This is a genomic window from Chryseobacterium sp. SIMBA_028 (assembly GCF_046535285.1).
Taxonomy (GTDB): Bacteria; Bacteroidota; Bacteroidia; order Flavobacteriales; family Weeksellaceae; genus Chryseobacterium.
This window is the reverse complement of the sequence record NZ_JAWRWZ010000004.1, coordinates 57,672-115,342: the sequence shown is the minus strand read 5'-3', so window position 1 is coordinate 115,342 and position 57,671 is coordinate 57,672. Positions and strand designations below refer to the sequence as shown.

Below are 57,671 nucleotides of genomic sequence, written 5' to 3'. Positions count from 1 at the left end.
CTTGGTTTTGGATTCCGTTGCGGATTCCTGGGAATGCTTCATATGGAGATTGTTCAGGAACGTCTTGACAGAGAGTTCAACATGAACGTAATCACAACGGTACCGAACGTTTCTTATTTTGGATATACTAAAAAAGAACCTGAGGTGCCCATCTTGATCAATAACCCATCAGAAATGATGGATCCATCAACAATGGATAGAGTAGAAGAACCATTCATTAAGGCATCTATCATTACAAAATCTGACTTTGTAGGAGCTGTAATGACTCTGTGTATTGAAAAAAGAGGTGAGATCGTTAACCAAAGTTATTTAACATCTGAAAGAGTAGAATTAATCTTTAATATGCCTTTGGCTGAAGTTGTTTTCGACTTCTACGACAGGTTAAAATCAATCTCTAAAGGATATGCATCATTCGATTATCATCCAATAGGATTCAGAGCTTCCAAGCTTGTGAAAATGGATATCCTGATCAACGGTGATATGGTAGATGCCCTTTCCTCTTTGATTCACGACAGTAATGCTTACTATATTGGTAAAAGGATGTGTGAAAAGCTTCGTGAGCTAATCCCGAGACAACAGTTTGATATTGCTGTTCAGGCGGCTTTAGGAACTAAGGTTATTGCAAGAGAAACCATTAAGGCCTTAAGAAAAGACGTTACTGCAAAATGTTACGGAGGTGATATTTCCAGAAAGCGTAAGCTATTGGAAAAACAGAAAGAAGGGAAGAAGAAAATGAAGCAGATCGGAAGGGTAGAAGTACCGCAGTCTGCATTTATGGCCGTATTAAAGCTTAATGACTAAATATATAAAAACCGCTTCAACTGAAGCGGTTTTTTATTTTACTTTTTACGAGTGAATTTTATTTCCATTGTTTTCATTTCTTTTCCTGTTTTAGGATTAGGCCCATACATTTCCAAGGTATGGTTATTGTCATCAGTAAAAGTATAGACCTCTCTCACTTCACATTCTTTTCCCGGTTGGCTAGGGTCTGTCATTTTACCTTTAAAATCAATTGATTTTTTAGCTGGATCCCAATCTCCTTCAGCACGCATTAAACCTGTTCCCATATTGTCTATCCATGTACTTACAAACTTTTTCTTGGCATTATCATATCCCATAATGCTCATTCCTTCAAATGGCATCCCCATGAAATTTCCTTTGTAATTACTTACCTGATAGCGGCCTTCAAAAATCATTTTATTAGTGCATTCCGAAGTGCTTGTAGCTGCCTTTCCACTATCGTCCATCCACATGCTGGTAGCACCGGTCCAGTTTCCATCAAATTTGGCCAGCATTTTATGCATGTCACCCGGGGTTGCAAACTCCATCCATGCTTTTGTAGCAGTTGCCGAATCTACAGGCTTCCATTCAGAACCTGAAGCCAAAGAATCTTTTTTATCCGGGCTTTCTGAGGTAGAGGTTTTTCCTTTTTCGCATGATGCAAGTAAAAAACCGATCATGATGATTGCTAATAAGTTTTTCATAAATATTTAATTTTAAGTTGGTTATAATGATAAGTTAAAGGTAAGAACTTTTATTATAGATGAAAATATTTTTTATTCTTGTGATAAATCGTAGCTTTGTGTATTCGTAACGCAAATTAATTTATGGAGTCTCCTAAAAAACTACAAGATATAAAAGTGGCTGTAGATGCTGTTATTTTCGGCTATTTTGATAAAAAAGACCTGCAAATACTTCTCATCAAAAGAAATATTGAGCCTTTTAAAGGGGGATGGGCGCTTCCTGGTGGTTTGGTTCTGGATGATGAAAATCTAGATGATGCGGTGAAAAGAGAGCTTCATGAAGAGGCAGGCATTAAACCTGACTTTTTAGAACAACTCTATACATTTGGTAACGTAGGTCGCGATCCTCGAAATAGAGTGGTTTCTGTGGCTTATTTGGGACTTGTAAATCCATCTTACCACGAACTTTTTGCAGATTCTGATGCAGATGATGCACAATGGTTCAGTATCAATAAGCTTCCGTCGGTTGCCTTTGATCATCAAACGATTATTGACATTGCATTAAAAAGACTTCGTACTAAAATTCAATACCAGCCAATTGGCTTCAATCTTCTCAATGAAGAATTTCCTTTCTCGGATCTTGAAAACCTTTATAAAACAATTGTAGGTCAGGAAATAGACCGAAGAAACTTTCGTAAAAAAATCATGAGCTATGGACTGCTTAATGAAACCAATAACGTTAAAAAAGAGGGCAGCGGAAGACCAGGAAAGCTTTTCACATTTAATCAGGAGAAATATAAGGAACTGGAAGAACAAGGATTTTACTTTGAAATCAAATAGTTTTATCTAAAGATTCATGATACCATACAAATGGCATTTAATAGGAACGGGCTTTAGCCTGTTTTTTTATAAATAGACATTCCATTGGCTTGAGCCAAAACCTACTGATTTTTACTCATTTGCATAAATATTTTATCATTTATTATTTTCAAAGATAAAATTTATCCACTGTAAATCAGTTATTTAAATTCATTAGTGTAAAATTAACACAAATAAATTTGGCTGATGAAATGATATTGCTTTAAATTTGTGTAAAAATAACACATAATGAATTATACCCTACAAAATATTAAAGACAGATTTCAGAGGAAAGAAAGAATTAAGTTCCTGTTTTTCTGGGGACACACTGTTAAAGATGAAATTACCAAGTCATGCTTTAGTCAATGGTTTTTAGGAAAGTTTGAAGAAAACGGAATCATTTATAAAACTGCAGAACATTATATGATGGCAGGAAAAGCAAGATTATTTAATGATGCTGAAACTCTGGAAGAAATATTGCAGGCCGCTACCCCCAATCAGGTAAAAAGCCTGGGCAGAAAAGTAAAGAACTTTGATCCAAAAATTTGGGACGAACAGAAATATGAGATTGTAAAAAATGGTAACCTTTTAAAATTCTCCCAAAACAGAAAATTTAAAGACTTTCTTTTATCTACCAACGATAAAATCCTTGTAGAAGCAAGTCCTTATGATAAAATCTGGGGAATAGGAATGTTGGAAACAGATTCAAGAGCAGAAAACCCCTTGCTATGGAACGGAGAGAATCTTTTAGGATTTGCACTGATGGAAGTAAGGGATGAACTGAGAGGGTAAAAACACAATAACCAGCCACAAAATAGTAATCATGGAAAAAATAGAACTACACCCACAGATATTTCTGATTGAAGATTTTCTCACGGAAAGTGAATGCAATGATTATATAGCTTTGTCACAAGAAAAGGTTTTTGAAGAAGCAAAAATTGATGTTGGTGGCCGACAGCTTATGAGCAAAGGGATCAGGAATAATGATCGGTTGATGATTTTTGATAATAATCTGGCAGAAGAACTTTTTAAAAAAGCAGCTGAATTTCTTCCACAAGATCATGAAGATTTCACTCTTCTGAATTTTAACGAGATGTTCAGAGTATACAAGTACTCTACAGGACAGCAATTTAAGATGCATCGTGACGGAAGTTATATAAGAAATGATCAAGAGAAAAGCTTTTACACATTTTTGATCTATCTGAATGATGACTTTGAGGGTGGAGAAACAGAATTTGAAAACTTGTTTACAATTGCCCCTAGAAAAGGAACAGCATTAATCTTTTATCACCCTTTGAGACACGAAGGAAAAACACTAATTAGTGGTTTGAAGTATGTTTTGAGAACAGATGTAATGTATTCCCGTAAAAAGTAAAGAAATAAATGCGGGAATAATGCATAGCTATGTCTTTTTTAATTAGCGTAATAATAACACAAAAAAACAATCAGATATGGAAGATGAATTAAAACCAAGATTTATCGAATCATTACAAAGAAATAATGACCAGATCAGAGAAGACCGTGCAAGAACAATCGGAGAAGATTCAGAACTGATTTACAGGCGCAGGGTTGAAGATCTCGAGTTGAAAATAAAAAGACTTGAGCGCGAGCAGGAAAGGCTTATTGATATCAGCCCTTTGGACAGAAATAGTTTGACTTTTGCGGATTTTAATCCCGAAGCATTCATTCAGAAAGACATGGAATTATCATTAACAATCAGAAATCTAAATATCCAGCTCGAAGTTACCCAAAAGAGATTTGAATATTTATTTGGAAAAACATTTTAGTTATGGGAAGTACAAGATACGATATAGACGCTCGTTATCACAGAGCAAGCAAAGCCGGTTACGGAACAAAATCTGCCGGGGAAATCTTCACACAGAATGCCAAAAGAACAGCGCATAAAACAATGATTCCTCATGGTATTTCTTTCAGGGAATCCAGAGACTCTGAGGTACATCCGAATACAGTTCCTATTATTCTGGGATTGGATGTAACCGGAAGTATGGGACATATTCCGCATGAACTGATCAGGGAGGGCTTGCCTAAACTGATGGGTGGAATTATTCAGGGTGGAGTTCCGGATCCGGCATTGCTTTTCCTGGGAATCGGCGATCATGAATGTGACAGCTATCCATTACAGGTAGGGCAGTTTGAATCAGGTGATGAAGAATTGGATATGTGGCTTACCCGAACCTACATTGAATCCGGCGGGGGTGGAAATGCTGGTGAAAGCTATCTTTTGGCCTGGTATTTTGCAGCATTCCATACCAGAACAGATGCTTTTGAGAAAAGAAACCAAAAAGGATTGCTATTCACGGTAGGAGATGAGCCTTGTCTTAAAGTACTTTCAGCATCTGCCATTCGGGAGATTATGGGATCCGGACAAAAAACCTACACGCATTATGAATTGCTGGAGGAAGTAAAAAAGCGATACGAAGTTTATCACATTAATGTTCTCCATTCTGATCAGGCACTAAGAGCAAACAGGGATTGGAAAGAATTGTTGGGACAAAACTGTATATCAATAGAAGACCATAGAGAAATTCCGAATGTTATTAAAAAAATTATCTGTGAAAAATATAAAGATAAAACCTTTAGAACAGCAGATATAGATGGATTAGACAACGTTGAAATGCTTTAGATCATGAAAAAAGCGCAAATAGTTATAGGCTTGGGTTTCGGTGATGAGGGAAAAGGAATTACGACAGATTTTTTAGCTTCTCAGAATCAAAATTCCGTAGTAATAAGATTTTCAGGAGGGCAGCAGGCCGCTCATACGGTAATGATTGACAATCAAAAACACGTTCATTCCAGCTTTGCAAGCGGAGCACTTCGTGGATTACCCTCTTATTTTACCGAACATTGCACTATTCACCCTACATTTTTACTGAATGAAAGAGAGGAATTAAAGGCAAAAAAAGGGAATACAGAGCTTCATATTCATCCACTAGCCAAGGTAACCACCCCTTTTGATGTCTGGCAAAACAGAACAAATTCAAAAAACCTGGAGCATGGAACCTGTGGTAAAGGAGTAGGAGCTACCATGAAAAGACACGAAAGCTCTTATAAACTATTTGCCATTGATCTTATAGCACCAAGAGAAATGTTGATAGAAAAGCTAAAAGGAATCGCTTATTACTATGGCTTTATGGAAGAAGATCAGATAGAAAAAGAACTGAAGTCTTTTTTAGAAGCCATTGATCAGATAGATTGGAAAATAGATGATTATACCTATCTGAAACCATTTGAAAATCTCATTTTTGAGGGAAGCCAGGGAGTTTTATTGGATATGGATCATGGTGTTTTTCCGAATGTAACCTACGCTTATACCACCTCAAAAAATGCATATGAGATTTGTAAGTTGCTTAAAATTGAAGAAATTGAAACGTATTACGTGACCAGAAGATATGCAACACGTCACGGAAATGGCTGGATGAGCAATGAAAAAGATATCCGATTAAAAAACAATGAAGAAGAAACCTGTACCTTTAATGAATACCAGAAAGAGCTTAGGTTAGGGGATATAGATTATAATTTATTGAATTATGCCCTGAAATTGGATGGAGCTTATATCTGTTCAACGAAAAAGAATCTTGTTGTAACCTGCTTAGACCAGATTGATGAAGAATTTAAAGTTGATAAGCTGGAGATAAAGTTTGATGCCATTTATGGATCATATTCTCCTTATGCAAAGGATTTTAAAAAGCTCTCTGAAATCCTGTAAGATAGAGGGATTAATTCTATATTTAGTGTGAAAATAGAATGAGGATGGGAATAATGAATTAAAAATAAAAGATGAAAGAATTTGAAATAAGAGCAGATTATAACAGAGATACTATTGTCGTATATCAGGCTTATAATCATGAAATTGCAAAATCTGCAGTAGAAAATCAGAAATTTTGTGCTCCTTTTTCGTTTAACAGAATGACTTGGATTAAACCGTCTTTTCTTTGGATGATGGAACGAAGTAACTATGGACAAAAATCCAATCAGGAATGTACTCTTGCTATACATATTAAGCGGGAAGCTTGGGAAAAAGCGTTGAAACTGGCTATTTTAACTTCCCCTGAAAAAAGAGTTTATCCCAATCCTGAAAATTGGGAAGTACAGTTTGAAAATGCAAAGGTTCATGTACAGTGGGATCCGGAAAGGAATATCAGAGGAAATAAATTAGATTATCGTTCAATTCAGATCGGAATTAGCCGTTACTTGATAGAAGAGTTCAATGAAGAATGGATTGTAAAAATAGAAGATTATACGCCTCTGGTAAAAAAGATCTTAAGTTTTACCAAGCAAGGAGATTACAATAAAGCAAAGAAGCTGTTGCCAATAGAAAAAATATATCCATTATCAAAGGAACTCGCCCATAAAATAGGAGCAGAAATTTAAAAATAGAGATGATGAAGACAAAAAGACTTTACAGGCCGGTAGGAGAAAAAGAAATGATATTGATTATAAAGAATGAATACAAAAAATTTCCACCCAGACTGGAATGGCAACCCATTTTTTATCCGGTATTGGATGAAGACTATGCCTCAGAAATTGCTGAAAAATGGAATACCAGAGATGAGTTTGGAAACTATCTTGGGTTTGTAACTCAATTTGATGTGCTGGAAGAAGTAACCGATCAATATCCGGCGCAAAATGTAGGAGCCAGAAACCATAATGAATTGTGGGTGCCTTCAGAAGAGCTGGAAACATTTAATCAGGCTATTGTTGGAAATATTGAAGTAATAAAGGTCTTTATCGGAAAAGATTTTAATGGGTCTGCCAATAACGAAATAATGAAACTGATCAACATTTTAAAATGATATCCACAAATGTACCAATGAAAAGATTAGTGCATTCGTTTCAAAAGAAACACAATGAAAATTAAATTAAAAAATTATAAAGAACAGTTGCCTGATTGGCCTCAAATCGGGCCTCATATTATGGCACAATATGACGATGAGAAGATCATAGTATACCAGTCATATAAAAAAGAGATAGGCAAATTTGCAACTAAAAATCAATATTTTGGTGGTGGATTCAGTATGGAAAGGATGACTTGGATAAAGCCAAATTTCCTTTGGATGATGTATCGTAATGGCTGGGGGACAAAAGATGGGCAGGAATGTGTATTGGCAATCCACCTAAAGCTGGATGCTTTTAAAAAATATCTTGAAAGTGCGGTATACTCATCCTACAATACTAATCTTGGAATATCAAGAGAAGAATGGCAAGATCAAGTGAAAGAATCTTCTGCAAGGTTACAATGGGACCCAGATCATGATCCCCATGGAAATAAATTAGAAAGAAGAGCTATACAGATTGGTTTGAGAAATGAACTTATCCATTCTTTTGCTAAGGAAGATATTCTTTTAATTGAAGATATTTCAGATTTTGTAAAAGAACAATATAAGTTTGTTTTGAATGATGACTTGGATAACCTGATTATGCCGGAGGAAAATTCATTATTATTTGAGGATGAAGAATTAAATAGAAAACTCAATTTGGAATGAAATGATTTACAAAAAAACTATTAGATTAAAACAATGAAAAAACTAACCATATTAAGCGGTGCAGGAATCAGTGCCGAAAGTGGAATACAAACATTCAGAGACGGAGATGGTCTCTGGGAAAATCATAAAGTAACGGATGTGGCAAGTCCAGAAGGGTGGAGAAGAAATAGAGAGATGGTTTTGGAATTTTACAACCAAAGAAGACGTCAGCTTCATGAAGTAGAACCTAATGAGGCACATCAATTGCTGGCAGAACTGGAAAAATATTTTGATGTTCAGATCATTACCCAGAATATAGATGATCTGCACGAAAGAGCAGGTTCTACCAATATTCTTCATATTCACGGAGAATTGTTCAAGTCTTGCTCATGTAATAATAAAAGCCTGATTTATGAACAAAAAGGAGATATCTACCTTGGTGACAAAGCCGAAGACGGAGCGCAGTTAAGGCCTTTTATTGTCTGGTTTGGGGAAGATGTTCCCCTGTATCAGACAGCAAGAGAGTTGGTAAAAGATTCTGATATTTTAGTAGTTGTCGGAACCTCATTGCAGGTATATCCAGCTGCTGGGCTGATTCATGATATCAAGGATGATTGCCTTTTAATTGTAATCAATCCTAACGAAACAGGCTTTGGCTACGGGCAGAGAGCCGTAGTGATGAAAGAACCCGCAACAAAAGGAATGAAACTTTTATTTGATAAACTGGTAAATCTTGCCTGATAAACATAAATATTCCATATAACAATGAAAACCTTAATACAAACAATATCAAACCTTTTTTTCAAAAAAGAGAAAGTAGATTTGAAAAAATTTCCTGAAGAAAGCTTACCCGAGTACAGCGGGAAAGTTGAGGTTGATAAATACATGGAAATTGACCATATCGGTGTAAAAAATTCTGACAATTATTTATTCAGAACGCCGAGTGAAATCCTGAAAATATTAACCAATAAAATGTTGTTTTGGGTGGATCAAAAGAATAATTTGTTAGGATTTTCAGATAGTAAAAGAAGTAAATTATTTATTTTGACTGATATTAAAGGGTTTGAGATTCAGAATATGCTTCCAGCAAAAGGACAGGGAGGTTCATTTCTTTCCGTTGGTTTATCAAATGGAAGATTCTATGAGATTTCTGAAGCCGGAGTGTATACCTTTGATAAATATGCAGATGACATATCAAAAATAACAGGAATAGCAGTGACGTTCGCCCCCGAATATTATAATTGCTAATTATAAAAAAACAACCATGAACGAAATAGAAACAAAGAGAATAAGTAAATTTTTAAGCCTTATTTTGAGGCACCAACCCGAAAGTATTGGACTAAAGCTGGATGAAAATGGCTGGGCAGATGTAGAAGAGCTGAGAACGAAATCAGCCAGAAAAAGAATTCATTTTACCTTGGAAGAGCTGGATGAGGTTGTAGAAACCAATAATAAAAAAAGGTTTGCTTTCAATGATGATAAAAGCAAAATCAGAGCAAGTCAGGGACATTCTATTGATATAGATCTGGCTTTGGAAGCATTGCAACCCCCTGAATTTCTTTATCATGGAACTGCAGAAGCCAATATTTTTTCCATTTTTGAAAAAGGAATTGAAAAGAGAAACCGTCAACATGTACACTTAAGTGCTGATAAAGAGACCGCTACAAAGGTAGGGATGAGACATGGGAAACCTGTTATTCTAACTATCAGAACCGGAAAAATGCATGAAGACGGGTTGTTCTTTTATCAGTCAGCAAACGGAGTATGGCTCACTGAGTTTGTAGATGCAAAATATATTTAAAAATAGAAAGAATAAAAAGCTTGATTGAAGCCATAAAAAATGTAGATTCCCGTCAAATGATAAGTGAAAAATAACAAAATGAACAGAACTTTAGTAATAGGTGATATCCACGGAGGATTTAAAGCATTACAGCAGGTTTTTGAACGTGCTGAGGTTACTCCAAATGATACATTGATCTTCCTTGGAGACTATGTTGATGGCTGGAGTGAATCTTCCCGAATTATTCAGTTTCTAATAGATCTTTCTCAAAAGCAGGAATGTATTTTCATCAAGGGAAACCACGACGCCTGGTGTGAAGATTGGCTGGCATTGGGACAAAGTCCTGATATGTGGCTTTTTAATGGCGGGACAAGCACAGTAGAAAGCTATTCAGATTATGAGCTGGAAGACCTGGAGGGTCACCTTGAATTCTTTCAAAGGATGAAAAGCTATCATGTGGATGATCAGAACCGACTGTTTATTCATGCGGGATATGCTTCCATGCACGGTCCTGAAAAAGAAGTGTATTCCAGTAACTACCGTTGGGACAGAACCCTTTGGGAAACAGCAGTAGCAATGGATAAAAAATTAGAAAGGAATTCTGAATTATACCCTAAAAGGCTGCTTTTATTCAAGGAAATATTTATCGGGCATACCCCAACACTGGATATTGGAAGTAAAATACCAACTAACAAAGCTAATGTCTGGAATATGGATACCGGAGCGGCTTTCACAGGAGCCCTATCCATTATGGATATAGACACTAGAGAATTCTGGCAAAGTGATCCGCTTTCATCCCTATATCCTGATGAAAAAGGAAGAAATTAATGATTTTTTAAATAAGCCTCATACGTTTTCAAAACCTATGGGGTTTTTTATTTTTACAGTACAATTTAGCCTTTTTGTCATTTTATTTTTTTTGACAACTTCATATTGACTAATTTTAAATCCTGAAAATAATACGTCAATGAAACTGAAATACCTCCTGCTCACACTGAGTTCGTCTCTACTTTTTGCTCAGAAAACATTTCAGACTCCTTTTGAGAAAGGGAATGGTAACCAAACCGTTACCTATGATGAGATGAATTCTTATTATGAAAATTTAGCTGAAAATTTTAGTACCATTCAATATCTTGAAAAAGGAGAAGACGATAATGGAAAACCTATTTATGTTGTCATTTACAATCCCTTTCCTGAAAAGGATATCGATAAACTAAGAAAAAATAAAGCCGTTCTCTTTGTCAATAACGGAATTCACCCCGGAGAACCCGACGGAATTGATGCGACCATGATGCTGATGCGAGATCTGGCAACCAAGAAGATCAAAACACCGCAAAACTTCGTTATAGCTGCTATTTCTGCCTACAATATCAGCGGAATGTTGAATAGAGGATCCCATTCTAGAGCTAATCAGAACGGGCCGGAACAATATGGTTTTAGAGGAAATGCAAGAAACTATGATCTGAACAGGGACTTCATTAAGGCAGACTCTAAAAATGCCAGAAGCTTTCAGGAAATTTATCAATGGTTACAACCGGATGTTTTTATTGACAATCACGTCAGTAATGGGGCAGACTATCAGTATACATTTACTTATATATCAACATTTAAAGAACGGTTGGGAGATGTTCTTGGAACCTATTTTTATAATGACTATCAAGCTAAAAACCTTGATGATATGAAGAAATTAGGATATGAAAGTACACCCTACGTAAACATTCACGGCGATGTTCCTGAAGTTGGTTTTGCTTCCTTTGAAGATTCTCCGAGGTATTCCACAGGGTATACAACCTTGTTCAATTCATTAGGTACCGTTCCTGAAACCCATATGCTGAAAGCCTATGACAAAAGAGTAGATGCTACTTACAAGTATATGCTGGTGAATCTGCAGAATTTAGATAAGGATTATCAAAAAATAAAACAGCTTCGTCTGGATAATCTAAAACAATATCAGGCGGGAAAACAATACGGAATCCGATGGAAAATAGACTCTACCAAGTTTACAACGATGGATTTTAAAGGCTACGAAGGAAAATATAAACCCAGTAAAGTTTCAGGAAAGCCAAGACTGTATTATGACAGAAGCAAACCCTTTACAAAAAATATAAAACTTTTTACCACAGCTGTTCCTACAGGATATATTACCATTCCTAAATACTATGTAATTCCGCAGTCACAGTACAAGGTGATAGATGAATTCAAAAGAAATGGAATTCAGATGAAACCCATTCAGAAAGACAGTACGGTTTTAGTAGAATGCTACAAGATCAGAGATTTTAAAACCGTAAAAAATCCTTATGAGGGACATTATCTGCATTATGAAACCTCTGTAGACAAAGCTTCTAAAAATAGAACATTTACTGCGGGTGATTATATGGTTTCTACAGATCAACCTGGTGTAAAGTATATTATTGAAACTCTTGAACCTGAGGCATTAGACTCTTTTTTCAATTGGAACTTTTTTGATGGAATCCTGGCTCAAAAAGAATATTATTCAGCCTATATTTTTGAAGATACCGCTGCAGAACTTTTGAAAAATGATAAAAAGCTAAAAGAAGACTTTGAAGAAGCTAAAAGATCAGATAAAAAGCTATCTGAAGATGGAGAATCACCGCTGGATTGGGTCTACAGACATTCTCCTTATTTTGAAGAAAAAACTTTCAGACAGTATCCTGTGTATAGGGTGTTGTAACCTATTGTAAATTAAATAATAAACTAAAAAAAGACGTTTCATTTGAAACGTCTTTTTTACTTATTTTGGTAAGCCTCTTTTTAAGGCTATCTCTGCCCTTTTGATCGCCATCTTTTCTTTCCAGTCCATATATTTCTTTCTAAAACTGGACTTCATAATATCATCAAATTTACGCTGTACAGTAAGGTTCCATAAAGAATGGGCCTTTACTGCCCACGATTTATCCCATGCTCTCAGGGAAATAGAGAATGAACCATCCAGATACTTCATCCAGTGCCACCATCCTGTAGGCATAAACAAAGTATCTCCATGCTCAAGGAAGCATTCAATCCCTTCTACACCATCCAAAGCGGGAAATTTTGTGAGGTCCGGATTTTCAATGTCATAATCTTCCAGGGCATAGGTTGCATATGGAATTTGATACAATCTTTCTCTCCATTTATAGTCAAAAAGAAGAACATGCTTTCTTCCATTAAAATGAGTGTGGAAAATATGCGCCATATCTATGTCAAAATGTAAGAATGTCACAGATCCTTTTCCTCCAAAGAACATATTAGGATACTTATCAAGAAAACCTCCCATTAATTCTTTGGGAGAAATATAGTCTTCGAGAAGTTTTGGAGCATATTTTATAGGGTCGAACAGGAAAATTCTCAGATCAGTAGGCTCACGTTGAATAAGATCTATATAATCACCGAACTTCATTTTGGCCGCAGAAGCATTGATGGGAGCAGAAGGATCTGCCTTTGAACTGTCGTATAACGGGACTTCCACATCTCCTACAACCTCTTTCATGTATTCCATCGTCCATTTTTGGTAAGCCGGCCACTTTTTTGCCATATTCTTGATGACAACGGGCTTTCTTGGCTTTAGATATTTTTCGAAGAATTCCTCTTTAGAAATATCATCTACAACATCTATAGGCTTTAAAATAATTCCCATTTTGTAAATTTTATGTTACAAAATTATTAAATAATTATTTACGAACCCAGATTTAAGCTTTTTTTAATGTATACCTTGAATTGAATTTATTATTTAGAATTAATAAAAATAATTATATTCTTATTTTATGATGAAAAATTCACTTTTATTATATAAATATTAATAAAAACACATTGCAACAATACAACGAATTAAAAATAGAATTTTAATGAAAAAAATCCATTCAGTGCATTAGATATGGTTTTTATTGAACAATAAATTTGTAGATAGAGTTCATAAAATAAAAGATAAATAGCTAAAATGTTATATCAATTGAATAAATGTTGAAGTATTTATATTCTAATTTTTAAATATTCTAAACCCACAGGATATTTTTAATTTGAAAATAAAAACCTCTATTTTTTATAATTAATTTAAATGCTGATAATGTGTTGTTTATGATTTTTATTATTCAATAAATGGTGATTTTAAGCAAAAAAACAGCACCCTTTACTCCCTCAATCTATCTTTCAAATCTAAGGTTAAAAATTCTTTCCTCATCCTTCGTCAAACAAAATTATAACGATGTTTTTAGTGATATGATTTAACTTTTGAAGATAAAATACATCTTTAAAAAAGTGTAACGAAAAACCACAATGATTAACTAATTAATCAAATAGTAAATATGAAAAAAAATATTTCCCTATTTCTGATGCTTTTTTTTACTGTGCTTACATTTGCGCAGAAAACGGTCTCAGGAAAAATTACTGATGATGATGGGGTAGCTATACCAAGTGCCAGTGTGACCATTGAAGAACCCGGTAAAGATGCCATTCTTGCTTATGGGATTACCAATGCTAAAGGAGAATACAAGGTGATTTTTACCTCTGTAGAATCTAATGTGGACCTTAAGGTAAAGGCATTTAATCAAAAACCTCTTACAAAACAGATCGGAAATAATGATCAGGTTCTGAATTTTAAAATGCAGTCTGAGGCTACAGAAATAAAGGAAGTACAGTTGAAAACCAAAATGATTACAGCAAGAGGAGACACCATCTCTTATGATCTAAAGGCATTCAACAGTAAAAACGACAGAACCCTGGCAGATGTAATGAAAAAAATTCCGGGAATTGAAGTCAATACCGATGGAACTATTCTTTACCAAGGAAATGCCATCAACAAATTCTATGTGAACGGAAAAGATCTTATGGAGGGCGGATATGGTACCATCAACAATTCTCTTCCAAAAGATGCCGTACAAAAAGTAGAAGTACTGGAAAACCACCAACCGGTAAAAATTCTTCAGGATAAAGTGCCTTCAGATCAGGCGGCAATCAACATAAAGCTTAAAAACTCCGTGACCATGACCGGTAGAGGAGAGGTAGGAACCGGTTTTGGAGATCCATGGCTTTGGAATGTAAAATTGACACCCATGTTTTTCGGGCAAAAAAGCCAATGGGTTGTCAACTATAAAACCAATAACATGGGTGAGCAGGTGGAAAATGAAGGCAATATCCTTGCTTTTGGAAGCGCATGGGAAGGGAAAAGATCAAATGTTTCTCAAAATAACTGGCTAAGTGTAGAAAATGCTGAAGCCCCCAATCTTCCGGTAAAAAGATATTTGCTGAATAATGTACATTACCTTTCAGCCAATTACCTTACCAATATTGACAAGAAAAAAGAATGGGAACTAAAAGCCAATGCCAACTATACAAATAACGCAGTAGAAAGAGAATCGAACAGTACAACGACAGATATTCAACAAGGAACACAATATAATACCAGATTCCTGAATAACTTTTATACGGATAAATTAAAGGGAGAATTGATTTTTACTAAAAATGCTAAAAAAGGATTCTTTAAAAACACGACTACATTTTCTCAGTTCTGGAATGCAGACCGGGCAGTTGCGGAAAGAAATGATAAAATGGGTTATAGATTTGGAAATGAAGCGTTGGAATCACCTACTACATCATTTCAGAACTCTTTGAGTACAATTATTCCCTGGAAAGAAAAAATGGTGAATTTCAAATCCTACATAAGTTACCAAAACGATAAGCAGGTATTGGAAATTTCTCCTGCCAATTATTTACAGTTTCCTTATAGAGAGAAAGTTACAGATGAATTTACAACCATAAAGTTTACTCCGGGAACTACTGCTTTACAAAGCTTTAGAATTAAAAGTTTAGATACGTCACATTCAGCAAACATCAGTTTTTCTACAAAAGGATGGACCTTTACCCCACAAGTTGGAATTGATTTTTCTACAGATAAGCTAACCACCAATTTTGATGGAATCACAGAGGATAGCAAACCTGATTTCAGTACTCCGGCCTATGAAAATGATTTAAAATTTACAAGAGTTAATCCATCGGCTTCTGTTGGAATTAATTATAAATCAGAAGCGTGGAGCTTATTTTCCAGCTTTCCTGTAAATTTTAATAATATAAAAGCAGAGGATGAGTTCAGAAACGTTTCAAAATCTTTAAGTAAAATAACCTTTACCCCCAATATTTTTGCTCAATATTCTTTTGCTTCTTTCTTTAAAGCAAGTGTGAGCGGAGGTATCAATAATAATTTTGGAGATATACAGACGGCTTATGCTGGATATATTCTGACAAGTCCGGGAGGATTTAATGTTATGAATCCTAAAAACCCAATCCCACAAACGACTACAAAAAATGCAGGAGTAAGGCTGGAATACAGAAATCCACTTAATAATCTTTTCTTTAATGTGGGGTATAGATTAAGTGATGCTAAGAATAATTTACTGGCATCCAGTGCAGTAAACGAATTAGGTTTTAGTGTTATTGAATATATTGAACGCGAGAATAAAAGAACAAGCAATAGTTATTATGCAGAAATTGGAAAATATTTTCCAAACTTTAAAACGAACGCTTCTTTATCATTTAGTAATACCAATTCAAAATCTGAATCCAGAAGAAATGAACAGGATCTGAATACTAAAAATGATGCAAACTCTTTAGGATTTAAATTCAACAATACCTATTTCTCATGGATGAGTGTAGATTTCAACATGACAAAATCATGGAACAAGCAATCTAACGGAATTATTCAGAATAATCTAGGAAAAACAGAAGGCTACACACATAATTTAAATGTATTCTTCTATCCATTGGAGAGTCATACAATAGGGTTTTACTGGGATCAGATCAATTCAAAATTAGGAGACACAAAATTAAATAATGGCTTTTTTGATGTATCCTATCAGTTCAGTTGGACTAAGAAAAAAGTTGATTTTGAATTAAAATGGATGAATATTGCCAACAGAAAAGTATTTGAAAGAATCAATGTAGGAGACGCCACGGTTACCCAAACAACAATGCAGCTTCGTCCTAGTCAGGTTATGTTTAGCGTAAAATTCAATTTTAAATAAAAATAAAAAACCAATCCCTGAGGATTGGTTTTTTCATTGAGATATAGTAATGTATTAAAAGCCTTGATAGTCGGCAGACGGTCCATAACTTCCCGGCAAAGGAATGTCATTTAGCCTGTAATAAACGCCTAGCTGCGCTCTGTGATGAGTAATTTGATTCAACGCATGGCGAATCGATTCGTATTTTGTCCATTTTGCCAGTTCCTGTCCATTGTTTTTCAGTGCCCAGGTTCCATTAAGGTCATTTTCATTGGCATTTTCAAGAGCTTCCTTACCTGATTTGAAATTTTGGTCAAGAGCCTGTAAAAGATCTTCTTTGTTAGAAAGCCTCTTGGGCTGATAGTCACCACTTCCAAAATCCAGATCAGAAGTTTTGAGCATCGTATTGGGCCATTCGAAGATTTCAGCAATATGGGTGGCAAGGGGCATTAGTTTCATGCTTTTTTCATGAGGAGCATACTCATTTTTTTCGTCAGGATAAGTTTCAAAAAATTTTCTGGTGGTGTGATATTCCGCCTCCAACTCATTTTTAAATTGCGATAAAGTGTCCATAATATTTTGTTTTTGAGAAGTTTAAAGTTAAAACTTTTAATTCTGAAAATGTTTTAACGGAATCATAATTTTTAATATTCTGTTGTAACTCGTAAAAGAAAATTGGAAAAAACTGTAACAAAACTTCATAATCCATTACTAATTAATAAAACTTGAAAAATGGAAAAGTTATTTTCAGTATTTCTTATCACTCTTTTTGCTTTTGCTGGTGCTCAGGATACTAAAGAAACGGCTAACCGATTCTTTTATGAACTGACTTTTAAACCTAAAAAAGATTCTGCAAAACTGGATAAGGTAATTACGATCCTGGACATTACAGATAAAAACAGATCAGTTTATCAGGATTATACTGTAATAGCGCAGGATTCTATCATGAAAATTGAAATAGAGGCCATGCAAAAAGCTGGCATGATGAAAGACCTTAGCAAGTCACTTAAAACGCCAAAAATTTCTGCAAGGATATATAAGGTTTATCCAAGTATGAAAGTTCAGTATGTAGATAAAATTGCAAATGGTTTTACGCCAAGTAATATTGGATACAGCGAAGATCTAAAGTTCAACTGGAATATTCTTAGCGACAAACAAAAGATTGGAGACTACAATGCTCAAAAGGCAACTACTGATTTTGGGGGAAGAAAGTGGACCGCATGGTTTACTACAGATATTCCTTTTCAGGACGGACCGTATAAATTTTATGGACTTCCGGGATTAATTGTAAAGATTGAAGACGCGGATAAAAATTATTCTTGGGTATTACAGGGAAATAAGAAAGTAAAAGATTATACAGAGTTTTCTTACATTGAGAACTTGATGCATGCATCCGGAGGAAAAGTAAATGAATTATCAAAAGAAAAATTTGAAAAGACATTCAATGATTTCAAAAAAGACCCATTTGCTTCTGTACGTCCAATGATGACACAGGACATGATGTCTAAAACAATTCCCGGAATGGACGGAACACTGGGAGACATGATGAAGAAACAGGAAAAACAATACAAGGAGTTTTATAATGCCAACGATAATCCTATCGAAAAAGAGCAGCCTGCTTCAGACAAAAAGAAAAAATAAGCATTCATATCAACTAAATTATATTTTAAGTCAACCCAGATACAGTAATGTATTTGGGTTGATTTCTTTTATGGACAATCGTTATTTAGATTAAATTTAAATAGCGTATATTTGCAAGACAAAAATTTAGGCTTTGAAAGAGAACGAATTACATAAATTAAGTGGATTTCCTAAAAACAAAATGGGAAAGATATTGGGATATGATAATGACCATCTGAAAATGCCCAATAAAATCATTGAAATGGGTCTCCTTCCGGAGACTGTATTCAGGATTTTGTACCAGGCTCCATTCAATGGGCCAATGTATGTAGAATTTGGAGCAGAGAAAAGCCGGATTGCTCTTCGTGAGGAAGAAGGAGATTATATCATTGTTGAAGAATTGAATTAATGCAGGCAAACAAGAAAAAACAAATACTTTTAGTTGGGAATCCTAATGTAGGGAAGTCGACGGTTTTTAATGCACTTTGTAACAAAAAGCAGAAAACCGGGAACTATGCAGGTGTTACCGTTGCAAGCCATTCGGGAAATTACACCTATAAAAATGAGGACGTTGAGGTTATTGACCTTCCGGGTTCTTATAGTGTGTATCCAAGTTCAGAAGATGAGGCTATTTTTTCAAAATACCTTATTGACGAACAGAAAAACTATGCAGGGGTTGTTTATATTCTTGAAGCATTAAGCCTAAAAAGAGGTCTTCTTTTATTTCAGCAGATTCAGGATCTTGGAATTCCAATGATTTTGATTGTGAACCAGATAGATCAGGCAGAACGAAGAGGAATTACCATAGATATTCAAAAGTTTTCCGAAGCATTAGGGATTACGATCATTCAAACCAATGCCAAAGAACAAATCGGGATCAATGAAGTAAGAGATGCTGTTTATAACAATGAATTTGTGCAGACAGATCAACTTTCTTTTGAAACACCGGCAGAACACAGAGATTTCATCCAGAAACTGGCTTCTCATAAAGGGTTGGATAATGAATATAAAGCATGGATGAGCCTTTCATTAGGAACGGACCTTGGAAAGATAGGATCTGTAATGGAACAGATTAATGAATCTGATGCTAAAAGTCTGGTTCCTAAAAGACTGCAGGTTCAGGAAACGGTTAGGAGATACCAAAATGTTGATAAGATATTAGAGAACGTAATTTCCAAAAAACCTCAGTTCAAAGAGTTATTAACGGAAAAACTGGATAGGGTTTTGGTTCATAAGTTCTGGGGTTACGTTGTTTTCTTAGCCATCCTATTGGTAATTTTCCAAAGTGTTTTCTTCCTTGCCGAATATCCAATGAACTGGATTGAAGAAACTTTCTCATGGTTGGCCGCTTTTACCAATGAACACCTTCCGGAAGGACCTGTCAATTCATTGATTTCCAACGGAATTGTTCCGGGGATCGGAGGGATTGTTGTATTCGCACCACAAATCGGAATTTTATTATATTTCCTATACTTATTGGAGGATTCAGGATACATGGCAAGGGTGGTTTTCCTTATGGATAGACTTCTTCGCCCATTCGGACTTAATGGGAAAAGTATAGTGCCTCTTGTTTCAGGAACAGCTTGTGCAATTCCAGCAGTTATTTCAACAAGGAATATTGAAAATGTTAAAGAAAGATTACTAACGATATTGGTAACACCATTTATGACCTGCTCAGCGAGACTTCCGGTGTACAGTATCATTATTGGATTAATCATCTCAGAAGGATCTTTCCTGGGGATCAAATATAAGGCGCTCGTATTGATGGGAATGTATTTGCTAGGCTTTTTAGTGGCATTACTTTCCGCGGCGATTCTTAAAGGATTTATTAAGGACAAAGGAAAAACCTATTTGGTAATGGATCTTCCGGCCTATAAAAAACCGCTTTTTGGCTATGACTTTAAAATGGTACTGGGTAAAGTATGGGATTTCATTACCGGTGCGGGTAAAATTATCTTCATTGTAAGTATTATTATCTGGTTTTTAAGCTATTTCGGACCAAAACAAAATCCAAATGAAATGGTAGCCGCGAATGTTGAATTGGATCATTCTTACCTTGCTAAAATGGGTAAAGGAATAGAGCCGTTAATTGCTCCATTGGGATACGACTGGAAAATGGGAGTGGGGATTCTTACAAGTTTTGTAGCAAGAGAGGTATTTGTAGGAACAATGTCAACGCTTTATAGCCTTGAAGATGATGCTCCTGAAGTAAAAGTGATTGATAAAATGAGACGAGATGTGAAACCAAACGGAGAGAAAGTCTTCAGTTTTGCAACAGGTATCTCAGTTCTTCTATTCTACGCATTTGCAATGCAGTGTATTTCTACACTGGCAGTAGTCTATAGAGAAACCAAAAGCTGGAAATGGACAGGCTTTCAGGTGGCTATGATGACAGGTTTGGCATATTTTGTGTCGATGATAGCATATCAAATTTTAAAGTAATGGATTCTTCATTAATTTTTCAGTATGTACTTATTGCATTAATTGTAGCTTTTGCTTGTTTCTCCCTATTCAAGGTGCTTAAAAAGAACTTTGCTCCAAAGAAATTTAGCTCCAAAAGAACAAATTGTGATAAAGACTGCGGTTGTTCTTAACATTCAATTGAGCGGATAATTGAAAAAAATGTAGTAATTTCATTTTTTTAATTTAAAATATCCAGTTTGAACGTTCCGGGAATAGCACTTGTTTTATTATTTTTTTTATTTGCCATTCAGGTAAATGCACAAAAGGATACTACTAATATCAAGTCCTACGCAGATCAGGTAATGGTCCGCGCCAATCTGGATACCAATATTGAAAGCTTTATTTTCTCAGAAGGAGAGGACGGAAAAGAAAATCAGCAGATATTTACGATTAACAATAAAACAAAAGTTTCCTTATCTGTTGACTATAAAATTATAAGTGCAACCGTATCGTTTGCGCCTAAGTTTTTTTCAGATAACAAGGAAAATGAATTGAAGGGAAACAGCTCCTATACAGACTTCAGTTTCAGATTATTTCCCAAAAGATTTATTCAGACTCTTTACTACAAAAATGTTAAAGGATTTTATATTGAAAACATGCAGGATCTCTTTCCCGGTTGGAAAGAGGGTGATCCTTATATGCAGTTTCCAGACTTAAGAGTACAGAGCTTTGGAGGCTCTACCTCCTATATTCTTAATAAAAATTTTTCAGCAAAAAGTATCTATACCCAGGGTGAATGGCAGAGTAAAAGCAGTGGCAGCTGGGTTCCGTTTCTAGATTATGATCTTACTGTTCTCAGAAATAAGGTAGATGACAAAAAAGTTAAAGAGACACAATATAAAATTGGAGGGAATATTGGATATTTCTACAATTGGGTAATCGGTAAAAATGTAAATATCTCACCCTATCTTGCCCTTGGACTTGGTGGGAAATTTTCAACCTATCGAAATGTTCTGGAGGATGGCTCAAGAGAGAATGCACACTATTTAACCTTAAGAATGGAGGGCGGTCTTCATGTGGGATACAATACAGACCGGTTTTTATTTGGGGGAAAAATGAACTTCAATACCTACGCCTATAATCAGACGAAAAATCAGGCCGTACAAAATAATAATGTGTATGGTTTGCTGTATATTGGCTATCGTTTTGCCCCTCCAAGAGTGGTGAAGAATACCTATGATAAAATTCAAAAAAAGATTCCTGTTTTATAAGTTGAAAATCTTTTTAAGTATCTTTGTTTTGGATAAGTTATAATACTAACAATAAGAAATAAAAACCTAATGTCGTTAATAAAATCTATTTCAGGAATTCGCGGAACCATTGGCGGAAGAGTTAATGATAACCTTACACCACTCGATGTGGTAAAATTTGCATCCGCATTTGGAACCTGGCTTCAGAATAATAAAAATAAAAAAGATCTTACCCTTATCATCGGAAGAGATGCCAGAATTTCTGGCCAGATGGTTTCTTCCTTAGTTACTGCAACATTACAGGGATTAGGGATCAATGTGGTAGATTTAGGTCTCTCTACAACGCCTACCGTTGAAGTAATGGTACCTGAGTTGAATGCTGATGGAGGAATTATCCTTACGGCGTCTCACAACCCAAAGCAATGGAACGCCCTTAAGCTTTTAAACGAAAAAGGAGAGTTTATCAGTGGTGAAAATGGTGCTGATGTTCTTGCTCTTGCAGAAAGCGAAGATTTCAATTATGCTGAGGTAGATGATCTTGGAAAGTATGAAACAAGAGAAGATGCCTTTGATATCCACATTCAGCAGATTCTTGATTTGCCGATGGTAGATGTGGAAGCCATTAAAGCAAAAAACTTCAAAGTGGTACTGGATGCTGTCAACTCTACGGGAGGAATTGCAATTCCAATGCTATTAGACAAACTAGGCTGTGAGACCATTAAATTGTACTGTGAACCAACAGGTCACTTTCCACACAATCCAGAGCCTTTAAAAGAACATTTGGGAGACATTTGTGAATTGGTTAAAAAAGAAAATGCAGACCTTGGAGTAGTTGTAGATCCGGATGTAGACAGATTAGCCCTAATTGATGAAAAGGGAGAAATGTTCGGCGAAGAATATACATTGGTTGCTGTTGCAGATTACTTGCTAAAACATAAAAATGGAGTGGCAATCTCTAACCTTTCTTCAAGCCGCGCCTTGAGAGATGTAGCACAGGCACATAACTCAGAATACTTTGCAAGTGCTGTAGGCGAAGTAAATGTAGTTACCTTAATGAAAGAGAAAAATGCAGTAATTGGAGGTGAAGGCAATGGAGGTATTATTTATCCTGAATTACATTATGGAAGAGACTCTTTAGTAGGAGTAGCCTTATTCTTAACCCATCTGGCAAAGGAAAATAAAACGGTTTCCGAGCTAAGAGCAGGATATCCAAGCTATTTCATGGGTAAAAAGAAAATAGAATTGACACCGGAAATTGATGTAGATGCTATTTTAAGCAAAATGGAAAAGGAGTACCAGAATGAAGAAGTTTCTACTGTAGATGGTGTTAAAATAGACTTTGAAAACAATTGGGTTCATCTTAGAAAATCCAATACGGAGCCAATCATCAGAATTTATACAGAAGCTAAATCCCAAGAAGAAGCTGATAAATTAGGAGATGATATCATTGCCAAGATTAAAAGTTTAATTTAAATAAATCATAAGAACGGAACCCACAAAGCTCCGTTCTTTTTTTATACCAAAATGTTTGAGCACATCAAGAATAAATTCCCTTTCCCAAAGGAAAAATGGAGAAAGTTTTTAAGCAGTTTTGAAAGAATGGAGGTTCCTGCCAAAACCTTGCTATTACAGGAGGGAGAAGTCTCATATAATGCCTTTTATATCGAGAAAGGAATCATAAGAGCCTGGTATAATAATGATGGTAAGGATGTGACATTTCAATTCTTTCTGGAAAACACCATGTTCTCTTCTTTGGAAAGCTTTAAAAAAGGTCTTCCCAGTATGGTTTCCTTTGAAACAATAGAACCCTGCATTCTGTATAAAATCAAAAAGCCAGAGGTTGAAGCCTTTCTGGAGGAAGGTTATGATAATCCAGAGCTCAGAACTCTATTTATGGATGCTCTTTTCGAAAGAATATTCGACTATATGAAGCATTTCTTTTCATTCATCAAGGATACTCCCCAGCAACCATACCTCAATCTCGGTAAAGCAAAACCAGAGATCATTAAAAGAGTTCCTCAGCATTATATTGCTTCCTATCTGGGCGTTACAACGGTTCATCTCAGCAGGATAAAAAGTAAAATTTTGAAAGAAAAACTTTTGTAACATAAAACACACAAAGAATTTACTATTTCTATTGAATGAGGATAATAACCTCCAGCATTCCTATATGTTCGTTCTGCTTTTAAAACTGATAACAAATGTTATTGCACTACAGGTCTTTCCGGAGATAATTTTGCATAAAATTTAAGATAATGAAAGCAGCAGTCGTATTTGAAAAAGGACAAGCCCCTCAATATGCAGACTTTCCGGAACCCAAAGTAATACAGGAGAATGAAGCTTTGGTATCTGTAAAGGTAGCATCCATCAAAAACCTTGATAAAGCCAGAGCCAGTGGAAAGCATTATTCTACTGAAAATAATGTACATCAACCAACAATTGTAGGGTCTGATGGAGCTGGGTATTTGGAAAATGGCTCAAAGGTTTATTTTTTTAGTAAAAAAGGAACCGTTGCAGAGAAAGTGGTTGCAGATAGGAAAATGATGGTTGAAATCCCTGAAGATTTAGACTTTTCCATAGCTGCAGCATTGCCAAATGCTGTCATGGGATCCGCAATGGCTCTAAGGTTCAAGGTAAGAATGCAACCCGGGGATGTTGTATTGGTTAATGGCGCAACAGGAATCACCGGTAGAATAGCTGTGCAGATTGCAAAACTGTATGGCGCTAAAAAAATTATTGTCACCGGGAGAAATCAAGAATCCCTGCAGGTACTTCGTGAGTTGGGTGCTGATGAGGTTGTATCCCTGCAGTTGAATGATGAGGATTTTAAAGAAAAGATAAGGGAGATTCACCGTAAAACACCCATAGACGTTGTGCTGGACTATATCTGGGGACATTCTGTGGAGATGATTTTATCAGCATTTAAAGGGGACGGAACATTCTCTCATAAGATGAAGCTGGTTACGATAGGAGAAATGAGTGGAGATACCATTCAATTATCTTCACAAATCCTTAGAGGAACAGATATTCAGATTTCAGGATCTGGGCTGGGAAGCTGGACCCAAGAAGAATATGCTCTTTTATTTTCAGAAATCATACCGGAAATGTTTCAGGCGGCCGTAGATGGAAAGATTAAAATAGAAACAGAAGAGGCTGATATTAAAAATATCGAAACGGTGTGGAATGGCGAGATACAAACCGGAAAAAGGCTTGTAATAAGAATTTAACCCCAATTTCCATTTTTTTATCCACAATCCTTTTATTGGTTTTCTTTTTTTACTATTTTTATAATAGAAATTTATGAAATGGTTAATTCAAAAAAAAATCGCAACTTTGCATAAATATTTGAATATCAGTTTCAGATGTATTATTAATTAAACGTTTGCCGGGGTCTGTAAGCAACTTCAGGCATCGGGCCGACAAAGAGGACACTATTGGAAGAGTATTTTGGAAATGAACTTGTAAAAAAGTTCGAGGAAATGATGGAAAACAATGACGAATTCTACTTCGATACAGAAGAGTTAGAAGATATCATTGTTTATTATTTGGAGCTTGGTGATTTTAATTACGCTGATATGGCTGTTAATTATGGACTGAAGCTTCACCCTAATTCATTGGATATCAAGATTAAAAAACTTGAGATTCTTTTGGAGTGGGAAGAGTATAATACCGCTAAAGATCTTATCAATGAGCTGAAAGGTTCCTCCATGGAAAATACAGACTTTTTGGTATGCTACGCCAAGTATTATTCGAACCTGGGAAATCCCAGAAAATCCATTGAAATCTGCAAGAAAGCCTTGACCCTAGAAGAAGAAGAAAATTTTCTTCACAACTTTATTGCGGATGAATATGTGAATCTTGGAGATCCCTTTAACGCTCTTAAGCACTATAGAAAAGCATTGAAGGAAGATCCTTCCGATGAATATGCCCTTGAAAATTGTATGGTGTGCTTCAGTGACCTGAACAAGAGTGAGGAGGCTATTGCCTTTCTTAATGAATATTTAGATGATTTCCCTTATTCCGAGATTGCATGGTTTGAGTATGGGCAATTTTATTTCAATAGAAAGAACTACGAAGAATCAATAAAAGGATATGACTATTTAATAGCCATTAATTCAAGTTCTGTTGGAGTTTATGCCAATAAAGCAGCTTGTTATGAAGCTCTGGGACAATACCAAAAAGCAATTGAAACGTATGAGGAAATGCTTGAGCTTGAATATACCAAGGCATTTACCTTTTATAAGATCGGATTATGTAATAAAGCATTAAAGCAGCCTATTTTGGCTTTGAATGCTTTCCAGAAATCGTTAAGAGAAGACCCTCAGTTTTATCTTGCGATGATGGAACAGTCATACCTGTATGAAGAAATGGGCGGAATGACAGAGGCATTGCATTTTGCCAAGGAAGCAACCCAATTGAATGAAAACAACCTTGATTATCAAAAAAGACTGGCATTTTTATTCATTGATTCAGGAAAATTTGAAGAAAGTCTTTCCTGTCTTAAGAAGTTGGTAGATGCGGAGCCATCAAGGTTTTACAACTGGTATGCCTATTCTGAAGTTTTGATGCTTGTAGGCGAATATGAAGAAGCCGTAACGGTTTTGAATGCAGCTGTAAAAAGTCATCACAGAGCAGAGTTGTTTTATCAGCTAAGCAACTGTTTCTTTAATCTAAAGCTACAGGATAAAGGAGTAGAATCTCTTCAGAAAGCCTTGGATCTTGACCCATCTCTGGTTAAAGATATGCAGAAAAAATATCCTTTCATCAAGGATGAAGTGAAAAAGGTTAAGACAACCAAAGTGAAGAAAAAGAACTAGATCTAATCTAAAATAATAAAAAACCTGCTGAAATGCAGGTTTTTTTATTGAAGAATTAGGTCAAATATAATTTTACTTTTTTTGATTTGTCCTTAAAAATATTAGTCCGGCAATGATAACACCAGCGCCTATAAATTGTATATAGGTGAGCTTTTCACCATCAATAATTCCCCAGATAATAGCTACGATCGGCATAACCAAAGTGACGGTTGATGCAAAAAGCGGTGTGGAAACTTTTAATAAGCGATAGTTCATCATCATGGCCAGTCCTGTTCCAAATATGGATAATAAGCTGACAAACATTAATCCAATCAGATTATCCCTTGAAAAGCTGAATTCAGAAAAGAACCCCGTACTGGTCAGGGCGATGATGGATGGAAAAAACAAAACAAAGGAAAATACAAATGCAGATAAAACGGTGGAAGACACTTCCATAAGCTTTGACTTTACCGTTGTGGTACTCATGGCATAGCATAAAGTGGCCAATAAAAGAAGTAGGATGGGTATTATCTTAAGTTCTCCACTGTCACCGCCCCCAAAGGCAAGTATACATACCCCTGTGAAACTTATTAATGTTCCTACAATTTGTTTCTTTGTAGTTTCAAACTTCCAAACCAATGCACCAACGATAATCACAAAAATAGGCATCATAGAATTAACGATCCCCGCAATACTGCTGCTTATCTCCGTTTCCGCAATAGGAAACAAGAACATTGGGATAAAATTCCCTGTAAAGGCAGCTAAAATAAGCCATTTTAGATGTTTTTTCGGAAAAAGTTTATAATTGGCAATGGCGATAGGAAGTAAGATGATACCAGCAATAAGAACCCTTAATGATCCTACCTGAAACGGATTAAAATGTTCCAGTGATTTTTTGATTAAGATAAAAGAAGATCCCCAAATAATACTAAGGATAACCAGAAGAAGCCATTTTTCTTTATCTGCGTTCATTGTTTTCGTGTAGGATTTTTAAAAACTCTTTTTTAGGAATCATTTTAGCTCCCAAGCTTTCTAAATGTTCGGTATGAGACTGACAGTCAATTAATTCAATCTGATCTTTATTGTTTTCTACAAAATGAATAAATCCTGCCTTTGATGCATTGCTTACCTTTGCAAACATACTTTCTCCGCAGAATACATTTCCGATTTGCAGACCATAAAATCCACCAACCAATTCTCCATCCTGCCACACTTCAACACTTTTTGCCAGGCCATATTCATGAAGTTTAATGAAAGAATTCATCAATTCATCAGAAAGCCATGTTCCCGACTGTCCTTTTCGATGAGATTGCTGACAATTTTTAATCACTTCCCTGAAATTTTGGTTCTCAGAAAAAGTGAAGATATTCCTCTTCATAATCTTTCTCATCGATTTTGAAACCCTAATTTCTTCAGGAATCAAAATAAATCTAGGGTCTGGACTCCACCATAGAATTTCCTCTCCTGGATTATACCAGGGAAAAATTCCCAATTGATAAGCAAACCATATACGTTCTACAGACAAATCACCTCCAAAAGCAATAAGCCCATCATGCCCGTCATACAGTTCAGGATCAGGAAATGAAATCTCGTTTTCGTCTAGTCGGACCATTTTTTAGCAAAAAAATCCCACTTAATAAAGTAGGATTTATATTTGATCTTTATTCTTTAATTAAAAAGGTAAGTCGTCGTCATCATCTCCGGCAAACGGATTCTCATTAGAAACAGGAGAAGCTGACTGCTGAGGCATTGCCTGAGTAGGTTCAGATCCATTATCAAAAACTTTCTCTACTTTCCATCCTGTGATAGAATTGAAGTACTTCGTTTCACCTTGTGGAGAAACCCATTCTCTTCCTCTGATATTGATTCCTATCTTTACATTCTCACCTTCCTTAATGTTGTCTAACAAACTGATCTTATCAGACAAAAATTCTATGTTTATCGGCTGTGGATACTGTTCCTGAGTTAAAATAACCAATTCTCTTTTTTGAAACCCGCTTGCAAATGTTTGAGTTTCAGAAAGTTTCTTTACCGTTCCTTGTAATTCCATATTGTAATTATTAACGCTGTAAAAGTAAGAAAATGAAATGTAATAATAGGTGCCATGGGAGAAAAATGTAGAAATTTTAATTTTTTTTCTGAAAAAGTTTGGAGGTAAAGGAAATTGTCCTATATTTGCACTCACAAAAACGAAGCAAGCTCTTTAAAACTTACAATATAAAAAAACCAGCGGATGTGGTGTAATTGGTAGCCATGCCAGACTTAGGATCTGGTGCCGTGAGGCGTGGGGGTTCGAGTCCCTTCATCCGCACTATGCGAAAATAGCTCAGCTGGTAGAGCACAACCTTGCCAAGGTTGGGGTCGCGGGTTCGAATCCCGTTTTTCGCTCCACACCTGCCCTGGTGGTGGAACTGGTAGACACGCAGGACTTAAAATCCTGTGTTCGTAAGAACGTGCGGGTTCAAGTCCCGCCCGGGGTACAAAGCCCTCTGTATTTTCGTTACGGAGGGTTTTTTGTTTTTATAGAGAGTATAGAGTTCTTTAAATTAAAAAATATTCTTATATTTGTAGGAATTATAGATTGTATCTGTGAAAGCAGATCAATATAACCAGCGGATGTGGTGTAATTGGTAGCCACGCCAGACTTAGGATCTGGTGCCGTGAGGCGTGGGGGTTCGAGTCCCTTCATCCGCACCATGCGAAAAAGTAGGATTTGCTTCAGATCCTATTTTTTTTGCCCCACACCATGCCCTGGTGGTGGAACTGGTAGACACGCAGGACTTAAAATCCTGTGTTCGTAAGAACGTGCGGGTTCAAGTCCCGCCCGGGGTACTAAAACCCTCTGTATTTATTACGGAGGGTTTTTTGTTTTTAAACCATTTACTTTTTTTATCTTTTAAGTAGAGTAGAAATATTGTTTCTTTCCTATTTTTCAGAAAATAATTCCCAGTATATATTGATTTATAGAATTGTAGTAATTTTATTGTAACACAATACTAAAATAATTTAGGTCATGGCAAATCCAAACGAACGTAACTCAAGAAGCTATATCATGAGTATGATTAAGGGGAGGGATACAAAGCCTGAGCTTTTAGTGCGAAGATTTCTACATTCAAAAGGGTTACGATATAGTTTACATCCAAATAAATTAGCAGGGAAGCCTGATATTTACTTGGCAAAGTATGATATTGTGGTAGAAATAAGAGGTTGCTTTTGGCATGGTCATGAGAACTGCAGCTTATTTATCTTGCCGAAGACAAATAGGACCTGGTGGAGTAAAAAGATTCAGAAAACAAAAGATAGAGATTACAGAAATGAAATGATTCTCTTATCTCAGAAAATCAAAACCATCGTGGTTTGGGAATGTTCGCTCAGAAGTAATTGTAGAATGCAAAGTCTCGAAAATCTATACTGTGAGATTGTGAATTCCTCAGATATTTTTCACTAGTAAGTTTAGCTTGTTTTCTACTATAATTTTGATACAAAACAGAACAATAAAAGAGGTGATTTTAAGTGTAAAAGCATTACATTTGTCAATAATTGACAAGTTAAAATTGACAAGTCCATGAAAGTAATGTTCGGCGAATATATCAGAGAGTTAAGGACCAATCATCATTTGACCTTAACGCAGCTTGCGGCAAGACTTGAGCTTGATTCTGCAAACCTTAGTAAAATTGAAAACGGAAAAAGAGATTTTGACGAAAGACGATTGGAAAAGTTGGCTGATGTTTTTAATCTTGATATTGAAAAATTGAAAGTGGAATATTTTGGCGATCAATTTGCAAAAAAGATGTTTAAATACAATTGCTTGCCTGAGGCTTTGAATGTAGCTAAGGAAAAGATTAATTACATGAGGAATATGAACGTAAAACAAACCGAAATAGAATTCTAAACGATGAAAAAACCACTAACTTATATTAGTTTATTCAGCAGTGCAGGAGTAGGTTGTTTTGGGTTTAAAGAAAACGGATTTGAATGTATCGCGACCAATGAGCTGCTTTCAAAACGTTTAAAGATTCAGGAGCACAATCAAAAATGTAAATATGAAACAGGATATCTGGATGGAGATATAACCTCTGAGGAGGTTCAAAATCAATTATTTACAGAAATAGAAATGTGGAAAAAGAAGCATCATATTTCTGAACCCGATATTATTATTGCAACACCTCCCTGCCAGGGAATGTCTGTTGCCAACCATAAAAAGAATGATGAATTAGGCCGAAATTCATTAGTGGTTGAATCCATCAAGATTACAAAAAAGGTAAATCCGAGGTTTTTTGTCTTTGAAAATGTAAGAGCATTTTTAACAACAACCTGTACAGATACGGACGGATTAGAGAAAACCATTGGTGAAGCCATCGTACAAAACCTTGGCGGACATTATAATATTTTATCTAAGGTGATCAATTTCAAAGATTACGGCGCCAATTCAAGCAGAACGAGAACTTTGGTAATTGGGGTCAGAAAAGATTTACAAAATGTAAGTCCGTTTGATATTTTTCCCCAAAAACAGAAGCCTAAAACATTAAGAGAGCTCTTTACAGGTCTTGAAAAACTTAATAAGATGGGGACGATTTCTGGAAATGATATTTTTCATTCATTCAGAGAATATGACGTAAAAATGCTTCCATGGATTGAAAAATTAAAAGAAGGAGAGTCTGCTTTTCAAAATGAAGAAAAGGAAAGAATTCCTCATCAGATAAAGGATGGTGAAATTGTTTTCAATAAAAGCAAAAACGGAGATAAATATGCCCGCTGGTATTGGGACAGAGAGGGGCCGTGTGTCCATACAAGAAATGATATTTTAGCCAGCCAAAATACCGTTCATCCCTCTGAGAATAGAGTTTTCAGTATCCGAGAATTAATGCTGATGATGAGTATTCCGGAGAATTTTGCATGGACTAATGTATCTGAGGAAACCTTGAATGAATTAGATACTGAAGAGCAGAAAAAGTTTTTGAAGAAAGAGGAACTTAATATCAGACATTGTATAGGTGAAGCTGTCCCTACAGGTGTTTTTGCCAATATTGGCAAGAGAATTAAAGAGGTTATCAGTCAAAAATTTCTTTCGGCAGCAGAACTTAATGCGATTATTAAAAAAGACGAGCTGCATATAACGAAGAATCTGATTTCTTTAATACAATCTGATTTCAAAAAGCTTGGTCTTGAAAATATCTATCAGATTGCTGAGTATGCCAACTCAAGCCGTCAGGAAAATGCTGCATTTTTTACAAGAAAAGATATTGCTTTCACAGTAGTAAAAGATCTTCCTGAATTTAAAGGCAAGAAAAAAATCAGAATTTTGGAACCGTCTGTCGGAATTGGAAACTTTATTCCGCTTCTTGTTGAAAAATACGAAGATAAAGAAGAGGTTATTTTTGACCTTGTAGATATTGATGGGAATTCTTTTGTGGTTTTAAAGGAAATCCTGAGTCACTTAAAGTTACCAAAGAAGTTTAAGTTTAACTTTATCAATGCCGACTTTCTGACCCATCAGTTTGATGTAAAGTATGATCTTGTAGTGGGAAATCCACCCTATAAAAAGCTTACCAATAGTCAGGTATTACTGACTACCTATAAAGGACAATCTCAAAATAAGGAAACGAACAATCTGTTTTCTTTCTTTATTGAAAAAGCGATTGCCATTGGAAAGTTTGTATCCCTAATTGTTCCTAAAAGTCTTATTAATGCTCCTGAATTTAATATGACCCGTGAAATTTTAAAGGCACAAAACCTCTTGAAGATTTGTGATTACGGAGAAAAAGGATTTAAAGGAGTCAAAATAGAAACCATCAGCTTTTTGCTTGAAACATCGGCAAAAAAGATTTCTGAGACCATTTTAATTGAAAGTTATATTACAGAAACGGTAAAGGAGAGCAAGAAAGACTACTTATTTTCTGCTCAGTTTCCCTACTGGCTGTTGTATAGGAATGAAGAATTTGACCAGATTTTTGATAAAATGAAGTTTGATATTTTCCAGAGTTTCAGAGACAGGCAGATTACCAAGCTATTGACAAAAGATAGTGGCAAATACAGGGTTTTAAAGTCCCGAAATGTTGGAACCAATCAGATCATAGAGATTGATAACTATGACAGCTATATTGATGATGCTGAGAAGTTGGCTGTTTCCAAGTATTTAAATAAAGATGGAGTAGTGATGGTTCCTAATCTAACCTATTATCCAAGGGCTAGTTTTTTGCCTAAAAATACCATTGCAGACGGATCGGTTGCATTGTTAACATTAAAAAATGGAAGCAGAATGCCAACGGAAACCGATCTGGAATATTACGGAACAAAAGAATTCGAGAAATTTTATAGAGTGGCCCGAAATTATGGTACCCGTTCATTGAATATTGACAACAATTCCGTATTTTTCTTTGGTCTTTTAAAAACCATGGAATGATCAAAGTTCGGATATCAGATGAAATGAAAGCTCAGGCTAAAATTGAAGCTCAAAAAAGGGATGCCTTTATAAAGCATCATTTTGAGGTTGACCATCTGAGTCCGGAGGAAAGAGATGAATTGGGTTTTTGGGGAGAATTTGCTTGTTCTACTGCCTTACAGCAAGATTGGAAACAGAATATTCGAGAAAACTATCTCACCATAGACAGCTATGATATTATAGTGAATGGTAAGCGGACTGATGTAAAAACAGAAACGGTTCCGGAAGGATTTGCCCGCAAGATTTTATCAAAAGAAATAGACGATGATAAAGCGTATGGAAGACGTTTAATTAATAAAGGACAATTTGATCTGTTGTCAAAATATGATTTGGTTATTTTTGGGCTGTTTATTCGGGAATTTCCAGAAGTTTGGTATCCATTGGGATATTTGGAGACTAAGATCATCACAGATCAGTATCTTCCCACCTATGATCGTCCGTTTGGAGGAAGATATCCATTTCCTGCATCACCTGTTCCCACATCATTGCTAAAACCATTCAATGACTTATTGATATGATTGAATTATTTACTGATTTTTTTACTTCCTTTGATTTTGATGTCAGAAAGTCAAAAGATGCCAGATTCATGGATCAAAAGGTAACTCCTGATGTACTTTGCATTATCGCAGACTGTGTACTTAATTTTGTTGCAGACAGAGATATTGAATTTACTAAGGATGACATCTGGAATGACGATTACTTTAACCATAATGTAAAGGCAATCTTTAATAAACCGGACGCAGGAAATGAAACAACCAAGCAGGAATATGATAAATTTACCTCGCAGCCATTAAGAACACTGGCCTACGCAAATGTACTGATGATGCGTAAAGATGGTAAAAGAAACCTTTATAGGATCAATAACCAGACAATTCTGGAGTTTGTGGCGATGAAAGAAAGGAATGCCTATGTCTTTCTGTATCATTATCTTGTAAAAGTATTATCAGATAGCGGACAGATTAAATATTTTGAGGCTTTTAAAGATAAATGCCAGAATAAATCCATTACAAATCATGATTTTTCAGAACTTAAAGAAAGGTTCCAAAGATTTATGATTGGTAATACTGCCATCAATGGAAAGATAGAGGTCAATAGGATTTTTCCAAAGATTCTGAATGTATATGCCTGTGAGAATAACATTCAAGGGACTGCTAAAGGAAGAATATCCTCTAATCAATTTTACTATACCGATCTGATGTATAATCGTCCCAACTGGAGGGATATAGGCAAAAATAAAAATGTTTCAAGAAATGAAGCGATAGAAGAGTACGAATCGCTGTTAATGGATCAAAACGGAGCCTATTCTGATTATTTGATTCAAAAGGCGATGAAAGTAGTTCGTAGGATGTACAGAGAAAGTGAAATTAATGACCAATGGGCCAATGGAGACGCAACTCAGGTGCATCATATTTTTCCAAAGTCAGAATTTCCATACTTAGCTCATTACCTTGAAAATTTAATTAAGCTCACCCCCACACAGCATTATGCAAAGGCTCATCCCGGGAATAAAACTGATGCTATTAACAGAGATTATCAGCTCGTTTGTCTGCTTGCCAAGGCCAATAATATCGAAACATCTCTTAATCAAGGAGAGTTCCTGTATAGAAAAGAATCTTTGATCTATGTTATCAATACAGGTTTATCTCAAAGCCTGGATTATAGTTTAGATTTTAGAGGAATTAAGGAAGAATTGACAAGAATTTATAATGAAATGTAAAGACGGTCTTTTTTAATTTTTTCTATAATAACTTGGTCCCATTCCAATTTCATTTTTAAAAGCAACATTAAAAGACGAGGGTGATGAATAGCCAAGGTGATAAGCAATTTCCTTTATAGAAAAATCAGAATTCTTAAGCAGATAAAGGGCTTCTTTCATCCTAAGTTTTGAAGCATAATGAAAAACCCCGTCTCCAAATAATTCCTTGAAGCCATTTTTTAATTTAAACTCATTAATCCCAAATTTCAAAGAGAGCTGTTCAATGGTGTAGAATGATTTCAGATTTCCTTCAATGAAATCCTTTATATCCATTAATTTATGGATCTCAACAGTATTAATGGAGCTTTTATTTTTAGTTTCAGGCTCTTTATTATCTTTTGTAAATTCGAAAATAAGAAGGAGCAGGTTTAGAATTCTGCTTTTGATGTAATAGTCCCTGTAAAATCCTTTTAGCTTGCATTTTTTAATTTCCAACAGGATTCCCATCATTTGTGGAGTTATGGGGAGACCGTCGGGAAATAGGCTTGCTTGCTTTTCTTGATCCACCTTTTTAATGAAGTTCTGTAAAGCATTACTGCCCTCAGCCAGTTCATGAAAATAATCTCTTGAGACATAGATATCCAGGTTCCTGTAAGAGATTCCTTTCTGGAAATAAATTTCAATATTGGCATTTTCCGGAGTAAAATAAATATAATGATGATACAGCTTGTAAGTCCCTGGCTGATCATTCACTGAGTCATTTATTACTTCTGCACCATCAAGAAAGAAAGCCAGTTCAATATACTTTACCTCCTCCGTTGTAAACTTCATGGTATAATCCTCATCATAGGAAGACCTGTATTCCTTTACCAGAAACTCATCTCCGTTATACAACGTCGAGGTTTCGAATTTTCCTAATTCATTCACAAAGGTTTCGTGCATACCACTGCTATTTTCTTCCGCAAAGAAATCCATAATCTGTTTTGCAATGCAATGTTCCGGTACATGTTCTCCCAAAATCTAAAGTATTTATCCTAAACTCAAAAGTTTTTCCTGTTGGCAACCGCTAATTTTGCCAGCGTAAATTTAATTAAACTAATTCTAAATAACAATTTATGAATAAGAACAAGTTTCTTTTCTCCGCATTGCTTTTTCCGGCCGTTATGTGGGCACAAAGTACTACTCAGATTACAGGAAAAGTTTTGAACTCTCAAAAAAAGCCAATTTCGGCTGTAAAGGTTGTTCTGAATAACGGAGAAGCAGAAACCTATACTGATGAAAATGGAAATTACCGATTCAATAACATGCCTGTAGGAAATTATATACTTAAGGTTGATGATCCGGATGTTTCCAAGACTTATTCTTTTACATTAAAGGAAAATGATAGCATTACCCATGATTTTACACAAATAACGGATAGCTATCAAATTCTTGCCGTAAATGTTGTTGCAAACCGTAAGACCATCCCTTCTTCTACTTTAAGATTAGGCGAAAACCTGTTGGTAACCCCTCAGAATATTCAGGTTATTGATCAGCGTTTACTGAGTGACCAGCAGATTCTTACTACCGCTGAAGGACTTAGTAGAAATGTAAGTGGTGTGCGTACCATTACCCATCAGGAAGAGGGAAGTGTAGGGATTGCTGTACGTGGGTTCTCGGCTTCCAATCTTCGAAACGGGATGGATGTAAGTGGAAGCTTCGGTCCGCTTCGTGAAGATATGGCTTTTGTAGACCGTGTAGAGTTTGTAAAAGGACCTGCGGGATTTATGATGGGAAATACCCAACCTGGTGGATTTTATAATATTGTGACCAAGAAACCTGTAGGGAGAGAAAAAGGAAATATCCAGCTTACCCTTGGAAGCTATAATTTGTACCGTGCTACAGCAGATATAGAAAAAAAATTGAGCAAGGATGGTAAATTCTGGGGAAGACTTAATCTGATGGGAACAAAGAAAGGATCATACCAGCAATATGTTGAGCATGAGCAGTTTGTTATTAATCCATCTTTCAAATATATTGCATCAGAGAATACCAATATCACCTTTGAGTATATTTTGTCTCAAAATAACTTTCAGGGAGGGTTTGCCAAATATGTGTATGGCCTTGATGGCTTTAAAGAGTTAAAAAGATCCTTTACGTTTTCTGATCCCATCATGGATCCAACCCGTTCATGGGAACACAATGTGTATGGAACGATCAATCATAACTTTAACGATAACTGGCTTATTACCGGACAGTTTGGATATATCCGTTCTCAAATGCAGGGGGAATCCCTTTATGCAAAATACAATACCATTGCGCTGGCAGATAATTCTGTTACAGGAAGAAAAAGAGGAGATGTAGACCGTGGGATCAGTATCAATGATGCATTGAATACATCCACGATCGGGCAGGTGTTTACACGAGGGAAGTTTGAAACCGGAAAGATCAATCATAACATTCTGGCAGGAATAGATATGGGAAAAAAATTCTATGTGGCAGATTGGTCGGTGCTTTCACCTAATGTAGGTCCGGTATTTAATATCTATAATCCTGTTTATGGAAACCTGAAAAAATCTGATATTCCGGAATATGACCGTTCAAAATCTCTTCGTGAGCGTGGAGCGAATTATTTAAATGAGTATTCCTATACTTCTATTCATCTTCAGGATGAAGTCCGTTTTATTGAAGATAAATTACGTGTTGCAGCTGGCTTCCGCTACACGTCTACAGTAAAAACAAGTGGTGCCAGCAAGGGTGAACAAGTGAAAAATAATGCAGTAACCCCACGTTTCAGTGTTACAGGATTGTTGACGCCAACATTTACCATTTATGGTTTATACGATGAAAGCTTTGAAGAGCAGACAGGAAAACTGCTCAATGGAAACACAGCCGATCCTTCATATGGAAAAAATAAGGAGATTGGGTTAAAGAAAACCTGGTTTAAAGGGCAGCTGATGACTAACCTTACTTTCTACCATCTTACCAAAACAAATATGCTTACCTCTGCAGGAATAGATTATCCCGGGCTATTTGAACAGTCAGGAGAAAGCACTTCCAAGGGAATTGAGTTTGATTTGAATGGTAATATCAGCAAGAACTGGAGTATTCTCTTCAACTATGCTTATACAGATGCAAAAGTGACTAAAGATAATGATCCTAAAAAAGTGGGCGGAATGTTATACGGAACAGCCCGACATATTACCAATGCATGGTTGAAATACACCATTGCTGAGGGTGATCTTGAGGGACTTGGATTTTCCCTTGGATATGAATATCAGGCTAAAAGAGCTGCGTGGCCCGTGGTAACCGGAAAACCCTATCTTCCCAATGATTATTTCACACTTGATCTTGGAGTTTCCTATAAAAGAGACAATTATCAGCTATCATTCCTTGTGAACAACCTTACAGACCGTTACAACTATGTAGGGTTCTATCCGGGAGCATGGGGATATACCCACTATGGATGGAGAGCTTTGAACCCAATCAACTTCAGACTGAATCTTTCTTATAATTTCTAAATGAACACCGGAAAACCTAAAATTAAAAAGAAAAACAACAGAAGCTTGTTCTACAGAATATCAGCCTGGCTACATTTGTGGCTGGGCCTTGCTTCAGGAATTATTATTGTCATTATCTGTATAACAGGGATTACGTGGTCCTTTCGTGATGAGATTAAAGATTGGCTCAATCCTGATCTGAAGATTGACTATGTTTCCGGAAAGAAGATGATCAATCCTGCAGATCTTTACTTAAAAGCAAAGAAATTATATCCCAAGCAGGAAATTTCCTTTGTATGGCGACCTACGGGTAAAGCGGCAATGGTTGGTTTTGGAAAGAGAAACCCCGGCTTTGTTTTGTTTCTTCATCCCTATACCGGAGAAATCATCAGGAAGCCAACCTTTAAGAAAGAGTTTGATTTCTTTGAATGGACGCTAAAGGGACATCGTTTTCTTTGGCTGCCCTCTGAAATTGGCAGACCCATCATTAATTATTCTACTTTTATATTCTTTATCACCCTAATTTCAGGATTGGTGCTTTGGTGGCCTAAAAAATGGACCAAAGCAATGAGAAAGCAGAGTTTTTCAGTGAAGTGGGATGCCAAAATCAAAAGACTGAACTATGATCTGCATAATGTTTTTGGTTTTTATTCACTAATCATCCTTTTGGTAATATCAATGACTGGAATGTACTATGGGCTTCCGTGGTTTAATAAGTTTCTGTATTTCACTACCTCTCTTGGGAAGACGCTTCCAACAGAGCGTGAAGAACTGAAAAATAGAAGTCCCTATCAACCTGAAAATTTAGCCAAGTCGCTGCATATTGCTTGGGAAGACGCAGTAAAGAATATAGATGCAAAAGGATATTACGTATCTGTTCCTGAGGACTCTACTGGAACGGTCGGGTTGTATTTGTACCCGTCACACCGTCAATTTTATAATATTCGAAATTTTAATTATGATAGAAATACAGGAGTTAGGTTAGTAAATAATTCAGCATATGCGGCTCCGTTTGAACATGCAGAGTTTGCAAGCAAGGTTCAGAAACTGAATTATGATTTACATGTAGGTTCGGCTTTGGGAGGAATCTGGGGAAGAATTTTATATTTTTTTATTACCATTATTGGATGTTCTCTTCCCATTACCGGCTTCTTGGTGTGGTGGTTCAAGAAAAAGAAGAAAGGCGTATAGGCTAGCTTTTAGTTGATTCTTCCAATGTTTTCCAATCTTTCCAGCCTTTCGAAGATGGTTGTAAAAATATTTTTTTCAGAAATTGAAATCTGTCCTATAATTTTATAAAGGTTCTGCTTATCTGCACGGGAAGCATATTGTAAATTACCATCAGTATAAACCAATAGATTATAGGTTGGATCATTTTTAAGATCAGCCTTATTCAGAAATATAATATCTCCGTAATGATATTGAGGAAGCAGTTGCTTTTCTGTTGTAAATTCATAGATCAGATCTACAGATGCTAATATTTTTTGCAGAACAGAATGGTTTTTGGAATTATTCTCCTGTAATGATAATGTTTCATTAACAGTCGTTTCTGGGAAAAGGATTAGCTGGTCTGCACCTGAAACATTGAGTAATTGAGCCGTCTGCAGCGTTTCTGTCAATAATTTGTCGAGATCAAGATTAAAGTGACTGGCTACCTTTAATATCGTTTCAATCTTTGGTTCTGCACGCCCCTCTTCATAAGAGCTTATCACTCCTCTGTTCAAGTCAAGTAAATCAGCAAAGGCCTTTTGACTCAGTCCTTTAACTTGTCTTATTTTCTTAATGTTAGTTCCAAAGAAACTCATTTGCTGTCTAATGTTTTTTGCAAATATAAAAATTCCAAAAGTCTGCTTAAAATATTTGCATTCTTACGATTGGTAATGAGAAATGTTTTTATATTCATCTGTACCCATAATATTCTATTCTTCTGTATCTGTGTCCAAGCTTTAATACTCCATAATTTTGTTTGAGTAAAGCAGAATACTATGGAAACCAATATTCAACATCAGGAATCACTTCAATATGCTGAGGTCTATATTTCAGACATGTTGGCGCTTAAAGATATATTTCTAAAAAGCCTAAATAGCCAAAAAGTAAACCATGATTTTGGGATTCCTTTTCTTTTGGCAAAAAAAGAAAATAAGATTACTTCATTTGCCAGTCTTATCATTAACGAAGAGGGTAAAATAGGTTTTAAGATCTATAATAAAAAGGAGACAAAAGAATCAGAAAAGAAAAACTTCATGATTCGGGTAGAGAACTTTTTTAGGAAAAGTAATACTCCTAATTTTCGGGACCCCAAACAGCTAAAAAGCAGTATTAATGGAATGATAAGCTGGCTTAATCCTTAGAGAAATAGGGATAAAATTGTACATTTACTTAAAACCGTGATTCATGCCCAAAGATGTTCTTTACCTTAAAATAGCCAATTCTGTCACTGAACAGATCAAAAGTGAGACGTTGCAATTTGGAGACAGGCTGCCCTCATTGAGAAGTGCCCAAAAGTTGTATAACGTTAGCTTAAATACTGTAAAACAGGCGTATATGGAGCTTGAAAGTCGTTCTTTGGTAGAATCACGTCCAAAATATGGATATTTTGTAAGCCAGACCTCGCAACGAAAGCTGGCGCTGCCCTCTGTAGCTAAAATGAAAATTTCTGAGGGAAAGAATACTCCTGAAGATCTTATTGGGAAAGTATTCGGAACCATTGGAGGAACTGATGTAACACAATTTGCATTGGGTATTCCGGGGAAAAGTCTTCTTCCTGTTGCCAAGATGAAGAAATGCATGATTGATGTAATAAAAAGGAAAAGTGACAGTGGAACCAATTATGAACCGGTACAAGGGAATGAACAGCTTCGTAGGGAAATAGCTAAATGGTCTATTGTAATGGAGGGGAAAATTACAGAAAAGGATCTGGTTATCACTTCGGGAGCTATGAACGGGGTGTACAACTGTCTGATGGCTGTTACTCAACCCGGAGACTTTGTAGCGGTGGAAAGCCCTGTTTATTTTGGGATACTTCAAGCCATTCAGTTGTTGGGATTAAGAGCAGTGGAGATTCCAACCCATCCTATTACAGGAGTAGATCTGGATGAATTGAAAAAAATTCTTCCAAAGCTCTCTGCCTGTTGTTTTGTGGTTAATTACAATAACCCATTGGGTTTTCAAATGCCTGATGGAAACAAGAAAGAATTAGTAAGAATGCTTACCGAACATAATGTTCCCTTGGTAGAAGATGATGTGTATGGAAATATCTATTTCGGAGCCGGAAGACCGAAACCCTGTAAGTTTTATGATGAAGCAGGTATTGTGATGTGGGTAGGTTCAGTTTCTAAGACTTTAGCACCAGGGTATAGGGTAGGCTGGGTTGCTCCCGGAAAATTTAAGGAAAAGATTATCCGTCAGAAGCTGGTTCAAACGGTTTCCAGCCCGTCTTTGTTTTCGGATGTAATAGCTGATTTTCTTGAACATGGGCGCTATGATCATCATTTGAGGATGTTCAGGAAAAAGCTTTATGCCAATTATCTTCAGATTCAAAAATCTGTTACTCAGTATTTTCCTGACAATACCAAGATTTCAGAACCAAAGGGAGGATTTATGTTGTGGCTGGAACTGGATAAAAGGATTTGTACAGAAGATCTTTACGATGAAGCAGTTAGCCAAAAAGTAAATTTTGCCCCAGGAAGAATGTTTTCGCAGTATAATCAGTATCAAAACTGTATGCGTCTGAATTATGCTCTGGAGTGGACTGACCGTGTAGAAAGTGATCTTGAGAAATTGGGTAAAATGATAAAAAACAGAATTTAATAAACCAATAGAGATGAATGATACTCATAATGAAGTAAAAATTATAGCTTATGAACCTCAATATAAAGAAGCTTTTAAGACTTTAAATGAAGAATGGATCAAAACATTTTTTGTCATGGAAGCAAGCGATTATAAGCTTTTGGACAACCCTGAAGAACAGATCTTGAATAAAGGTGGACATATTGCTTTCGCATTACTTAATGGTGAAGCGGTAGGAACATGTGCACTGGTAAAAGCCAAAGATGAACCCCTTACTTTTGAACTGTCAAAAATGGCTGTAAGCCCTAAGGCACAAGGAAAGAAAATTGGATACCTGCTGGGGAATGCTTTAGTAGAGAAAGGCAGAGAGTTAAAAGCAGAGAAATTATTTCTGGAGACCAATTCTATCTTAGTTCCTGCCATAAAACTATATGAAAAACTTGGCTTCATACATGTGCCGATCACTAATCCCGGATATGACAGGGTAGATGTACAAATGGAACTTGATCTTAAAGACTAGCTGAAATAAAAAAATATTAGAACTCGGATAGTAATATCCTTGTTCTAATATCAAAAATTAATCTAATTGCTTTATTGTTTTATTTCTTTACAAAAGTCTTTGTCTGGGAACTCTTACTTCCGCTGAGCTTAATAAAATATACTCCTGCCGGAATATTTTCAATATTTATTTTCTCATCAAAAAGACCATTGGAAGATTTTAAATTTCTTGTAGAAACAAGAGATCCTTTGGTGTCAATAATTTCTGCTTTCACTTCTTTATCTACAGATTGATACAGGATGCCAATACTTGTTGAAGCAGGGTTGGGGTAAACCTTAAAATCACCAACTGATTTTTGAGTTTCTTTCGTTGCTAAACTTCCGTTGGAACATTCAGGAATCCTGTTTACTCCATCTATTCCCCATGAAGAAGAAACCGGAATGCAAAGCCAGTTCAAAACCGTTGGGAAATGATCTGTTTCTCTGGTTGTTGAGGTATAGTCGTAGATTTTAAAATTGCCTGTAGTATTATCATTATAAGCAGGAGATCCTGTTATGGTCATATTATTTGCATTGGAGCTGGAATCTGCCAGAGTATTTCCGGATGTTTCATTACATTTCCAATTGGCAAGAAGTTGAGCGTAGTAAGGGTGAGAGGATGTAATTTCCTGATTCGCCCAATTAACAATCACATTCCCTGGAAGAGCCGATTTCCAAACTCTGATGTCTTTGTAGGAAGCGGCTAGGTTTATTCCATAGGTGTTGGTTCCGTCTTGGTTTAACGATAAGGGAAGCCCGGAATCAATATTTCCGATGGTATTCATTTTGGCAAAAGTTACAGGAACACCATCTTCATACAACGTAACAATTCCATCTCTGTCAAAGCTGGCCGCAATATGTTTCCATTTGTTCGTTTCCACTTTTCCGCCTATTAGATCAATTCTGTTAGTTCCATCTCCTATATTCATTTTAAAGTTTTGCCCGGTATATCCTGAGAAGATGATTCCTTTGTTTTTTCCATTGGCCCAATTTTTATTGCCTATCATTACCGGATCACTTGTGTAGGCTGCGTTAGGCTTTACCCAAAATTCAATTGTAAAGTCCTGATTGGCTCCGAAATTAAAAGGCGTTTGATTGTTTGGCTTCGCATAAGTTCCTGCCGGAAAATTAAGCTGGTTAAAGGTTTTATTGGATTCAATAATCGTTTTGCTGATCTGTTGGGGAGTAAATCCGGGATTGGAATAAACGGTAAAAATATTTCGCTCAGAAAGGTTTCCACCACCGTGAGAACTTTCTACTGCACCGTGATCCGTCGTTAAAACAACCAGCCAGTCCTCATTATGGTAGGTAGCTCTGCTTTTCATAGCATTCACGATCTCGCCAATATAAGAATCGGTGGTTTGAATGGAAGAAACATACTCAGGAACAGAAGAAGAAAAACCATAAGAATGCCCTGCATGATCTACATCATCAAAGTCTACAAAAAGAATATCAGGGTTATCACTCTGTAATGCGCTCACCGCAGCATTTTTTACGGCAAGATCTGTTGCCAGATTAGTCTTTACGTCAGCGGTTTTTACAATTTTATCATTAATGGGTGCCCAGTGTGCCAAAGAAATTGTTCTAAGGTTAGGGTTGTAGGTTTCTGCTCTTGTCAGAAAATCCGGATAATTGATGTAGTTTGGATTAGTGAAGCTATTATCCTGAACATTGTGCTTGGTATGCCATACACCTGTAAGCATTGTACTCCAACCGTTTCCGCTCCAGGTGGTAGCAGCACAAAGGCCGTCAAGAGAATAAATAGATTGGTTGATGAGGTTTTGAATGTTTGGAGTAGGGGTAGACATCATGACATCTGCGCGGCATCCATCAATGCCAATAAAAAGGACTTTCTTGGTTTGTGCTCCAAGGAAACAGCTCATTACAACAGCCATTGAGAATAGTTTTGTTTTCATGGGATAAAAAGATTTTACAATATAAAAGTTTACAAATAGTAATTTATTTTTAATTATTGTAAAATTAATTTACTATTTGTAAACATGTGTGAACTGAAAATTAATTAATTGATAATTAAAAAGTTTCTGTTTTTCTGAAGATTATAGCGGTAAGCATGAGCTAAAAACACCAATGACACAAATACAGATCTGTGCCATTGGTAGTTGAAAAAGAAATTTTAAAGAATATTTTCAGCCTCAGAAATAGTTTTCAAAATATAGTCAGGCTCAGCTTTTTCCAATTCTGTCCTGCTTTGTGCCCCTGATAATACTGCGATAGTAAGTCCACAGCCGGCATTTTTACCTTCTTCAACATCAATTACAGAATCTCCGGCTTTTAAAACCTTATCCGCTTCAGTAATGTTGAATTTTTTCATCGCAAGATGAATCATTTCAGGGCTTGGACGGCTTTCCGAAACATCGTCAGCAGTAATAAGGGCATCAAAATGGACATTTTCTATCCAGCTCAATTTATTTAAAAGCTGATGGGCAATTTCAGAAGTATATCCCGTATTTAAAACTATTTTTTTATTCTTAGCTTTCATTTTAAGAAGAAAATCCTCTGTACCGTTGATGGGTTTTACCTCAAGATTTCTATAAGATTCCTTGAGTTGGTCTGAAAAATTTTCAAAAATAGCGGGAGCATCTTCTTCATTACCATTAATTTCCCTTAGCAGACTTGTGATGGCTTCCAGTTTCTCCATACCGGCACAGGTAGATAATACTTTATTCAAACTCACCTCATAACCATAATCATTTACAGCATTTGTCAATGTTTTGTATACTACATTGTCCTCGTCAATTGTTGTTCCGGCCATATCCAGAACCAATAATTCTATATTTTTCATTTAAATTTATGCGTATATTTTTTCAATATTAAACTTGGAGAAGCCTCCGCTTCCCGTCATTCCTTTTCCTCCTATACCCGTTACAATGTGAATATTCGGAGATGGGTTGTGTTCAAAGATATCTTTCGTTTTGCACTGAGAATATACCCCAAACCATCTTCTCTGAATTTCATATGTTGGAAGATCAATGATTTTTTTGGCTTCATGAATCATAAACTCATCAATTTCCATGTTAAGATCATAACCAAGATCATCTGCATTTTTGGCATCTGTATATTCATGAGAATCTCCAAGAATGATAGATCCGTCTAATGCCTGCTTGAATAAAATATGAACACCATACCTTTTTTCAAACGAATTGGGATCTTCCAGAGATTTGATCTTTTGGAAAGAAGGGCACTCCCCAAATGATTCATATCTTCTGATGGAAAGACCTGTAAGAATATTTCCCTGAAGAGAATAAATTCCCTGTGGTTTTGTTTGAAGCATTTGAAGCTTACTTACCTCCAAATCACTTTCATTGAATACATTAGGATATAATGTTTTGAATTCATGACCGCCGCAGATAATGATTTTTGAAGCGGTAAATTCAGTTTTGTCTGTGGCAATAGCGGTACATTTTTGGGTATCTTCATACGTCTCAGAAATGGTAGTATTATAGAAGATCTGCAATCCCATTTTTTCCTGCAAAAGCTTGTGAAGCTTTACAATCATATCTGCAGAATCTACAGAAAGTTCCTGTGGAAAGAAAAGTCCTCCTTTGCAATAGTCTGAACGAAGACCGTCAAATTTCTTGATACAGTCATTTTTGGACAATAAAACAGATTCATAATCATTGTTTCTGTTGATTTCATTTAGCTCTTCAATCAACTGAAGCTCTTCATCATTGGAAGCGATGTATACAGAACCGTTTTTTCTGATGGTAAGATCTGCCTTAGTGTGAAGTTCATTATATATTTCAAGACTTTCTCTCCCAAAGTTTTGCCATTTAAGATCCATTCCGGAGGGTACAACCTGTCCGAAGTTCCTTACCGTTGCACCCTGAGGTACAGAGTTTCTTTCAAGGATGGCCACCTTAAGATTTTTCTTCAGGGCATGATAAGCATGGAATGTTCCAAGAATTCCGCCCCCCACAACGAGTAAATCAAATTTTGTTTTCATTGTACTATAATTTATAAGATTTTCGAAGTATCGAAATTGATGAATTGATTAGAGTTTGATTTCGGTTTTGACTTTTTTCTGAAAGCAAGAAATGCAATGACCGAAAGAATTAAAACAGTGAATGTTATAATGTAATTTAAGGTGATATAAAAACTAAGCCATGAAGTCTGGGCAGAACCAAAGTTCTTGTACAACAGGATCAAAACGCTTCCAAGATATCCAAAAGAGTCCACAATATAGATCAGGAATCCTACATTACCCTTAATATCAAAGGCGCCAATCATCCTGTCAAAATAAATACCGTTGAATGGAATATAGCAGATATACATCCCAAAGCCTGAAATAGTCATCCACAGAAAAGGAGATAATGAGTTTTGCTGAAACAAGTAAGTAGAAAGCCCCACTGTAAGAATTCCTGCAAAAAGGATGTAATGATAATAAGCAAATGCTCTTTTATTGTTTTTAACCCTTACCATGAAGCTTAATATTAATAATACCATCGCTGCAATTGGAATCTCCGTTAAGGTGAAGATAGAGCTGTCAAAAGTGAAATGCAATCCGTCCCATATTTCACGGTTAAAGTTATCCCTGAAATCTCTTAAAATCGTTAAGCAGATATAGAGGAAAATAACGCATACTATTGGAATAAAAAACTGATAAATAAGCGCTTTTCTACCTTTTCCGTTGAGGGGTTCCCTTTTATTTTTAAGTAAGATATCTTCTTCTGTGGGCTGAGGAATTTTTTCCAAAAGCATTCCGAAAATAAGTAAAGGAACAATAAAGATCAGTCCTGCAGAAAACGGCATCCAGAATTCTGAAATAGAAAATGTATCCATCAAAAACTTTCCTACAGACTTGGTAAATCCCGAAGACACTACAAAACTTGAGCACAAAAACAATCCGATAATTTCAGTCGTTTTACGCCCCTCAATGTATGAAAAAACAATTCCCCAGATCATTCCCAACGGAATACCATTAATGAACATAAAGAGAATATTATAAGGAGCGGGAACTACTGCAAATCCTAATAGAGCAAGTTCAGCCACGGCAATGAAGGTAAATAGATATCCAATTCTTTTTTGCGGCCTTAATTCTGAAATGAATTTGATCCCGATGAATTTCGAAATAAAATAACCCACTGCCTGAGCGATGATAATTAATATTTTATAATCAACACCCCAATAAGAAAGACCTTCAAAGGAGGCTACAGTAAAAGGCTTTCTGAATCCGTACATGCAGAAGTAAACACCGAAGGCAGCAAAGGCGGCCCTCAGCGTTACTATTGTTTTTTTATTGATGGTTTTGGCCATTGTTGAGGTTTAGAAGTTCAGTTTTATTCCAAGATTAAATCTCACACCATAGTATTCAACCTGTTCAGGACGGTCTTCGTTTTTACCGAAGTGATAGATCAGGGGCTTGTTCAGAATATTGTTGACATCTGCATATAGCATCAGGAACTTGGTAAACTGATAAGACCCTCCAAAGTCCAGATTGCTGTATTTACCGTAGTAAGAATCATTGATGTCATCCTCAGCATATTCTACGGCATATTTTCCCTTATAGTTGTAGGCAAGTCTTGCATTGAATCCTTTTTTCTCAAAGAATAACTGTACGTTATACAGTTCTTTAGCCTGATAAGGAAGTGCTACTTTTCTTCCGCTTGGTTTTTCCATTTCTGAAGTCATAAAGGTGGCATTCACCTGGGCCCCAAAATATTGAAGAAAACCTGGTAAAAAGTCAAATCTTTTATTGATGCCTAGCTCAATTCCTCCCAGCCATGCTGCTTTTCCGTTATTGGGAGCAGAAAATTGTACCCCGTTCATTCCATTATAGCTTCCGGTAAATGAATCCTGAAAGATTGGATCTTTAATGGATTTATAGAAAACACCACCACTCAGAATCCCTACATTTGAGAAATAATATTCTCCCATCAGGTCAAAGTTTAAAGAATACGTAGGATTAAGATTCGGGTTTCCGCCTTTGAATTCGTTATCTGCCTCAATATAAGTTCCCCCAGGGGTCAGATCTCCGAAATTTGGTCTTGAAAACGTTCTCGTAGCAGCAAATCGGAGGTTGGCTTTATCATTTAATGTATATTTTAAATGAAGCATTGGTAAAACAGCAAGATAATTTTTGGTGTGCTCAACAGGAGTAAGAACATCATCAATTACATTATATCCTTTTACCTTTGTATTGGTGTTGGATAATCTGATTCCTCCTAATAAAATGATCTTATCATTCAGTTTATAAGTTGCCATTCCGTATGCAACGGCATGTTTTTCAAAAACATCAAAGTTTCTTCCTAGCCCTTTATTATATTCTAATGCTTCAGAATCAGCGGTGTTGATTTTTAGATTTCCCTGATTCTGGTACCAAAACTGATCCATTCCAGACGGAGAAAGTACGGGTCCAAAGGAGTTTCCGATAGGGGCGTTCATTTCGCTTAAATACTTGGGCCCGTTTGCTTGTGTAGTAACATATTGTCCATAATCGGATAAAAGAGGGGCCGTTCCGTTGCTCCAGTTATAGAAAATATCAGAGAACCTTGCATTACGCTCTTTGTCTCTGTACTTTACCCCGTATTTTAAGGTAAGCTTATCCGAAGTATTGATCTCATGATTAAAAGCAGCAACGATTTTATCTTTTTCTTCTACAAAAACTTTGTAAAATTCAAGATCGGTAAATCTCATTTTAGTAGCATCCATTTTGAAATTAGGATCGCTGTAGAAGCCAAATAAAGCATCCGGATTTTTATAGTCTAATTTTCCGCCATCTGCCTTCCAGTAGGCTCTTGGCCCATTTCCATGATCGGAAATATAATCAGGATTCATTCCCACTCCGGACTGAGTATATTTGATTACATAATAAGAGCTATTCTGCTTATCAGGAATATTCCCATACTTAAACCGATTGTCATAATAAGAAAGATCCCAATCAATTTTTCCTTTACTTAAACTGTGAATACCTCCCAATGAAACTGAAGTAAGTTCTGTGATCAGTAAGTTATGAATATTCTGAAGCTCTACTCTTGCCGTATTGTTGGCGGCACTGAATTTATCGAATCTGATTCTGTGCTTGTAATGGGTTTCATCATCAGAAAGAGTTCCATACATTCCTTTTAGATAGAACGTGTTTTTTGGAGAGAGAACATACTCAAAAGCGGCGTTGATGCCTGTTGTTTTTCTGACTCCATTATAATCACGAAGTTCTAACCTGAAAACTCCTTCATCACCACTTCTTCTTGCTTCGAAGTTATCAGTAGACCAGTTTCTGATGAAATGAGCAAAATTAAAAAGATACCCGAATTTTTTATCCTTTGTTCTTCCGCCATACAATAAGCCGAGATTGTAAACTCCTTTATCTGCTTTGGCGTTGTAACCACTTCCTAATGTGGCTTTAAACTCTGTTTTCATGGGAGGGGTCTTGGTAATAAAGTTGACACCGCCTCCAATTCCGTCAGCTTCCATATCAGGCGTAAAAGATTTGTTTACATGCACATAAGAAATTAGTTCTGTAGGGAAAAAATCAAAAGCTGTAGCTCTGGATGTTGTTTCCTCTTCAGCAGTTGGCAGCCTGTTTCCGTTAATTGTGGTAGAAGCCCAGAAAGGAGGAAGCCCTCTTAAGGAAACAAATCTTCCCTCACCTTGGTCTCTTTCAATGGATACGCCTTGTACACGCTGTACGGTTTCTGCAGCATTTCTATCCGGAAGCTTTCCAATACCATCTGATGCAATGACGTTGGTAATATTAATGGCATTTTTCTGTAGGTTTAGGGCTCTTGCTTCTGTATTTTTTAGGGTTCCGGTTACCACAACTTCATCAAGGGTTTTTCTTGGTTGTGATAATTTTATTATTCCCAGATCTATAGTGGCTCCAGATTTTAAATCAATATTGACATCTGAAGATTCATAACCGATGTAGCTGATCTGTAAGCTGTATTGGCCCTCCACAATATCATTGATTGTAAATTTTCCGTCAATGTCTGTGGTTACGCTCTTTGATAAACCTTTTATTTTAACGGTTGCACCAGGAAGCGGTTGGCTGTCGTCAAGAACAGTTCCTATAATTAACTGCTTTTGTGCTGAAACAAGAATAATAAAACAGACAAAAACAAGGGTAAGTAATTTCTCTAAATTTGTTTTCATTTTTACATATATTAAATTTTTTATGCAAAACAAGCTAATAATTTTAATATATATAAATATTTCGTGTTAAGTATTGTTTAATAAATTATGGGGATTTGTTACTCATTTCTTATCTTGAAAATTGTTCAAGAAAGAGAAAAAAAGAGACAGTTATTATCAAAAAAACTTTTATTCAAGAGGTTTATAAAGAGGTTTTGATATGATCTTATTATTTGGATTTTTTCTGTAAAAAGGAAAATTGTCATTAACATAGCGTTAATTTTGACTATAATGGGAAATTCAAAAGTTTACAAATAGTAAACTTTTTAGAAAATAAGACATAAAAATAAACAGACTATATGTAGAATTTATGCTGTGTAGAAGTAAAGAACAAGCATTACGCAGCTTTCATTGCTGATACTCACAGGAACGTGTGGAAACTTTCCGTTGAAATAAAGAGAATCCCCCTCTTTTAAGATGATTTCTTCATTATCAATGATGTATTTTACCTCTCCTTTCAATATATATTTAAACTCCCAGGCATCTGTGATGACCTTTTCTCTTTTTGAATTGGGTTCAAGAGTAAGCAGTACGGCTTCAAAACCTAAAGAGTGAAGACTTTTACTGAAGATGTGCATATACTTGAAACCCTCAGCTTCCACTTCTTTTTCTATAAGCTGCTGGTTTTCCTTGGGAACATAAATGAATTTTGCATGGGACTTTTTCTCAACCCCTTCAAAGAAATAACTTGCGTCAATTTCCAGAGACTGAATAAGATCGAGTAAAACAGGAAGGGAGGGAATGGTTCTGCCATTTTCGATACGGGAAACAAGCCCGTTACTTACATTGGCTTTGAAAGCCAGTTCATTAATGGTTAAATTATTCTTTTTTCTAATATCCTTTAATCTCTTACCGATACCTATTAAAAAGTCATTCATGCTGTATTCAATTTAACCTAAATTATTTTCGTCATTATATGAAAGACAAAGGTAATACTATTCTATATAGATTGTATAGTGTGCAGGATCAATTCATTTAAAATTATTGTTGAGGTATAAAATTAGAAATGCAAAGAGGTAAAATCCCGGATTTGCGTAGGTGGTTTTTGACTTTCCCAATAAAATTTCCTTATTTTTGTAAAACTCCTTATTTCATTTCATGAAAAAAATTATTCTTATCGAAGACGAAACCAGTGTAGTTTCTTTTATAAAAAAAGGACTGCAGGAAAACGGATATGAAATTTCTGTAGCTTTTGACGGGCGAACTGGTGTACAATTGGTACAGGCGAACGATTTTGATTTGGTAATTTTAGATATTATGCTGCCGGAAATGAATGGGTTGGATGTGTGTAAGGAAATCAGAAAAACCAATCAGAGTGTTCCGATTTTATTTTTAACAGCGTTAGGAACTTCAGAAAATATTGTTCTTGGATTAGAAAGTGGAGGTGATGATTATCTGGTAAAGCCATTCAAATTTATTGAACTGGTTGCCCGCGTAAAATCTCTTTTAAGAAGAAGCAATAACAATGGTCCACAGGAAATTGCTGAGCCGGAGCCTGATAATGAACATGTATTTCAGTTTTCTGATCTTACAGTAAATGATTATACCAAAAAAGTGACCCGCAGCGGAGAGGAAATCACACTTACTTCTACTGAATATAAACTGTTGCTATACTTCCTTAATAACCCGGAAAAAGTAATTTCCAGAGCTGAAATTTTGGATGCAGTATGGGGGGTAAACTATGAGCTGGGAACCAATGTGGTAGATGTTTATGTAAACTATTTAAGGAAAAAACTGGATAATCAGGATGATAATAAATTGATCCATACGGTAATAGGAATGGGTTATGTATTGAAAAAAGCGTAATGAATGTTTAACAAAGTGATGACAAATCAGACCAAAACGATGGTGCTTTTAATGTTGGTTTTTACCGCCATTATTTTGCTGTTCAGTGGTTTGGTTTACTTTTCAATTGTTAATTTTTCACATCAAAGGTTTTACGAACTGCTAAAGATCCGTACGACTACCATTGTTCAGATTGAAAAAAGTAAGGAGCATCTTGATCTTCCCGAAAATTATATCCTCAATAGTCTGAATGACGAAGAGCTTCCCATGGAAAAAGACTATGTCTTTGCGGTTCCTGCAGATTCCAATTTCAGAAAAATCTCTCAGGAGGTTCACATCCCGGATTATTTTTTCAAAAACATCATCAGAAAAGGAGAGGATAATTACAACGATAAAGAATTCTACTATATTGGTCAGAGCTTTAAGTATGATGATAAGGATTATATCGCTATTGCTTCTGCCAAGAACCATTATGTGATCTATTATCTTGGATTTTTGAAAAGAACACTGCTTACCTGTATTGTTCTTTCACTGTTCTTCAGTATGATATTTTCATTTTATCTCTCGAAGACATTATTTAGGCCCATCTTAAAGATTACCGGAAAGGTAAAGGAAATAAGTTCCGAAAATCTTCACCTTCGACTAGAGCCACAACCCGATAATAAGGAACTGAACGAGCTTGTAGACACCTTTAATGGTATGCTTAACAGGATTGAAACCTCCTTTGAAACCCAAAATCATCTGATTGGAAATGTTTCCCACGAGCTTCGTACACCTTTAACTTCCATTATGGGTGAAGCAGACGTTGCTCTTTCAATCAACAGAACCTCTGAGGAATATAAGGAAACCCTGGAAATTATTCTGGATGAAGCCGAGAAGCTTGATAAAAAGATCAAAGCCTTATTAATGATTGCCCAAACCGGGTTTGATGGTAAGATCCAGAAAATGGATAAGGTAAGAATAGATCAGCTGCTTTGGGATGTTATTGAAACCCTGAGAAGAATTGATTCCAGAAACAATATTTATCTGGATATCAGTATGCTACCCGATAATCCTAAAAAACTGAAAGTACAAGGAAATGAACAGCTTTTACATCTTGCTGTTGCGAATATTATCAGTAATGGTTGTAAATATTCTAATTTCCAACAGGTGAAAGTTTCTCTTGGAGCAACAGATACGGATGTCTACATTATCGTAAAGGACAATGGTATCGGAATTCCTCAGGAGGAAATGAACAAAATTTATGACCCTTTCTTCAGGGCATCCAATACCAACAATTACGAGGGCTATGGAATTGGGCTTCCATTGGCAAGAAACATTGTACGTATGCACCATGGAGAATTGATCGTAAGTTCTCATGAAAATCAAGGAACTACCGTGCAAATGCGCTTCCCAAACTTCTATAGTACACAGAGAGAAAATATCTAATACAAAAAGGAACGTTTGCAATTTTTCCATTCTCCAATGTTGCCTATATTAATTCCCACCTCCAATTTTCTAATCTCATTTTAATCTCTTTAATCACATTTTAATTCCATTCCAAAGAGCTTCTAATTTGGCCACTTTAGTTTTGTATTATCAAAAAAGATCAACACAAAACAAAATAATAAGAACATGGCTAAAACAATTTTAATTGCTACAGATTACTCTCTTGAGTCATTAAACATATTGAAAAAAGTACTAAAGGAAAAAGAGGCATCCGAGGATCAGAACCAGTATAATATTCTTTTGACCTCAGGATATGATTCGGGAGATTCCATCAGAGACCTTTTATTTAATACGAAAACAACAATCTTCAACAAGATAAGACCACAGGAATTCTGTGATGCTTTTGGGATTATAAAGAATAAATACCCCCATCTGGTTAATAAAATCATTTGTGATGTCTTTACAGGAAGCTTTCAAAGAACATTCAACCAGTATGTGAAAGCTGAAAATATTGAGGAAGCTTACTATTCTTCATCCATCAAGAGCAAGGGTAGAGGTAAGTTTGACATTATCCCATACATCAAAAATTGCAAAGATCTGCCATCTCATGAAATAACAGTTGGGGTTAGAGAAAGACTTCCGGAAAGAGGAAGACTGGCTGAGATCTTTGTGGAGGTTTAAAAGCACAAAAACAATTTAAAAAAGCAAAAAAATGTTAAGAAATTATAGTAACAGCAGGACACTGGGAGACAATATCAGGTTGGGGACGCTGACTGCATTTACAGCAGGTACTATAAATATAGCATCCCTACTCATATTTCTTTCTTTTACATCCAATGTAACAGGACACTACGCTGTTTTGGCTGCAGAAATAAGTAAAGGTAACTGGACACAAGTGGCAGTAGTTGGAGTATGGATTTTTCTATTCTTCTTCGGAAGTTTCCTATCCAACTTTATAGTCATCAACTTTAATAAGAAAAGTAAATATTTTGCCCACTCAATGCCGATTGTACTGGAAATAATATGTCTGCTCTTTGTGGGAGTGTATGGACAGTTTTATTACCAGAAAACACTGGAAGAAACAGAATATTTGGTGGCCCTGATGCTTTTTGCAACAGGATTACAGAATGGTTTAACGGCAAGTATCTCAAACTTCTCTGTGAAAACAACCCACCTTACCGGAACAACAACGGACCTGGGAATTCTTGTTTCCATGTTTACCCAAAAGAAATATAGAAGAAACGGAGAACTGATTGGAAGAGCTAAATTATTATTGAGTATTATGCTTGCCTATGTTTTGGGAGCTGTTTTCTCAGGGTTAACATATTACTATCTGGAATTCAGAGTGTTCTATGTCATCAGTGTATGTCTTCTGATCGTTATCGGATATGATGCCTATAAAATTCATGTACGACACTTTAACACAAAGTACAGATACAACAGGATTTACAGAAAGCCTAATCTTTTAGCCTATCTGTATGAAAAAATCCATGGAATCCCTAAAAGAAAGGAAAAGAGGAAACTCGCTTTCGAAGACTAAATATCGGGTGAAAGCAAATTTCACTATTATTTTTTGTATAAACTAGCTGTGAATCAACCCTCTATTGGTATAAAACAATAGGGGGTTATTCTATTTGAAAAATAACTGTAGCGAATGGTTTGGAACGGGATTTGTAAAAAGGAGTATTGTTGAAATGTTGATAATTAAATATTAATTCACGGTTTTAATGTTTTAATTCCCATTTTCATTGACTATTTTTGTAAGTTGATTTACGTTTTTATGTCAGATATTATTCAGCTTTTACCGGATCATGTAGCGAACCAAATTGCAGCGGGAGAGGTGGTGCAGAGACCTGCATCCATCGTGAAAGAACTTTTGGAAAACGCTATAGATGCAGATGCAACGAAAATTGAACTGATCATCAGAGATTCCGGGAAAAACCTCATACAGGTGGTGGACGATGGAAAAGGGATGTCCGAAACAGATGCCAGACTGGCATTTGAAAGGCATGCTACGTCCAAAATCAGAGGAACAGAAGATATCTTTAAGATCTCTACCAAGGGATTTCGTGGAGAAGCGTTGGCTTCCATTGCTGCGGTTTCACAGGTTGAGCTGAGAACAAAACAGAAAGACTCTTCTATAGGAACCAATATTTACATTGAGGGTGGTGTTTTCCAGTTTCAAGACCCGGTTCAGACGGCAGAGGGCTCCAACTTTTTAGTAAAGAACCTTTTCTATAATGTTCCTGCAAGAAGGAAATTCCTTAAAAATAATAATATTGAATTCAGACATGTAATTGATGAATTTCAACGGGTGGCATTGGCGCATGAGGGACTTGAATTCTCTCTGTTTCATGATGATGAACCTGTTTTCAGGTTAAGAAAAGGAAGTCAGATGCAGCGTATTGTGGATGTTTTTGGAAGAAAATTACAACCCCTTTTGATTCCTATAAAGGAAGATATTATCTGGTGTAAGCTTCATGGATTTGTTGCTAAACCTGAAGGGTCAAAGAAAGCCAGAGGAGAACAGTTTCTTTTTGTAAACGGAAGGTATTTCAGGAGTCCATATTTCAACAAAGCAGTCCAGGAAGCATTTGAGGGACTTCTTTTACCAGGATATGTTCCGTCATTCTTCCTTTTTCTGGAACTTGATCCGGAAAAAATAGATGTGAATATTCATCCACAGAAAACAGAAGTAAAATTTGAGGATGAGCATCTTATTTTTGCTTTACTTAGATCTACAATCAAAAGATCTTTAGGGATTTATAATGTTTCTCCAAGCCTTGATTTCGATAGAGATCCGGAATTGGATGAAATGATGAACAAACCAATTCCAAGCAAGGGAAATGGGGGTGGAAGTGGTGTTATAAAAATGCCAGAGATTATTGTAGACAGAGATTACAATCCATTTTTGGAAGAGAGAAACGTACGTCCGGAAGAGATTCAGAACCTTACGGAAATGTATCATCAGAATATTACTGCAGAGCCTTCAAAGATCAATTTATTTGAAGATGAGGATTTTGACGAAGACCTGATGAGGCTTCCCAACGGCTATTGGCTTTTCAATAAAGGTGATATGACCCTCATGCTGGATCTTGGAAGAATGCACAGGCTATTGGTTTCTGAAAACAATAAATCAACCAGAAAATCAAATACAAACAGTCATGCACTCTTGTTTTCTTTGGAGTATCATATGAACGAGATAGAGAAGAATAAATATCAGTCTATCAAAAAATATCTTCCGGAGCTTGGGTTTGACATGAAAATTGCTCATGAAAGTGTACTGAGGATAGACTCTCTTCCTGAGGGGCTAAAAGAAACGCAGGCGATGAAGTTTCTTGAAAACCTTTTTGAAATTCTGGAATACAAAACAGAAGAAGAATTTATGGAATATTACCATAATCAATGGAGTAAGATGCAATCAAAGTCAAGATTTGACTTTATTTATAAAAAAGATGCGGAACAGGTTATCAAGGATTTTACAGCATTAGGTTTCCCCGAGTTTTTACCGGATGGAAAAAGATGTTTCTATGAGGTTCCGTTTAATGATTTTAAAAACAAATTTTAAAAAAAATGTTTAACAATATACCGCCAATTACAAGAAATATTATCATTATCAATGTCATAGTATTTATTGTGACCTCTTTAATGGGAAATCAGATTATTGGCTATCTGGCCGGTTTTTATCCGTTCTCTCCCTTTTTCCATTCATGGCAGATCATTAC

General features: G+C 35.9%; 54 protein-coding genes and 5 tRNA genes (2 of these 59 cut by a window edge). 45 read left to right on the top strand and 14 right to left on the bottom strand.

The features are described from left to right. Positions 1 to 801, top strand: the 3' portion of a protein-coding gene (lepA, locus tag SCA31_RS06455) for a translation elongation factor 4 (protein ID WP_410696139.1). 996 nt of this gene lie to the left of the window's left edge; only the last 801 of its 1,797 coding nucleotides appear in the window; its start codon lies beyond the left edge, outside the window; its stop codon occupies positions 799 to 801. A gap of 38 nt (positions 802 to 839) precedes the next feature. Here the strand turns inward: lepA and SCA31_RS06450 are convergent, their stop codons facing one another. Then, on the bottom strand, positions 840 to 1,484 hold the full coding sequence (locus tag SCA31_RS06450; RefSeq protein ID WP_410696137.1) for a DUF1579 domain-containing protein: 645 nt from the start codon (positions 1,482 to 1,484) through the stop codon (positions 840 to 842). A gap of 123 nt (positions 1,485 to 1,607) precedes the next feature. Here SCA31_RS06450 and SCA31_RS06445 point away from each other — a divergent pair, with 123 nt between their 5' ends. The 14 genes from SCA31_RS06445 (at position 1,608) to SCA31_RS06380 (ending at position 12,276) form a co-directional block, all read left to right on the top strand. Then, positions 1,608 to 2,303 (top strand): NrtR DNA-binding winged helix domain-containing protein, encoded by a 696-nt coding sequence (locus SCA31_RS06445; RefSeq protein WP_410696136.1) that lies wholly within the window; start codon positions 1,608 to 1,610, stop codon positions 2,301 to 2,303. A 267-nt stretch (positions 2,304 to 2,570) separates the two neighbouring features. Then, positions 2,571 to 3,113, top strand: a complete 543-nt coding sequence (locus SCA31_RS06440; RefSeq protein WP_410696134.1) for an NADAR family protein — start codon at positions 2,571 to 2,573, stop codon at positions 3,111 to 3,113. 31 nt (positions 3,114 to 3,144) lie between these two features. Beyond that, complete coding sequence (locus SCA31_RS06435) at positions 3,145 to 3,696, top strand: 2OG-Fe(II) oxygenase (RefSeq protein ID WP_410696132.1); 552 nt, start codon at positions 3,145 to 3,147, stop codon at positions 3,694 to 3,696. 76 nt (positions 3,697 to 3,772) lie between these two features. After that, complete coding sequence (locus SCA31_RS06430; protein WP_410696130.1) at positions 3,773 to 4,108, top strand: hypothetical protein; 336 nt, start codon at positions 3,773 to 3,775, stop codon at positions 4,106 to 4,108. A 2-nt stretch (positions 4,109 to 4,110) separates the two neighbouring features. Continuing rightward, on the top strand, positions 4,111 to 4,965 hold the full coding sequence (locus tag SCA31_RS06425; RefSeq protein WP_410696128.1) for a hypothetical protein: 855 nt from the start codon (positions 4,111 to 4,113) through the stop codon (positions 4,963 to 4,965). A 3-nt stretch (positions 4,966 to 4,968) separates the two neighbouring features. Continuing rightward, positions 4,969 to 6,048 carry an adenylosuccinate synthetase gene (locus tag SCA31_RS06420; RefSeq protein WP_410696127.1) on the top strand — a complete coding sequence of 360 codons (1,080 nt, stop codon included), beginning with the start codon at positions 4,969 to 4,971 and terminating at the stop codon, positions 6,046 to 6,048. A gap of 71 nt (positions 6,049 to 6,119) precedes the next feature. Continuing rightward, complete coding sequence (locus SCA31_RS06415) at positions 6,120 to 6,713, top strand: DUF4291 domain-containing protein (protein WP_410696125.1); 594 nt, start codon at positions 6,120 to 6,122, stop codon at positions 6,711 to 6,713. Between the two features lie 11 nt (positions 6,714 to 6,724). Beyond that, the gene (locus tag SCA31_RS06410; RefSeq protein ID WP_410696124.1) at positions 6,725 to 7,135 is read left to right on the top strand and encodes an ADP-ribosylation/crystallin J1; all 411 of its coding nucleotides are present in this window, start codon (positions 6,725 to 6,727) and stop codon (positions 7,133 to 7,135) included. A 54-nt stretch (positions 7,136 to 7,189) separates the two neighbouring features. Further along, on the top strand, positions 7,190 to 7,825 hold the full coding sequence (locus SCA31_RS06405) for a DUF4291 domain-containing protein (RefSeq protein ID WP_410696123.1): 636 nt from the start codon (positions 7,190 to 7,192) through the stop codon (positions 7,823 to 7,825). A 33-nt stretch (positions 7,826 to 7,858) separates the two neighbouring features. Next, on the top strand, positions 7,859 to 8,545 hold the full coding sequence (locus SCA31_RS06400; RefSeq protein WP_410696122.1) for a Sir2 family NAD-dependent protein deacetylase: 687 nt from the start codon (positions 7,859 to 7,861) through the stop codon (positions 8,543 to 8,545). A 24-nt stretch (positions 8,546 to 8,569) separates the two neighbouring features. Then, on the top strand, positions 8,570 to 9,052 hold the full coding sequence (locus SCA31_RS06395; protein WP_410696121.1) for a hypothetical protein: 483 nt from the start codon (positions 8,570 to 8,572) through the stop codon (positions 9,050 to 9,052). Positions 9,053 to 9,068: 16 nt separating this feature from the next. Continuing rightward, a complete protein-coding gene (locus SCA31_RS06390; protein WP_410696120.1) occupies positions 9,069 to 9,605 on the top strand; it encodes an RNA 2'-phosphotransferase in 537 nt (178 codons plus the stop codon). Between the two features lie 78 nt (positions 9,606 to 9,683). Beyond that, the gene (locus SCA31_RS06385; RefSeq protein ID WP_410696118.1) at positions 9,684 to 10,412 is read left to right on the top strand and encodes a metallophosphoesterase family protein; all 729 of its coding nucleotides are present in this window, start codon (positions 9,684 to 9,686) and stop codon (positions 10,410 to 10,412) included. A 139-nt stretch (positions 10,413 to 10,551) separates the two neighbouring features. Continuing rightward, complete coding sequence (locus SCA31_RS06380) at positions 10,552 to 12,276, top strand: hypothetical protein (protein ID WP_410696116.1); 1,725 nt, start codon at positions 10,552 to 10,554, stop codon at positions 12,274 to 12,276. A gap of 60 nt (positions 12,277 to 12,336) precedes the next feature. Here SCA31_RS06380 and SCA31_RS06375 read toward each other — a convergent pair whose 3' ends face one another. Beyond that, positions 12,337 to 13,218 (bottom strand): cupin-like domain-containing protein, encoded by an 882-nt coding sequence (locus tag SCA31_RS06375; protein ID WP_410696114.1) that lies wholly within the window; start codon positions 13,216 to 13,218, stop codon positions 12,337 to 12,339. Positions 13,219 to 13,882: 664 nt separating this feature from the next. Between SCA31_RS06375 and SCA31_RS06370 the strand changes: the two genes are divergently transcribed. After that, the gene (locus SCA31_RS06370; RefSeq protein ID WP_410696113.1) at positions 13,883 to 16,594 is read left to right on the top strand and encodes a hypothetical protein; all 2,712 of its coding nucleotides are present in this window, start codon (positions 13,883 to 13,885) and stop codon (positions 16,592 to 16,594) included. 54 nt (positions 16,595 to 16,648) lie between these two features. On the opposite strand, the gene SCA31_RS06365 is transcribed toward SCA31_RS06370, so the two are convergent. Further along, positions 16,649 to 17,146 carry a DinB family protein gene (locus SCA31_RS06365; protein ID WP_410696112.1) on the bottom strand — a complete coding sequence of 166 codons (498 nt, stop codon included), beginning with the start codon at positions 17,144 to 17,146 and terminating at the stop codon, positions 16,649 to 16,651. A 159-nt stretch (positions 17,147 to 17,305) separates the two neighbouring features. Between SCA31_RS06365 and SCA31_RS06360 the strand changes: the two genes are divergently transcribed. The 8 genes from SCA31_RS06360 to SCA31_RS06325 all read left to right on the top strand — a co-directional run bounded on the left by SCA31_RS06360 (position 17,306) and on the right by SCA31_RS06325 (position 26,663). Continuing rightward, entirely contained in the window at positions 17,306 to 18,214 is a 909-nt protein-coding gene (locus SCA31_RS06360) for a GLPGLI family protein (RefSeq protein ID WP_410696110.1), read from the top strand. A gap of 133 nt (positions 18,215 to 18,347) precedes the next feature. Beyond that, on the top strand, positions 18,348 to 18,602 hold the full coding sequence (locus SCA31_RS06355; RefSeq protein ID WP_076352849.1) for a ferrous iron transport protein A: 255 nt from the start codon (positions 18,348 to 18,350) through the stop codon (positions 18,600 to 18,602). Beyond that, entirely contained in the window at positions 18,602 to 20,635 is a 2,034-nt protein-coding gene (gene feoB / locus SCA31_RS06350) for a ferrous iron transport protein B (protein ID WP_410696109.1), read from the top strand. The genes SCA31_RS06355 and feoB overlap by 1 nt, the downstream gene beginning before the upstream one ends. A gap of 218 nt (positions 20,636 to 20,853) precedes the next feature. Next, positions 20,854 to 21,867, top strand: coding sequence for a DUF4421 family protein (locus SCA31_RS06345; RefSeq protein ID WP_410696107.1), 1,014 nt, complete (start codon positions 20,854 to 20,856; stop codon positions 21,865 to 21,867). A 69-nt stretch (positions 21,868 to 21,936) separates the two neighbouring features. Next, positions 21,937 to 23,319, top strand: a complete 1,383-nt coding sequence (glmM, locus tag SCA31_RS06340) for a phosphoglucosamine mutase (RefSeq protein WP_410696105.1) — start codon at positions 21,937 to 21,939, stop codon at positions 23,317 to 23,319. 51 nt (positions 23,320 to 23,370) lie between these two features. Beyond that, a complete protein-coding gene (locus SCA31_RS06335) occupies positions 23,371 to 23,952 on the top strand; it encodes a Crp/Fnr family transcriptional regulator (protein ID WP_410696103.1) in 582 nt (193 codons plus the stop codon). Positions 23,953 to 24,101: 149 nt separating this feature from the next. Beyond that, positions 24,102 to 25,073 (top strand): quinone oxidoreductase family protein, encoded by a 972-nt coding sequence (locus SCA31_RS06330; RefSeq protein ID WP_410696101.1) that lies wholly within the window; start codon positions 24,102 to 24,104, stop codon positions 25,071 to 25,073. A gap of 207 nt (positions 25,074 to 25,280) precedes the next feature. Beyond that, positions 25,281 to 26,663, top strand: a complete 1,383-nt coding sequence (locus SCA31_RS06325) for a tetratricopeptide repeat protein (RefSeq protein WP_410696099.1) — start codon at positions 25,281 to 25,283, stop codon at positions 26,661 to 26,663. Positions 26,664 to 26,735: 72 nt separating this feature from the next. Here SCA31_RS06325 and SCA31_RS06320 read toward each other — a convergent pair whose 3' ends face one another. From SCA31_RS06320 to SCA31_RS06310, 3 genes are read right to left on the bottom strand one after another with little or no spacing between them, the layout of a single operon-like run. Then, positions 26,736 to 27,614 carry a DMT family transporter gene (locus SCA31_RS06320; protein WP_410696097.1) on the bottom strand — a complete coding sequence of 293 codons (879 nt, stop codon included), beginning with the start codon at positions 27,612 to 27,614 and terminating at the stop codon, positions 26,736 to 26,738. Next, the gene (gene aat, locus SCA31_RS06315) at positions 27,601 to 28,254 is read right to left on the bottom strand and encodes a leucyl/phenylalanyl-tRNA--protein transferase (protein WP_410696095.1); all 654 of its coding nucleotides are present in this window, start codon (positions 28,252 to 28,254) and stop codon (positions 27,601 to 27,603) included. The genes SCA31_RS06320 and aat overlap by 14 nt, the downstream gene beginning before the upstream one ends. A 60-nt stretch (positions 28,255 to 28,314) precedes the next feature. After that, on the bottom strand, positions 28,315 to 28,692 hold the full coding sequence (locus tag SCA31_RS06310; RefSeq protein ID WP_109621728.1) for a DUF3127 domain-containing protein: 378 nt from the start codon (positions 28,690 to 28,692) through the stop codon (positions 28,315 to 28,317). Between the two features lie 179 nt (positions 28,693 to 28,871). Between SCA31_RS06310 and SCA31_RS06305 the strand changes: the two genes are divergently transcribed. The 10 genes from SCA31_RS06305 (at position 28,872) to SCA31_RS06260 (ending at position 34,801) form a co-directional block, all read left to right on the top strand. Next, positions 28,872 to 28,953: transfer RNA gene (locus SCA31_RS06305), tRNA-Leu, on the top strand. Between the two features lie 4 nt (positions 28,954 to 28,957). After that, positions 28,958 to 29,033 (top strand) — tRNA-Gly (locus SCA31_RS06300). A 5-nt stretch (positions 29,034 to 29,038) separates the two neighbouring features. Beyond that, positions 29,039 to 29,122, top strand: a tRNA-Leu gene (locus SCA31_RS06295). A 132-nt stretch (positions 29,123 to 29,254) separates the two neighbouring features. After that, positions 29,255 to 29,339 (top strand) — tRNA-Leu (locus SCA31_RS06290). A gap of 51 nt (positions 29,340 to 29,390) precedes the next feature. After that, positions 29,391 to 29,474: transfer RNA gene (locus tag SCA31_RS06285), tRNA-Leu, on the top strand. Between the two features lie 181 nt (positions 29,475 to 29,655). Continuing rightward, complete coding sequence (locus SCA31_RS06280; protein ID WP_410696093.1) at positions 29,656 to 30,090, top strand: very short patch repair endonuclease; 435 nt, start codon at positions 29,656 to 29,658, stop codon at positions 30,088 to 30,090. Positions 30,091 to 30,207: 117 nt separating this feature from the next. Beyond that, positions 30,208 to 30,534, top strand: a complete 327-nt coding sequence (locus SCA31_RS06275) for a helix-turn-helix domain-containing protein (RefSeq protein WP_410696092.1) — start codon at positions 30,208 to 30,210, stop codon at positions 30,532 to 30,534. A 3-nt stretch (positions 30,535 to 30,537) separates the two neighbouring features. Further along, positions 30,538 to 33,045 carry a DNA cytosine methyltransferase gene (locus SCA31_RS06270; RefSeq protein ID WP_410696091.1) on the top strand — a complete coding sequence of 836 codons (2,508 nt, stop codon included), beginning with the start codon at positions 30,538 to 30,540 and terminating at the stop codon, positions 33,043 to 33,045. Then, a complete protein-coding gene (locus tag SCA31_RS06265; protein WP_410696090.1) occupies positions 33,042 to 33,602 on the top strand; it encodes a hypothetical protein in 561 nt (186 codons plus the stop codon). Before SCA31_RS06270 ends, SCA31_RS06265 begins: the two co-directional genes overlap by 4 nt. Beyond that, on the top strand, positions 33,599 to 34,801 hold the full coding sequence (locus SCA31_RS06260) for a hypothetical protein (RefSeq protein ID WP_410696088.1): 1,203 nt from the start codon (positions 33,599 to 33,601) through the stop codon (positions 34,799 to 34,801). The genes SCA31_RS06265 and SCA31_RS06260 overlap by 4 nt, the downstream gene beginning before the upstream one ends. Before the next feature lie 12 nt (positions 34,802 to 34,813). On the opposite strand, the gene SCA31_RS06255 is transcribed toward SCA31_RS06260, so the two are convergent. Next, the gene (locus SCA31_RS06255) at positions 34,814 to 35,797 is read right to left on the bottom strand and encodes a helix-turn-helix domain-containing protein (protein ID WP_410696087.1); all 984 of its coding nucleotides are present in this window, start codon (positions 35,795 to 35,797) and stop codon (positions 34,814 to 34,816) included. 98 nt (positions 35,798 to 35,895) lie between these two features. Here SCA31_RS06255 and SCA31_RS06250 point away from each other — a divergent pair, with 98 nt between their 5' ends. Both SCA31_RS06250 and SCA31_RS06245 read left to right on the top strand, forming a co-directional pair. After that, positions 35,896 to 38,280: a TonB-dependent siderophore receptor gene (locus SCA31_RS06250; protein ID WP_410696085.1), complete on the top strand. Its 2,385-nt coding sequence runs from the start codon at positions 35,896 to 35,898 to the stop codon at positions 38,278 to 38,280. After that, positions 38,281 to 39,450, top strand: coding sequence for a PepSY-associated TM helix domain-containing protein (locus SCA31_RS06245; RefSeq protein ID WP_410696083.1), 1,170 nt, complete (start codon positions 38,281 to 38,283; stop codon positions 39,448 to 39,450). An 8-nt stretch (positions 39,451 to 39,458) separates the two neighbouring features. Here the strand turns inward: SCA31_RS06245 and SCA31_RS06240 are convergent, their stop codons facing one another. Next, entirely contained in the window at positions 39,459 to 40,064 is a 606-nt protein-coding gene (locus tag SCA31_RS06240) for a helix-turn-helix domain-containing protein (RefSeq protein ID WP_410696081.1), read from the bottom strand. 180 nt (positions 40,065 to 40,244) lie between these two features. On the opposite strand from SCA31_RS06240, the gene SCA31_RS06235 reads away from it, so the two are divergent. From SCA31_RS06235 to SCA31_RS06225, 3 genes are read left to right on the top strand one after another with little or no spacing between them, the layout of a single operon-like run. After that, on the top strand, positions 40,245 to 40,610 hold the full coding sequence (locus SCA31_RS06235) for a hypothetical protein (RefSeq protein ID WP_410696079.1): 366 nt from the start codon (positions 40,245 to 40,247) through the stop codon (positions 40,608 to 40,610). Positions 40,611 to 40,653: 43 nt separating this feature from the next. After that, positions 40,654 to 42,069, top strand: coding sequence for a PLP-dependent aminotransferase family protein (locus SCA31_RS06230; RefSeq protein WP_410696077.1), 1,416 nt, complete (start codon positions 40,654 to 40,656; stop codon positions 42,067 to 42,069). A 13-nt stretch (positions 42,070 to 42,082) separates the two neighbouring features. Beyond that, complete coding sequence (locus tag SCA31_RS06225; RefSeq protein ID WP_410696075.1) at positions 42,083 to 42,568, top strand: GNAT family N-acetyltransferase; 486 nt, start codon at positions 42,083 to 42,085, stop codon at positions 42,566 to 42,568. A gap of 79 nt (positions 42,569 to 42,647) precedes the next feature. Here SCA31_RS06225 and SCA31_RS06220 read toward each other — a convergent pair whose 3' ends face one another. The 6 genes from SCA31_RS06220 to SCA31_RS06195 all read right to left on the bottom strand — a co-directional run bounded on the left by SCA31_RS06220 (position 42,648) and on the right by SCA31_RS06195 (position 51,611). Continuing rightward, on the bottom strand, positions 42,648 to 44,501 hold the full coding sequence (locus SCA31_RS06220; RefSeq protein ID WP_410696073.1) for an alkaline phosphatase family protein: 1,854 nt from the start codon (positions 44,499 to 44,501) through the stop codon (positions 42,648 to 42,650). A 218-nt stretch (positions 44,502 to 44,719) separates the two neighbouring features. After that, a complete protein-coding gene (locus SCA31_RS06215; protein WP_410696071.1) occupies positions 44,720 to 45,388 on the bottom strand; it encodes an HAD-IA family hydrolase in 669 nt (222 codons plus the stop codon). Positions 45,389 to 45,394: 6 nt separating this feature from the next. Beyond that, positions 45,395 to 46,549: a TIGR03364 family FAD-dependent oxidoreductase gene (locus tag SCA31_RS06210; RefSeq protein ID WP_410696069.1), complete on the bottom strand. Its 1,155-nt coding sequence runs from the start codon at positions 46,547 to 46,549 to the stop codon at positions 45,395 to 45,397. Between the two features lie 11 nt (positions 46,550 to 46,560). Beyond that, positions 46,561 to 47,859, bottom strand: coding sequence for a DUF5690 family protein (locus tag SCA31_RS06205; protein ID WP_410696068.1), 1,299 nt, complete (start codon positions 47,857 to 47,859; stop codon positions 46,561 to 46,563). 9 nt (positions 47,860 to 47,868) lie between these two features. Continuing rightward, a complete protein-coding gene (locus tag SCA31_RS06200) occupies positions 47,869 to 50,694 on the bottom strand; it encodes a TonB-dependent receptor (RefSeq protein WP_410696066.1) in 2,826 nt (941 codons plus the stop codon). Between the two features lie 347 nt (positions 50,695 to 51,041). Continuing rightward, on the bottom strand, positions 51,042 to 51,611 hold the full coding sequence (locus tag SCA31_RS06195; RefSeq protein WP_106917738.1) for a helix-turn-helix domain-containing protein: 570 nt from the start codon (positions 51,609 to 51,611) through the stop codon (positions 51,042 to 51,044). A gap of 220 nt (positions 51,612 to 51,831) precedes the next feature. Here SCA31_RS06195 and SCA31_RS06190 point away from each other — a divergent pair, with 220 nt between their 5' ends. The 6 genes from SCA31_RS06190 to SCA31_RS06165 all read left to right on the top strand — a co-directional run. Next, on the top strand, positions 51,832 to 52,539 hold the full coding sequence (locus tag SCA31_RS06190) for a response regulator transcription factor (RefSeq protein ID WP_410696064.1): 708 nt from the start codon (positions 51,832 to 51,834) through the stop codon (positions 52,537 to 52,539). Between the two features lie 3 nt (positions 52,540 to 52,542). Beyond that, on the top strand, positions 52,543 to 53,946 hold the full coding sequence (locus SCA31_RS06185; RefSeq protein ID WP_410696062.1) for an ATP-binding protein: 1,404 nt from the start codon (positions 52,543 to 52,545) through the stop codon (positions 53,944 to 53,946). A 186-nt stretch (positions 53,947 to 54,132) separates the two neighbouring features. Continuing rightward, on the top strand, positions 54,133 to 54,627 hold the full coding sequence (locus tag SCA31_RS06180; RefSeq protein WP_410696060.1) for a hypothetical protein: 495 nt from the start codon (positions 54,133 to 54,135) through the stop codon (positions 54,625 to 54,627). Between the two features lie 31 nt (positions 54,628 to 54,658). Continuing rightward, the gene (locus SCA31_RS06175) at positions 54,659 to 55,486 is read left to right on the top strand and encodes a YoaK family protein (RefSeq protein ID WP_410696058.1); all 828 of its coding nucleotides are present in this window, start codon (positions 54,659 to 54,661) and stop codon (positions 55,484 to 55,486) included. 240 nt (positions 55,487 to 55,726) lie between these two features. Then, a complete protein-coding gene (gene mutL / locus SCA31_RS06170) occupies positions 55,727 to 57,514 on the top strand; it encodes a DNA mismatch repair endonuclease MutL (RefSeq protein ID WP_410696056.1) in 1,788 nt (595 codons plus the stop codon). Positions 57,515 to 57,519: 5 nt separating this feature from the next. Next, positions 57,520 to 57,671, top strand: partial view of a rhomboid family intramembrane serine protease gene (locus SCA31_RS06165; RefSeq protein WP_410696054.1) — the beginning only. The gene runs 577 nt beyond the window's last position; the window shows 152 of its 729 coding nt (coding positions 1-152); it begins with the start codon at positions 57,520 to 57,522; its stop codon lies off the right edge, out of view.

Bases quoted from the DNA above. Each gene is read 5' to 3' on its own strand.
- SCA31_RS06375 (WP_410696114.1), bottom strand. From the start codon at position 13,218: ATGGGAATTATTTTAAAGCCTATAGATGTTGTAGATGATATTTCTAAA.
- SCA31_RS06270 (WP_410696091.1), top strand. From the start codon at position 30,538: ATGAAAAAACCACTAACTTATATTAGTTTATTCAGCAGTGCAGGAGTA.
- SCA31_RS06365 (WP_410696112.1), bottom strand. From the start codon at position 17,146: ATGGACACTTTATCGCAATTTAAAAATGAGTTGGAGGCGGAATATCAC.
- SCA31_RS06380 (WP_410696116.1), top strand. From the start codon at position 10,552: ATGAAACTGAAATACCTCCTGCTCACACTGAGTTCGTCTCTACTTTTT.
- SCA31_RS06280 (WP_410696093.1), top strand. From the start codon at position 29,656: ATGGCAAATCCAAACGAACGTAACTCAAGAAGCTATATCATGAGTATG.
- SCA31_RS06320 (WP_410696097.1), bottom strand. From the start codon at position 27,614: ATGAACGCAGATAAAGAAAAATGGCTTCTTCTGGTTATCCTTAGTATT.
- SCA31_RS06445 (WP_410696136.1), top strand. From the start codon at position 1,608: ATGGAGTCTCCTAAAAAACTACAAGATATAAAAGTGGCTGTAGATGCT.
- aat (WP_410696095.1), bottom strand. From the start codon at position 28,254: ATGGTCCGACTAGACGAAAACGAGATTTCATTTCCTGATCCTGAACTG.
- SCA31_RS06185 (WP_410696062.1), top strand. From the start codon at position 52,543: ATGTTTAACAAAGTGATGACAAATCAGACCAAAACGATGGTGCTTTTA.
- SCA31_RS06430 (WP_410696130.1), top strand. From the start codon at position 3,773: ATGGAAGATGAATTAAAACCAAGATTTATCGAATCATTACAAAGAAAT.
- SCA31_RS06205 (WP_410696068.1), bottom strand. From the start codon at position 47,859: ATGGCCAAAACCATCAATAAAAAAACAATAGTAACGCTGAGGGCCGCC.
- SCA31_RS06450 (WP_410696137.1), bottom strand. From the start codon at position 1,484: ATGAAAAACTTATTAGCAATCATCATGATCGGTTTTTTACTTGCATCA.
- SCA31_RS06435 (WP_410696132.1), top strand. From the start codon at position 3,145: ATGGAAAAAATAGAACTACACCCACAGATATTTCTGATTGAAGATTTT.
- SCA31_RS06390 (WP_410696120.1), top strand. From the start codon at position 9,069: ATGAACGAAATAGAAACAAAGAGAATAAGTAAATTTTTAAGCCTTATT.
- SCA31_RS06235 (WP_410696079.1), top strand. From the start codon at position 40,245: ATGGAAACCAATATTCAACATCAGGAATCACTTCAATATGCTGAGGTC.
- mutL (WP_410696056.1), top strand. From the start codon at position 55,727: ATGTCAGATATTATTCAGCTTTTACCGGATCATGTAGCGAACCAAATT.
- SCA31_RS06415 (WP_410696125.1), top strand. From the start codon at position 6,120: ATGAAAGAATTTGAAATAAGAGCAGATTATAACAGAGATACTATTGTC.
- SCA31_RS06210 (WP_410696069.1), bottom strand. From the start codon at position 46,549: ATGAAAACAAAATTTGATTTACTCGTTGTGGGGGGCGGAATTCTTGGA.
- SCA31_RS06425 (WP_410696128.1), top strand. From the start codon at position 4,111: ATGGGAAGTACAAGATACGATATAGACGCTCGTTATCACAGAGCAAGC.
- SCA31_RS06385 (WP_410696118.1), top strand. From the start codon at position 9,684: ATGAACAGAACTTTAGTAATAGGTGATATCCACGGAGGATTTAAAGCA.
- SCA31_RS06410 (WP_410696124.1), top strand. From the start codon at position 6,725: ATGAAGACAAAAAGACTTTACAGGCCGGTAGGAGAAAAAGAAATGATA.
- SCA31_RS06180 (WP_410696060.1), top strand. From the start codon at position 54,133: ATGGCTAAAACAATTTTAATTGCTACAGATTACTCTCTTGAGTCATTA.
- SCA31_RS06420 (WP_410696127.1), top strand. From the start codon at position 4,969: ATGAAAAAAGCGCAAATAGTTATAGGCTTGGGTTTCGGTGATGAGGGA.
- feoB (WP_410696109.1), top strand. From the start codon at position 18,602: ATGCAGGCAAACAAGAAAAAACAAATACTTTTAGTTGGGAATCCTAAT.
- SCA31_RS06195 (WP_106917738.1), bottom strand. From the start codon at position 51,611: ATGAATGACTTTTTAATAGGTATCGGTAAGAGATTAAAGGATATTAGA.
- SCA31_RS06175 (WP_410696058.1), top strand. From the start codon at position 54,659: ATGTTAAGAAATTATAGTAACAGCAGGACACTGGGAGACAATATCAGG.
- SCA31_RS06360 (WP_410696110.1), top strand. From the start codon at position 17,306: ATGGAAAAGTTATTTTCAGTATTTCTTATCACTCTTTTTGCTTTTGCT.
- SCA31_RS06330 (WP_410696101.1), top strand. From the start codon at position 24,102: ATGAAAGCAGCAGTCGTATTTGAAAAAGGACAAGCCCCTCAATATGCA.
- SCA31_RS06400 (WP_410696122.1), top strand. From the start codon at position 7,859: ATGAAAAAACTAACCATATTAAGCGGTGCAGGAATCAGTGCCGAAAGT.
- SCA31_RS06240 (WP_410696081.1), bottom strand. From the start codon at position 40,064: ATGAGTTTCTTTGGAACTAACATTAAGAAAATAAGACAAGTTAAAGGA.
- SCA31_RS06200 (WP_410696066.1), bottom strand. From the start codon at position 50,694: ATGAAAACAAATTTAGAGAAATTACTTACCCTTGTTTTTGTCTGTTTT.
- SCA31_RS06225 (WP_410696075.1), top strand. From the start codon at position 42,083: ATGAATGATACTCATAATGAAGTAAAAATTATAGCTTATGAACCTCAA.
- SCA31_RS06260 (WP_410696088.1), top strand. From the start codon at position 33,599: ATGATTGAATTATTTACTGATTTTTTTACTTCCTTTGATTTTGATGTC.
- SCA31_RS06440 (WP_410696134.1), top strand. From the start codon at position 2,571: ATGAATTATACCCTACAAAATATTAAAGACAGATTTCAGAGGAAAGAA.
- SCA31_RS06190 (WP_410696064.1), top strand. From the start codon at position 51,832: ATGAAAAAAATTATTCTTATCGAAGACGAAACCAGTGTAGTTTCTTTT.
- SCA31_RS06215 (WP_410696071.1), bottom strand. From the start codon at position 45,388: ATGAAAAATATAGAATTATTGGTTCTGGATATGGCCGGAACAACAATT.
- SCA31_RS06230 (WP_410696077.1), top strand. From the start codon at position 40,654: ATGCCCAAAGATGTTCTTTACCTTAAAATAGCCAATTCTGTCACTGAA.
- SCA31_RS06395 (WP_410696121.1), top strand. From the start codon at position 8,570: ATGAAAACCTTAATACAAACAATATCAAACCTTTTTTTCAAAAAAGAG.
- SCA31_RS06370 (WP_410696113.1), top strand. From the start codon at position 13,883: ATGAAAAAAAATATTTCCCTATTTCTGATGCTTTTTTTTACTGTGCTT.
- SCA31_RS06335 (WP_410696103.1), top strand. From the start codon at position 23,371: ATGTTTGAGCACATCAAGAATAAATTCCCTTTCCCAAAGGAAAAATGG.
- glmM (WP_410696105.1), top strand. From the start codon at position 21,937: ATGTCGTTAATAAAATCTATTTCAGGAATTCGCGGAACCATTGGCGGA.
- SCA31_RS06265 (WP_410696090.1), top strand. From the start codon at position 33,042: ATGATCAAAGTTCGGATATCAGATGAAATGAAAGCTCAGGCTAAAATT.
- SCA31_RS06405 (WP_410696123.1), top strand. From the start codon at position 7,190: ATGAAAATTAAATTAAAAAATTATAAAGAACAGTTGCCTGATTGGCCT.
- SCA31_RS06250 (WP_410696085.1), top strand. From the start codon at position 35,896: ATGAATAAGAACAAGTTTCTTTTCTCCGCATTGCTTTTTCCGGCCGTT.
- SCA31_RS06310 (WP_109621728.1), bottom strand. From the start codon at position 28,692: ATGGAATTACAAGGAACGGTAAAGAAACTTTCTGAAACTCAAACATTT.
- SCA31_RS06275 (WP_410696092.1), top strand. From the start codon at position 30,208: ATGAAAGTAATGTTCGGCGAATATATCAGAGAGTTAAGGACCAATCAT.
- SCA31_RS06245 (WP_410696083.1), top strand. From the start codon at position 38,281: ATGAACACCGGAAAACCTAAAATTAAAAAGAAAAACAACAGAAGCTTG.
- SCA31_RS06220 (WP_410696073.1), bottom strand. From the start codon at position 44,501: ATGAAAACAAAACTATTCTCAATGGCTGTTGTAATGAGCTGTTTCCTT.